Source organism: Shewanella vesiculosa (genome assembly GCF_009994065.1).
Classification (GTDB): Bacteria; Pseudomonadota; Gammaproteobacteria; order Enterobacterales; family Shewanellaceae; genus Shewanella; species Shewanella vesiculosa.
Genome location: NZ_JAACSD010000011.1, coordinates 173,015 through 230,685, shown reverse-complemented (window position 1 = coordinate 230,685; position 57,671 = coordinate 173,015). Strand labels below are relative to the sequence as shown.

General features: G+C 42.3%; 45 protein-coding genes (2 of these 45 running past the window's edge). 19 read left to right on the top strand and 26 right to left on the bottom strand.

What is annotated here, in order from left to right:
• The 5 genes from GW828_RS13315 to leuA form a co-directional block, all read right to left on the bottom strand.
• Positions 1-406 carry the 5' portion of an outer membrane protein transport protein gene (locus GW828_RS13315; protein ID WP_182698913.1) on the bottom strand. Its footprint begins 947 nt before the window's first position, so only the first 406 of its 1,353 coding nucleotides appear in the window; it begins with the start codon at positions 404-406; the stop codon falls past the left edge of the window.
• A 477-nt stretch (positions 407-883) separates the two neighbouring features.
• A complete protein-coding gene (leuD, locus tag GW828_RS13310) occupies positions 884-1,489 on the bottom strand; it encodes a 3-isopropylmalate dehydratase small subunit (protein ID WP_124018365.1) in 606 nt (201 codons plus the stop codon).
• Positions 1,490-1,510: 21 nt separating this feature from the next.
• A complete protein-coding gene (gene leuC, locus GW828_RS13305) occupies positions 1,511-2,923 on the bottom strand; it encodes a 3-isopropylmalate dehydratase large subunit (RefSeq protein ID WP_182741715.1) in 1,413 nt (470 codons plus the stop codon).
• Positions 2,923-4,017, bottom strand: coding sequence for a 3-isopropylmalate dehydrogenase (leuB, locus tag GW828_RS13300; RefSeq protein ID WP_124018363.1), 1,095 nt, complete (start codon positions 4,015-4,017; stop codon positions 2,923-2,925). Before leuB ends, leuC begins: the two co-directional genes overlap by 1 nt.
• On the bottom strand, positions 4,014-5,582 hold the full coding sequence (leuA, locus tag GW828_RS13295) for a 2-isopropylmalate synthase (protein WP_124018362.1): 1,569 nt from the start codon (positions 5,580-5,582) through the stop codon (positions 4,014-4,016). Before leuA ends, leuB begins: the two co-directional genes overlap by 4 nt.
• Positions 5,583-6,110: 528 nt before the next feature.
• Here leuA and GW828_RS13290 point away from each other — a divergent pair.
• Positions 6,111-7,949, top strand: coding sequence for a diguanylate cyclase domain-containing protein (locus tag GW828_RS13290; RefSeq protein ID WP_273058063.1), 1,839 nt, complete (start codon positions 6,111-6,113; stop codon positions 7,947-7,949).
• Positions 7,950-7,953: 4 nt separating this feature from the next.
• On the opposite strand, the gene recQ is transcribed toward GW828_RS13290, so the two are convergent.
• Positions 7,954-9,801 carry a DNA helicase RecQ gene (recQ, locus tag GW828_RS13285; protein WP_165870194.1) on the bottom strand — a complete coding sequence of 616 codons (1,848 nt, stop codon included), beginning with the start codon at positions 9,799-9,801 and terminating at the stop codon, positions 7,954-7,956.
• A 200-nt stretch (positions 9,802-10,001) separates the two neighbouring features.
• On the opposite strand from recQ, the gene GW828_RS13280 reads away from it, so the two are divergent.
• Together GW828_RS13280 and rarD are read left to right on the top strand one after the other, a co-directional pair.
• On the top strand, positions 10,002-10,466 hold the full coding sequence (locus tag GW828_RS13280; RefSeq protein ID WP_124018360.1) for a thioesterase family protein: 465 nt from the start codon (positions 10,002-10,004) through the stop codon (positions 10,464-10,466).
• A 117-nt stretch (positions 10,467-10,583) separates the two neighbouring features.
• Entirely contained in the window at positions 10,584-11,492 is a 909-nt protein-coding gene (rarD, locus tag GW828_RS13275; RefSeq protein WP_273058062.1) for an EamA family transporter RarD, read from the top strand.
• Positions 11,493-11,677: 185 nt separating this feature from the next.
• Here the strand turns inward: rarD and argA are convergent, their stop codons facing one another.
• The 4 genes from argA to radC all read right to left on the bottom strand — a co-directional run bounded on the left by argA (position 11,678) and on the right by radC (position 14,690).
• Positions 11,678-12,997 carry an amino-acid N-acetyltransferase gene (argA, locus tag GW828_RS13270; RefSeq protein WP_124018358.1) on the bottom strand — a complete coding sequence of 440 codons (1,320 nt, stop codon included), beginning with the start codon at positions 12,995-12,997 and terminating at the stop codon, positions 11,678-11,680.
• A 477-nt stretch (positions 12,998-13,474) separates the two neighbouring features.
• On the bottom strand, positions 13,475-13,648 hold the full coding sequence (rpmG, locus tag GW828_RS13265) for a 50S ribosomal protein L33 (protein ID WP_124018357.1): 174 nt from the start codon (positions 13,646-13,648) through the stop codon (positions 13,475-13,477).
• A gap of 6 nt (positions 13,649-13,654) precedes the next feature.
• Positions 13,655-13,891 carry a 50S ribosomal protein L28 gene (rpmB, locus tag GW828_RS13260; protein ID WP_011639236.1) on the bottom strand — a complete coding sequence of 79 codons (237 nt, stop codon included), beginning with the start codon at positions 13,889-13,891 and terminating at the stop codon, positions 13,655-13,657.
• A gap of 121 nt (positions 13,892-14,012) precedes the next feature.
• Positions 14,013-14,690, bottom strand: a complete 678-nt coding sequence (radC, locus tag GW828_RS13255; protein ID WP_124018356.1) for a RadC family protein — start codon at positions 14,688-14,690, stop codon at positions 14,013-14,015.
• A gap of 217 nt (positions 14,691-14,907) precedes the next feature.
• On the opposite strand from radC, the gene coaBC reads away from it, so the two are divergent.
• The 5 genes from coaBC to folE all read left to right on the top strand — a co-directional run bounded on the left by coaBC (position 14,908) and on the right by folE (position 20,140).
• Complete coding sequence (gene coaBC, locus GW828_RS13250) at positions 14,908-16,110, top strand: bifunctional phosphopantothenoylcysteine decarboxylase/phosphopantothenate--cysteine ligase CoaBC (protein WP_220494424.1); 1,203 nt, start codon at positions 14,908-14,910, stop codon at positions 16,108-16,110.
• The gene (dut, locus tag GW828_RS13245) at positions 16,107-16,565 is read left to right on the top strand and encodes a dUTP diphosphatase (protein ID WP_124018355.1); all 459 of its coding nucleotides are present in this window, start codon (positions 16,107-16,109) and stop codon (positions 16,563-16,565) included. The genes coaBC and dut overlap by 4 nt, the downstream gene beginning before the upstream one ends.
• Before the next feature lie 35 nt (positions 16,566-16,600).
• On the top strand, positions 16,601-17,194 hold the full coding sequence (gene slmA, locus GW828_RS13240) for a nucleoid occlusion factor SlmA (RefSeq protein ID WP_182698906.1): 594 nt from the start codon (positions 16,601-16,603) through the stop codon (positions 17,192-17,194).
• 167 nt (positions 17,195-17,361) lie between these two features.
• A complete protein-coding gene (locus GW828_RS13235) occupies positions 17,362-19,311 on the top strand; it encodes an alpha/beta hydrolase family protein (RefSeq protein ID WP_182741713.1) in 1,950 nt (649 codons plus the stop codon).
• A gap of 178 nt (positions 19,312-19,489) precedes the next feature.
• Positions 19,490-20,140, top strand: coding sequence for a GTP cyclohydrolase I FolE (gene folE, locus GW828_RS13230; RefSeq protein ID WP_124018352.1), 651 nt, complete (start codon positions 19,490-19,492; stop codon positions 20,138-20,140).
• An 85-nt stretch (positions 20,141-20,225) separates the two neighbouring features.
• On the opposite strand, the gene pyrE is transcribed toward folE, so the two are convergent.
• Positions 20,226-20,867: an orotate phosphoribosyltransferase gene (gene pyrE, locus GW828_RS13225; protein ID WP_124018351.1), complete on the bottom strand. Its 642-nt coding sequence runs from the start codon at positions 20,865-20,867 to the stop codon at positions 20,226-20,228.
• Positions 20,868-20,939: 72 nt separating this feature from the next.
• Positions 20,940-21,653 (bottom strand): ribonuclease PH, encoded by a 714-nt coding sequence (gene rph / locus GW828_RS13220; protein ID WP_011639245.1) that lies wholly within the window; start codon positions 21,651-21,653, stop codon positions 20,940-20,942.
• Between the two features lie 176 nt (positions 21,654-21,829).
• Between rph and GW828_RS13215 the strand changes: the two genes are divergently transcribed.
• Positions 21,830-22,693 carry a YicC/YloC family endoribonuclease gene (locus GW828_RS13215; RefSeq protein ID WP_124018350.1) on the top strand — a complete coding sequence of 288 codons (864 nt, stop codon included), beginning with the start codon at positions 21,830-21,832 and terminating at the stop codon, positions 22,691-22,693.
• A 345-nt stretch (positions 22,694-23,038) separates the two neighbouring features.
• Here GW828_RS13215 and GW828_RS13210 read toward each other — a convergent pair whose 3' ends face one another.
• Together GW828_RS13210 and GW828_RS13205 are read right to left on the bottom strand one after the other, a co-directional pair.
• Positions 23,039-23,653, bottom strand: coding sequence for a hypothetical protein (locus GW828_RS13210; RefSeq protein WP_273058061.1), 615 nt, complete (start codon positions 23,651-23,653; stop codon positions 23,039-23,041).
• On the bottom strand, positions 23,650-23,994 hold the full coding sequence (locus GW828_RS13205; protein ID WP_124018348.1) for a PadR family transcriptional regulator: 345 nt from the start codon (positions 23,992-23,994) through the stop codon (positions 23,650-23,652). The genes GW828_RS13210 and GW828_RS13205 overlap by 4 nt, the downstream gene beginning before the upstream one ends.
• 258 nt (positions 23,995-24,252) lie before the next feature.
• Between GW828_RS13205 and GW828_RS13200 the strand changes: the two genes are divergently transcribed.
• From GW828_RS13200 to GW828_RS13190, 3 genes are all read left to right on the top strand, one after another.
• The gene (locus GW828_RS13200) at positions 24,253-26,037 is read left to right on the top strand and encodes a serine hydrolase (RefSeq protein ID WP_273058060.1); all 1,785 of its coding nucleotides are present in this window, start codon (positions 24,253-24,255) and stop codon (positions 26,035-26,037) included.
• 362 nt (positions 26,038-26,399) lie between these two features.
• The gene (locus GW828_RS13195; protein ID WP_273058059.1) at positions 26,400-27,905 is read left to right on the top strand and encodes a cytochrome-c peroxidase; all 1,506 of its coding nucleotides are present in this window, start codon (positions 26,400-26,402) and stop codon (positions 27,903-27,905) included.
• 509 nt (positions 27,906-28,414) lie between these two features.
• Entirely contained in the window at positions 28,415-29,731 is a 1,317-nt protein-coding gene (locus GW828_RS13190) for an anaerobic C4-dicarboxylate transporter (RefSeq protein ID WP_124018416.1), read from the top strand.
• Positions 29,732-30,156: 425 nt separating this feature from the next.
• Here GW828_RS13190 and GW828_RS13185 read toward each other — a convergent pair whose 3' ends face one another.
• From GW828_RS13185 to GW828_RS13170, 4 genes are all read right to left on the bottom strand, one after another.
• Positions 30,157-30,633, bottom strand: coding sequence for a hypothetical protein (locus GW828_RS13185; protein ID WP_182756782.1), 477 nt, complete (start codon positions 30,631-30,633; stop codon positions 30,157-30,159).
• Positions 30,623-31,354: a glycoside hydrolase family 19 protein gene (locus GW828_RS13180; protein ID WP_182756784.1), complete on the bottom strand. Its 732-nt coding sequence runs from the start codon at positions 31,352-31,354 to the stop codon at positions 30,623-30,625. Before GW828_RS13180 ends, GW828_RS13185 begins: the two co-directional genes overlap by 11 nt.
• A 306-nt stretch (positions 31,355-31,660) precedes the next feature.
• Positions 31,661-34,816 (bottom strand): DUF3427 domain-containing protein, encoded by a 3,156-nt coding sequence (locus GW828_RS13175; RefSeq protein WP_273058067.1) that lies wholly within the window; start codon positions 34,814-34,816, stop codon positions 31,661-31,663.
• A 115-nt stretch (positions 34,817-34,931) separates the two neighbouring features.
• Positions 34,932-36,038 carry a Fic family protein gene (locus tag GW828_RS13170; RefSeq protein WP_273058058.1) on the bottom strand — a complete coding sequence of 369 codons (1,107 nt, stop codon included), beginning with the start codon at positions 36,036-36,038 and terminating at the stop codon, positions 34,932-34,934.
• A 233-nt stretch (positions 36,039-36,271) separates the two neighbouring features.
• On the opposite strand from GW828_RS13170, the gene GW828_RS13165 reads away from it, so the two are divergent.
• Positions 36,272-36,994, top strand: a complete 723-nt coding sequence (locus GW828_RS13165) for a sulfotransferase family protein (RefSeq protein ID WP_182741708.1) — start codon at positions 36,272-36,274, stop codon at positions 36,992-36,994.
• A gap of 85 nt (positions 36,995-37,079) precedes the next feature.
• Here the strand turns inward: GW828_RS13165 and GW828_RS13160 are convergent, their stop codons facing one another.
• The 3 genes from GW828_RS13160 to GW828_RS13150 form a co-directional block, all read right to left on the bottom strand.
• Positions 37,080-38,510, bottom strand: coding sequence for an MFS transporter (locus GW828_RS13160; RefSeq protein WP_182741707.1), 1,431 nt, complete (start codon positions 38,508-38,510; stop codon positions 37,080-37,082).
• Positions 38,511-38,770: 260 nt separating this feature from the next.
• A complete protein-coding gene (mdoH, locus tag GW828_RS13155) occupies positions 38,771-40,954 on the bottom strand; it encodes a glucans biosynthesis glucosyltransferase MdoH (RefSeq protein WP_420542437.1) in 2,184 nt (727 codons plus the stop codon).
• An 11-nt stretch (positions 40,955-40,965) separates the two neighbouring features.
• Positions 40,966-42,645, bottom strand: coding sequence for a glucan biosynthesis protein G (locus GW828_RS13150; protein ID WP_273058056.1), 1,680 nt, complete (start codon positions 42,643-42,645; stop codon positions 40,966-40,968).
• Positions 42,646-43,018: 373 nt separating this feature from the next.
• Between GW828_RS13150 and GW828_RS13145 the strand changes: the two genes are divergently transcribed.
• The 4 genes from GW828_RS13145 (at position 43,019) to GW828_RS13130 (ending at position 48,196) form a co-directional block, all read left to right on the top strand.
• On the top strand, positions 43,019-43,783 hold the full coding sequence (locus GW828_RS13145; RefSeq protein ID WP_182723205.1) for a substrate-binding periplasmic protein: 765 nt from the start codon (positions 43,019-43,021) through the stop codon (positions 43,781-43,783).
• 330 nt (positions 43,784-44,113) lie between these two features.
• Positions 44,114-45,748: an endonuclease gene (locus GW828_RS13140; RefSeq protein ID WP_273058055.1), complete on the top strand. Its 1,635-nt coding sequence runs from the start codon at positions 44,114-44,116 to the stop codon at positions 45,746-45,748.
• Between the two features lie 493 nt (positions 45,749-46,241).
• Positions 46,242-47,213, top strand: coding sequence for an esterase/lipase family protein (locus GW828_RS13135; RefSeq protein WP_182698284.1), 972 nt, complete (start codon positions 46,242-46,244; stop codon positions 47,211-47,213).
• 5 nt (positions 47,214-47,218) lie between these two features.
• Positions 47,219-48,196: a lipase chaperone family protein gene (locus tag GW828_RS13130; RefSeq protein ID WP_273058054.1), complete on the top strand. Its 978-nt coding sequence runs from the start codon at positions 47,219-47,221 to the stop codon at positions 48,194-48,196.
• A gap of 95 nt (positions 48,197-48,291) precedes the next feature.
• Here the strand turns inward: GW828_RS13130 and GW828_RS13125 are convergent, their stop codons facing one another.
• From GW828_RS13125 to GW828_RS13105, 5 genes are read right to left on the bottom strand one after another with little or no spacing between them, the layout of a single operon-like run.
• Positions 48,292-49,542 (bottom strand): type III PLP-dependent enzyme, encoded by a 1,251-nt coding sequence (locus GW828_RS13125; protein ID WP_273058053.1) that lies wholly within the window; start codon positions 49,540-49,542, stop codon positions 48,292-48,294.
• Positions 49,535-51,472: an IucA/IucC family protein gene (locus GW828_RS13120; RefSeq protein WP_273058052.1), complete on the bottom strand. Its 1,938-nt coding sequence runs from the start codon at positions 51,470-51,472 to the stop codon at positions 49,535-49,537. Before GW828_RS13120 ends, GW828_RS13125 begins: the two co-directional genes overlap by 8 nt.
• Positions 51,450-52,619, bottom strand: coding sequence for an MFS transporter (locus GW828_RS13115; protein WP_273058051.1), 1,170 nt, complete (start codon positions 52,617-52,619; stop codon positions 51,450-51,452). Before GW828_RS13115 ends, GW828_RS13120 begins: the two co-directional genes overlap by 23 nt.
• On the bottom strand, positions 52,616-54,451 hold the full coding sequence (locus tag GW828_RS13110) for an IucA/IucC family protein (RefSeq protein ID WP_220494467.1): 1,836 nt from the start codon (positions 54,449-54,451) through the stop codon (positions 52,616-52,618). Before GW828_RS13110 ends, GW828_RS13115 begins: the two co-directional genes overlap by 4 nt.
• Positions 54,451-55,638 (bottom strand): ATP-grasp domain-containing protein, encoded by a 1,188-nt coding sequence (locus GW828_RS13105; protein ID WP_273058050.1) that lies wholly within the window; start codon positions 55,636-55,638, stop codon positions 54,451-54,453. Before GW828_RS13105 ends, GW828_RS13110 begins: the two co-directional genes overlap by 1 nt.
• Positions 55,639-55,959: 321 nt before the next feature.
• Between GW828_RS13105 and GW828_RS13100 the strand changes: the two genes are divergently transcribed.
• Both GW828_RS13100 and GW828_RS13095 read left to right on the top strand, forming a co-directional pair.
• Entirely contained in the window at positions 55,960-56,730 is a 771-nt protein-coding gene (locus GW828_RS13100; protein WP_182742414.1) for an HpcH/HpaI aldolase family protein, read from the top strand.
• A 16-nt stretch (positions 56,731-56,746) separates the two neighbouring features.
• Positions 56,747-57,671, top strand: the start of a protein-coding gene (locus tag GW828_RS13095) for a TonB-dependent receptor family protein (protein ID WP_182742408.1). 1,208 nt of this gene lie beyond the right edge of the window; only the first 925 of its 2,133 coding nucleotides appear in the window; it begins with the start codon at positions 56,747-56,749; the stop codon falls past the right edge of the window.

Sequence of the window (57,671 nt, the reverse complement as noted above, 5' to 3'; positions counted from 1 at the left end):
CATAGTTAGAATTAATCGCTAGACCCCAAGTCCATTGATCATTCAACTGATTTGAATAATAAAAGTTCGGTACTAGGGCATTGTCGGCAACATCATATGCGTCAGCACCTATGACTAATGGCTCTGAACCTAATAATGGTGAAGAAATAGCCACATCACCAACAACATCAACATTCGGCATAACATAGATGCCACCCGCTGACACTTGGCGGCCTTCTAGATAAGCCAGCATGGCTGGATTACGCGCTTGAGTTGACGCATTGTCTGCAATAGCAGCTTCACCAGCAAATGCACGGCCTAAACCTGTTGCTGAATATTCTGCAAGTTGGAAACCTGCGGCGTTCACTTGAGTTGTTGCCCCAAATACAATGGCGCTTATCGCCAGTGTTAACACTGTTTTTTTCATTATGATTCTCTGTGTTTAGATTCAAACTGCATAAATCGACTGATATAGAGCAAAAGCTCGATTTAAATGAAGTCGTCAGTGTACTGATCCAAAAAAGCTTTGCAACAGCACAAAGAGACCGAACAAGAAGTGAGTGATTGAATTTCAAATTGTGATCGTGATCAAACTTTTGATTTAATGATTTTTCGGGGAAGGATAAAACGGTATGGCTGTACACTTAATTCATCAATGATGCGAATCGCTAACATTTTAAAATTAAAAATCAGTATCTTATAAAAAACATATCGTACACCGGTAAGCTAAAATAATTAACCGTATTGCTCTAAACTCTGACGCTAAAAAAATTGTGACACAAAATGGTTACATAAAACTTTTTACAATTAAAAAGTAAAAAACCTCTTCATGATGTCATAAAGAGGTTTTTAATCAGTGATTCATCAGATATAAATACACCCTTACACACTCTGTAATAACAGATTATGCGTACCAAGCCGGTATATGCGCTTCGTAGTCACTAATCTGTTGCTCAAATGACAGTGTTAATCCGATTGCGTCTAACCCATTAAGCAACTTATGCCGTGCAGACTCCACAATAGTAAAACTGAATACACAACCAGAAGGTGACGTCACCGTTAGCGCTTGTAAATCTACAGTAATTTTCGCACCTTGTGTGGCAGACACTTCATCAATCAATTGCTGTACTTCTGTGGATGTTAACTTAACCGGTAATAAGCCATTATTGATCGAATTACCGTAAAAAATGTCCGCAAATGTCGGCGCAATGATCACTCTAAGGCCAAAATCCGCTAACGCCCAAGGCGCATGCTCACGAGATGATCCACAACCAAAGTTTTCCTGGGCGATCAAAATAGAAGCACCTTGGTAACGAGGCTGGTTTAATACGAATTCAGGATTTGGCTTATCACCAGCATCGTCTAAATAACGCCAATCATGAAATAAATGAACCCCAAAACCGTCACGCGTAACTTTAGACAAAAATTGCTTGGGAATAATTTGGTCGGTATCAACATTAGCGCTATCAATGGCTACCGCTAAACCGGTATGTGCTGTAAAAGCTTGCATAAAATATCCTTGTTTAGCTCGTTAATAAGGTTGACGAATATCAACAAAGTGCCCAGCAACAGCTGCAGCAGCAGCCATAGCAGGACTCACTAAATGGGTGCGACTGCCACGGCCTTGTCGACCTTCAAAGTTACGGTTACTGGTTGATGCACAGCGATCACCCGCCTCTAAGCGGTCATCATTCATCGCTAAACACATAGAGCAGCCCGGTAAACGCCATTCAAAACCTGCTTCAATAAAGATCTTATCTAAGCCTTCCGCTTCTGCCTGTAACTTCACTTGGCCAGACCCTGGCACGACAATCGCGACTACGCCTTCTGCCACTTTACGATTTTTAGCATGCGCAGCAGCTGAGCGTAAATCTTCAATACGTGAGTTAGTACAAGAACCAATAAAGACTTTATTAATGCTGATATCCGTCATCTTGGTACCCGGCGTAAGACCGATATACTCTAATGCTTTCACCATACTGGTTCGATTAGTTACATTGCTTTCTTGCTCAGGGTTAGGTACTACGCCATCAATCGCCACCACTTGCCCAGGGTTAGTACCCCAAGTTAACTGCGGTGCAATATCGTTAGCGTAAAGCACCACTTCGGCATCAAATACCGCATCAGCATCTGTCTTCAATTGCGACCAGGCTGCAACGGCTTGCTCCCACATGGCGTCTTTAGGTGCAAACTCACGCCCTTTAAGGTAATCAAAAGTGGTTTCATCAGGTGCTACCATACCAGCTTTCGCGCCCATTTCGATGGCCATATTACACAAGGTCATCCGTCCTTCCATGGTTAATGCTTCAATAGCTTCACCACAAAACTCAACCACATAACCTGTACCACCATCCATACCTAAGGTGCCGATAATCGCTAATACGATGTCTTTCGCTGTTACACCATCGGTCACTTTACCGCGAACTTCAATCTTCATGGTTTTGGCTTTTAACTGACGTAAAGTCTGTGTTGCAAGCACGTGCTCAACTTCTGAGGTGCCAATACCAAATGCCAATGCACCAAATGCACCGTGAGTCGCAGTGTGTGAATCGCCACAAACAATCACAGTACCTGGCAGAGTAATCCCTAACTCGGGACCCATTACATGGACAATACCTTGATTTGGGTGATGAATATCATACAAGCGCACACCAAACTCTTTACAATTTTGCGCTAGAGTGTCAACTTGAGTGCGTGCCATAGGGCTAAGCGCATCAAGACTGGCACTGCGGGTCGAGGTGTTGTGATCCATTGTCGCAAAGGTTTTTTGTGGCGCACGTAGCTTACGTCCAGCCACTTTTAAACCACTAAAGGCTTGTGGAGATGTCACTTCATGGACTAAATGGCGATCAACATACACTATTGGCGCTTCACCTTCTGGGCTAGCAACAATATGAGCATCCCACACTTTTTCATATAAGGTTTTACCGGTCACTTGGGCCATTACACACCATCCTTAATTGCCTGAGTGATAAAGTCACCCATTTGAGCTGTCGACTTTGCTTCGCTGCGCTTATCGGCAGAAAGTAGTTCCCCAGTTAAATAACCACTTGCTAGTGCTTTTGTTACTGCACGTTCAATAGCGTTTGCGGCATCTTCTTGCTTTAAGCTATGACGCAACATCAATGCGGCAGATAAAATCTGCGCCACTGGATTCGCAATACCTTGACCAGCAATATCAGGCGCGCTGCCCCCCGCTGGTTCAAACAAACCAAAGCCGCTACTGTTCATGCTGGCTGATGACAGTAGCCCCATAGATCCGGTTAACATGGCAATTTCATCAGATAAAATATCACCAAATAAATTAGAACATAACATCACATCAAACTCATCTGGACGACGTAATAACTGCATAGTCGCGTTATCAATATAGATGTGCTCTAAGGTAACGTCAGGAAAATCTTTAGCCACTTCCTCTACTACTTGGCGCCATAATACTGAGCAAGCCAGCACATTGGCTTTATCAACAGAAGTGACCTTGTTTTTACGTCCACGGGCGGCTTCAAAAGCAATACGGGCAATTCGGCTAATTTCACGACGGCTATAACGCATAGTGTCGAAGGCTTCCTCATCTTCCCCCTCTCCTTGGCGTCCTTTGGGTTTACCAAAATAAATGCCACCGGTTAACTCACGCACACACAAAACATCAAAACCACGGGCGGAAATATCACTACGCAAAGGTGACATGTGCTCTAAGCCGTCATGTAATTTTGCTGGGCGTAAATTACAAAATAGCTCAAAGTGACCACGTAACGGTAATAATGCGCCGCGTTCAGGTTGATCATTTGGCGGCAAGTGCTCCCACTTAGGGCCACCCACACTGCCAAATAAAATCGCATCCGCGGCTTCGCAGCCTTTTAAAGTAGCGTCAGGTAAAGGACAACCATGGTTATCAATGGCAATGCCGCCAACATCATATTCGGTATAGTTAATGTCTAATCCAAAACGCGCTTCTACTGCACTAAGCACTTTACGCGCTTCAGCCATCACTTCAGGACCAATACCATCACCCGACAAAACTGCTATTTGATAACTCATACGCTACCTAACTCCCTTTCTTTATGGATCTGTTGTTTAAAATCAGCAACCTTATCTGCGCGGTATACTAAGTTCATCACATGGACTAACGCTTTAGCTGACGCTTCAACCACGTCGGTGGCTAAACCAACACCGTGGAACATCTGCTCGCTATATTTGGCAGTAATATCGACTTGCCCAAGCGCATTTTGACCTTCGCCTTTGGCACTTAATTTATAGTTAGTAATATTGATCTGACGACCAGTGGCACGTGCAATGGCATTATAAGCCGCATCGACTGGTCCGTTTCCTGTCGATGCTTCAGTAATATCTTGACCATCTACCGCAATACGCACTGTCGCGGTGGCAACCCCTTCAGTCGAATCTGAATGCACCATCATATGCTGTAGCTGATACTTATCATCGTCTTGTGCTTGCGACTCCATAAATACCAATGCTTCCAGATCGTAATCAAATACCTGACCTTTTTTATCCGCCAAGGTTAAAAACTGCTCGTACAGGCTATCCATATCATAATCACTTGGCTGATAACCCATTTCTTCCATACGATGTTTAATCACATGGCGGCCAGAGCGTGAGGTCATGTTCATATTGTTACGATTCAAGCCAATGCTTTCTGGAGTCATAATTTCGTAAGTATTTTTAGCTTTTAACATGCCATCTTGATGAATACCCGATGAGTGAGAAAATGCATTGGTTCCCACAATAGCTTTATTAGCTTGAATGGGCATATTACATAATTGACTGACGAGCGATGAGGTTCGGTGAATTTCTTTGGCGTTAATACCACACTCAACATTAAGCAAATCTTTACGGGTCGCTAAAATCATAGCTATTTCTTCTAACGAACAGTTCCCGGCGCGCTCACCAATACCATTGATAGTACATTCTACTTGGCGAGCCCCCATTTCAACTGCGGCAATAGAATTAGCAACCGATAAACCTAAATCATCATGACAATGAACCGAAATCACCGCTTGGTCGATATTCGGTACTCGATTAAATAAGGTTTGAATAATGCCACCAAACTCACTTGGCACGGTATAACCCACTGTATCGGGAATATTGATCGTACGAGCACCCGCTTTAATCGCTGCCTCTACCATTCGGCACAAATTATCGATTGGGGTTCGGCCGGCATCTTCACAGGAGAACTCAACGTCATCAGTAAAACGTCTAGCATACTTTACCGCATTAACGGCCATCTCAAGCACATCGTCAAACGAGCGCTTTAATTTGCTTTCAACATGAATGGTCGAAGTTGAAATAAAGGTATGAATTCGAAATTGATCGGCAACCGATAATGCCTGGGCGGCAGCATCAATATCCTTTTCAAGTGCACGAGACAATGCACACACTCGGCTATTTTTGATGGTCTTAGCAATGGTCTGCACCGAGTGGAAATCACCAGGAGAAGAAACCGGGAAACCCACTTCCATCACATCAACACCTAAACGTTCAAGCGCCAAGGCAATTTGCAGCTTTTCTTTAACGGTTAAACTTGCTGCTAGTGCTTGCTCACCATCACGTAGGGTAGTATCAAAAATTATGACTCTATTGGACATCGAATTTCTCCATCGACCATCATGTATATTTACCTAACTGTAAACATCACAACTAGTACATTTCAAAAGGGCTAGAAACAAAAAACCCCGCGGCTGTTAGCGCGGGGTTTGTGTATGCTTAATGAATTATTTTGCATGTAACACAAAGGACTCCGCGCAGGGTATGCGTGAGAGGAGAAGGAGTCCGAGTAAAGTTGATTGTGTGTTCATGCCGTTAATATTCACTTTTAATAACTAAATATGCTAATTGTGCGACATACAATTATGTCTATACCTAATATGTAACGCGACCAGCCTTCTGTGTCAACCCTAATTTAACTAACGTGAAAAAGATGATAGCGTACTAGTGCCTCATTACAGTTAAACAACGACGTGATCAGCCAATATTGATTTGCTTTCAATTAATGAACTTACCTCTCAAAGTACAAATAAACATCAAGCTAAGTGGCTGCATCAATTATATTTTTATGTTTCTCAAGATAAATAATCGTATACTGCACGTACCCTATATAAAATTGATATATGACGATGACGTTATCAAGAAAGAGTATCAAATATCATGGTAGTCGCATTTTTGCTTTAATCTTCGGCCTAACTCTGCATTTAGTCGCAACACCAGCCTTAGCACAACCATCGCAATCTTTATTACTCTCCGACGACATTATTAGCCAAACTCAACAGTTGAGTGTTCGTGAGCAGCTCAATGTAATCAGTAATATTAACTCTCAACGTTCTTATGAAGCAAAGGCACTCATTGAGTCACTTGAGCAACAACATAGCCAACAACCATTAGCTAATATCGACGCACTGCGCTTAACACTACTTCATTGCTTTAATTTGCTGGAATTTGGTGAGTTTAATCAGGCAATCACCTTGGCAAAACAAGGGGAGATGAAGGCCAGACAGTTTAAATACGATACCGCTCGCCCTTACTTTATGCAGTGCCAAGCCGATGCACACCAAAGCCTTGGCAATACGCTACAAGAACAACAACTCACCGAAGAAGCGCTTCGTTTAGCCCGGCGTTACTCTGAGAAGCAAGCGATTGTAAATAGCCTTTATGCCAGAAGTAGACAAAATACTAGCTTAGAAAATTACAATCAATCGATTGAGGATTTACGCTTAGCATTAGCCATTTTTGATGAAGCTCAAAACCAATTTCAGCATTGGTTCTTATTGCCAAAATCATATCTACAAGCCGAAATCTCTAATGTATTTTTCTCTATGGGGGATCTTCAAGAAGCATTACATTTTGCAAAACTAACTTACCAAGACCCATCAGCTTTCGGTAAACTCAATTTTGCATTCGCAATTAATTTAGCACGCATTAACATCGTACTAGATAATAGAGAACAAGTGCTTTATTACCTAAATATGGCTGAGTCTGAGAATGATAAAAACTCCGCACAAAGAGATTTGGCAATTGGAAACGCTATACTCGCTGGTATCCATCTGTACGTAGGTGATTTCGACATCGCAGAGAAACTTGCGTTATCAAGTATTACGAGCATGACTAAATACCAAGAGCCTCTTTACGTTATGCGCATCAAGCGCACCTTAGCCAAAGTGTATTTTGCACAACATAAAGATATTCAAGCATTGTCGCTACTCAATGAAATTATTGAACAAGCAACTGAACTTAAGCAATTTTCTGATTTAGAAGAATTTAACCAAATTATCAGTCAATACTACGCTGAACAAAAGCAGTTCGAATCCGCTTACCAGTTTCAAGTGCAGCGTTTTGATGCCGCTAAACAAGCTGCAGCTAAGTTAAACAATGCTCATTTTATGCAGTATAAAGCCAGAATCACCGCGCAAAGTGAAGCCAGCACAATACCAGAAAAACCGCTCAATAATATCAACCAAAATTTAACCATTGCAGTGCTAATTATTTTATTCTTATCCGTTGGGCTAGTGCTGTTTTTAGTCAGAAAACCAAAGCATCTTAATATTGAGGAGCAAGAAGAAAGCCAACAACAATGTATCGATAATATGTTAAATAGTGCCAAGCAAGGGCACTATCAACTGACGTTATTACTGCTCAATATCAATCATATAAATACCATGGACTTGGCATTTATCATCCCACGCCTCAAACATACTCTCAGAGAGCAAGATAAATTGTTTCGTCATAACACTGATGAAATCATCATCATACTGCCACACACATCCCCCATTGGGGCTGCAAGAGTGGCAACCCAAATTGAACAAGTCCTCAGCGAATGGAAAACGGCGCTCAAAGTCAATATCGGCATAGCGGGTTTACAACAACTCGATACTTTTGACGTACTAGTAAAAAAAGCGGTAATTAATCAACTGAATAAAATAAAATCCCAGGAAACGTCTTATTCTCATGACGAAAATTAACCGCTTAACCTTGGGTCAAATATTCAGTGATTTCATCTAAAAACTCGCCGCCAAAGCGATCAAGCTTTATTTGACCAATGCCGTTTACCGCCAACATTTCTCCTGGACTGGTTGGCAGCATGGCACACATTTCAGCCAGTGTGGCGTCGTTAAAGACTAGGTATGGAGGAATGTCATTTTTCTCAGCCAGTTCTCGGCGCAATAATTTTAACCGAGCAAATAATTTACGATCATATTGCTGTGGAGCGCGGGAATTAGGCTTACGCTTAACATCAAGTAATTGAATCCTTGGTTCCGCTAACATGAGCGATAGCTCAGCTTTTAACACTGGTCTGGCGGCAGGATTGAGCTTAATAGCAGAGCCGCGGGTAATATCCTGACTCATCAAACCCAAATGGATTAACTGACGAATAACACTGAGCCAAAACTCAGTTGATTTATCTTTACCAATACCCCACGTCGATAATTTATCATGGCCTCTATCGACAATATTAGCCGCTTTAGAACCACGTAATACTTCAATAACATGGTGAATGCCAAAGCGTTGCTGCAAACGGTAAATACAAGACAGCACTTTTTGCGCATCTTCAGTGCCATCGTATCGTTTCGGCGGTGCCAGACAAATGTCACAGTTACCACAAGGCTCAGAGGCGACTTCATCAAAGTAATTTAGTAACACTTGGCGGCGACACGTTTGCGCTTCAGCAAATGCAGCCATTGTATGTAATTTATGAAATTCGACCTGCTGCTGTGGGCCTGGTTCAGATTGCTCAATTAAATGCCTGACTCGGCCTATATCTGCTGGATCAAACAGCATATAAGCTTCAGCATCTAAACCATCACGGCCAGCTCGACCTGTCTCTTGATAATAGGCTTCAATGCTTTTAGGAATATCGTAGTGCACCACAAAGCGTACGTTAGATTTATTAATCCCCATACCAAAAGCAACCGTCGCGACCACAATATCAATTTGATCTTTGAGAAATTTATCTTGAACGTTACTGCGCTCTTCTTGACTTAATCCGGCGTGATAAGCTTGAGCATTAAACCCTTGCAAGCGTAAACGTTCAGCCACTTCATCTACTCGGCGACGACTACTGCAATACACAATACCATTGGTGCCATTTTGAATGGTTAAGAACTGACGCAGCTGATTGGTTGCATTGAGTTTTTCTGCCACGGTATAACGAATATTAGGCCGATCGAAACTCGATAATAAGGTATAAGGCGTCACCCTTAAGCGCTCGCAAATGCTCAAACGCGTGGCATGATCTGCGGTTGCAGTTAAGGCCATTAAAGGTAAATAAGGAAAATATTCTTTTAACTGACCTAATGCAGCGTATTCAGGCCTAAAATCATGACCCCATTGGCTAATACAATGCGCTTCATCTACAGCAAACATGGAAATGTTCACTGATTGAAGACGCTCAATAAAATCAGGACGCAACAAACGTTCAGGCGACACATACAGTAATTTAATCTCGCCAGAATGAAGCTTACGTAATACCTCAGCACTTTGTTCACGCGGTAAAGATGAATTGAGATAGGCGGCGGATACACCACTTTGCATTAAACTGTCGACTTGGTCTTTCATCAACGAAATTAACGGCGATACCACGATAGTCACACCAGGCAATACAATAGCAGGCAATTGATAACACATACTTTTGCCGCCACCGGTAGGCATAATCACAAGCGTATCTTGGCCTTGTAAACTTTGCTCAATGACTTCTCGCTGCCCTTCACGAAAGGCACGATAACCAAAAACTTGCTGTAAGCTTGCAGCAAGTACATCTTGCTCTGTCGTCAACACATCTGAGGACGCAATATTGGTCGAAATCGGAGTATCCATTCACACAACATCATCATTAAAGGGGCTCTCATTTTAAAGCACTCAGCCGCAGAAGTCTTGGGCCAAAACACCTTTGTCTGTTTTCAAACAAGATAGATGATTGAGTCAAGGTCACTTTAGGGTTAGATTAAATACTCTATGACAGTACGTTTTTCAAACCAACGTTCACTATAATAATAATAAATCGACAAGGATTGCTCATGACCACCTCTATTCAAACTCAGGCTTTACAGCAAGTTGCTGATATTTTTGATCAACATGTCCCATTCCATAATCTACTCGGGTTAGACATTAAACATTACGACATCAATGGGGTTGAAGTCGTAATAAAAATGAAGCCCGAGCTAATTGGTAATATTCATCAAAACATTCTTCATGGTGGGGTTACTGCAACATTGCTTGATGTTGTCGGCGGGCTAACAGTATTTGCTGCTCTAGTAGCGAGTAAAGAGGATTGGACTCTTGAAGAACTGCAACAACGTTTAACCACCTTAGGTACCATAGATATGCGAGTCGACTTTTTACGTCCAGGTCGCGGTGAAGTCTTCACTGGTACTGGAGCGGTTATCCGTTCAGGTAACCGAGTATCGGTATGTCGGATGGAATTACATAATGAGCAAGGAGTTCATATCGCCTTTGGCACTGGTACTTATATGGTGGGATAAGCGCAATATATAAACCAAACAACCAGCTTATAAAAGAATTAGCTTAATCACTTGTGTCATCCAAAATGGCGACCTACAATCGCCATCTATTATTTTCCTGCCCATTATTGACTCACTATGCCTGATTTAGAATACCGTAAAGGAGTGTTACTGGCAGTTTGCGCTTACACCATTTGGGGTGTCGCACCACTGTATTTTAAACTTTTACATCATGTCCCCGCGACAGAAATATTAATGCACCGTGTAATTTGGTCATTCATTTTTATGATTATCATGATGCATTTTATTGGTGGTTTTGGCCGTCTACGCCTGATCCTCAAACAACCTAAACAACTTTTAGTACTGTTTGTCACTTCAGTGCTAATTGCAGCTAATTGGCTTATTTTTATCTGGGCGGTCAACAATGACCATATGCTTGATGCCAGTTTGGGATATTTTATCAATCCGCTTTTTAACGTATTGCTTGGTATGGTATTTTTAGGTGAACGTCTGCGTAAATTACAATGGGTTGCAGTCAGTTTAGCCAGTATTGGCGTACTGGTTCAATTAATCTCTTTTGGATCAATTCCATTGCTATCATTGGCATTGGCTGCCAGCTTCGGCTTTTATGGTTTATTACGAAAAAAAGTAAATATCGATGCTAAATCAGGATTATTGGTCGAAACAGCCATCTTATTACCTATCGCCCTCGGTTATCTATTCATCACTTTAGACAGCTCGACAACAAGCATGCTGGCCAACACTCTCGACCTCAATTTACTTTTAGTCGCTGCCGGCATTATTACCACTATCCCATTACTATGTTTTGCTGGAGCGGCGGTCAGAATTCCCTTTTCAATTTTGGGTTTCTTTCAATATATTGGCCCCAGCATCATGTTTATCTTGGCGGTGAAATTATTTAATGAACCGTTTGATATTGAGAAAGGTATTACCTTTGGCTTTATTTGGGGTGCATTGATTATCTTTATCGGCGATATGCTACTGCAACGTCAACGACGCAATACTGTAGCAAAAGCCCAAGCATAATAGGCCATTGATAGCCATTTAATGGCAAGTCACAAAATTGAGCATGCTGAACACGGCTAATGCAAAACAGATTGATTGAATGGCTTAACGTAACGAGTTAATCACATTAGCAATGTACAAAATTGAATCAAAAAAATGCCGGATTTATCCGGCATTTTTTTGAGCTGTTTATCCTATCCTCGTCACTATAAATCTAAAGCAAGGATCTTCGAGCGACGCTGATAGTTATAAAGCTGCTTTTTCTTGTTCGGCAGTTCTTCAACATCGACAATACTAAAGCCATGCTCTAAAAACCAATGAATGCTGCGAGTGGTTAACGCAAATAAACGGGAATAACCGCGCACGCGTGCCTGACCAATAATATTATTGAGTAACAAGCTACCACGGTCTGCATCACGATAATCAGGGTGCACTACAAGACAGGCAAACTCACCGGCATTATCTTCTTCAAATGGATACAGTGCCGCGCAGCCGATGACTAAATTGTCACGCTCAACAAGCATAAATTGCTCTATTTCCATTTCAAGTTGCTCACGAGAGCGACGTACCAAGATACCTTGCTCTTCTAAAGGTCGAATCAGGTTTAAAATGCCACCGATATCGCTAATGGTTGCGCGGCGTAAACGCTCAGCACTTTGAGTAACAATTTGCGTACCTATGCCTTCGCGCGAGAATAACTCTTGTAACAAGGCGCCATCTTCTAAATAACTCACTAAATGACAACGTGGTACGCCTCGGCGGCACGCTTCAACACTGGCTTTTAAGAAAGCGATAGTCCCCACTGAAGTATGATCATCCTCAGACATTGTCTTGAGCATTTCTTCGATATCATCTGGCATAAGTTCGGCAATCACTTCGCCATTTGCGCCTAAAATACCGTGGCTATCACTAAAACCAATAATCTTATCGGCCTTTAACTTAATCGCGACTTGGGTCGCCACCTCTTCAGCGGTCAGGTTAAAGCTTTCACCAGTAACAGAAGCCGCAATCGGCCCCATTAATACAATACCGTTGTTATCTAATTGGCGGCGTAACCCTTGTGCATCAATACGACGTACTTTGCCACTTAAACAAAAGTCGACACCGTCATCAACACCCAGCGGTTGCGCAATAACAAAATTACCACTGACTAAGTTAATTTGTGCATTCTGCATTGGCGTATTACCTAAGCTCATCGACAGCCTAGCGGTAATATCAAATTGAGTCGCCCCCGCAACCTGCTTGATAATCTTTAAGGTTTCATCATCAGTAATACGAATACCATTATGGTATGCAGGCTCAATTCCAGCAGCCTTTAAGCCGGCATCTATCTGTGGTCTTGCACCATAGACTAATACCACTTCAATCCCAAGCGAGTGCAACAAAGCCACATCATTCAAAATACCGCGGAATTGTGGATGCGCTAATGCTTCGCCACCCAACATGACGACAAAAGTTTTACCTCTATGCGCATTAACATAAGGAGCAGAATGACGAAATCCATCAACTAATTCAGTGGTTCTCACGGGCAAATTCACCTCGGTATAAATTTGATGTGCATTAATGGTTATGACAAAAAATGTCACACAATGATTTGTAGTGCCAAAAGGGAATGGTATTGCATTTTAATTCACTTTTAAAGCATTTTATTTCACTCAAAGTAAAACAGAGTGTCTCAAATTTATATGAAAAAATCATTACAGCCAAAAAGTTAGCTTATTTTTACTGTGAATAATACTTTACGCATATATTTATAACATTACATTAAACTTTAATAACAATCCTCAAACATCATCACATAATAATAATGACCACAGAGCTTGATTCAATACCATAAGATTAATCATGCACCATACATAGTAAACAACTACGCAGTACAGAAAAATCAGCAGCTTAGTCACCATTTGAGTTCACCTGCTTATGCAACAGTTTAGTATAGACTATTTTCAAACGGCCATAAAAAAAGCCCCAATTAAGGGGCTTTTTTAAGAATCAAAAATCAATTACTTGATTTTAGCTTCTTTGTACATAACGTGCTGACGAATGACTGGATCAAATTTCTTGATTTCCATTTTTTCAGGCATGTTACGCTTGTTCTTTTCAGTAGTGTAGAAGTGACCAGTTTTAGCAGTAGATACTAATTTGATCTTCTCACGATTACCTTTAGATTTAGCCATTTTCTATTATACCTTCTCGCCACGGGCACGAAGTTCTTTAACAATCACTTCGATACCTTTCTTGTCGATAATACGGATACCTTTAGTAGATACACGTAATTGCACGAAACGCTTTTCTTCTTCTAACCAAAAACGGTGGTTTTGTAGGTTAGGTAAAAAACGACGACGAGTCGAATTTTTTGCGTGCGAACGGTTGTTACCAACCATTGGCTTCTTGCCAGTTACTTGGCATACTCTTGACATGTCAATCTTCTCCAAAACAAATTTTTAACGCTCGAGCATTAATGTGCCTCGTATGGCCGTCGCCCGAGGCACAAAGAGGGCGCATTTTATACACGATTGACCATATAAGATCAAGCAGTGTTTATACAATCCACCCTCGCTCGGCAAAGGAGACTATCTCCTGATCACCTACAACCATATGATCTAACAAAGAAACATCTATGGTTGCCAATGCATTTTTTATTCGCTCAGTTATTCGCCGATCTGCCTGACTTGGCTCAGCAATGCCAGACGGGTGATTGTGACACACAATTACCGCTGCCGCTTTTTTCTCCAAAACAAGGCTTACAACCTCGCGAGGATAAACAGAAGCAGAATCGATGGTGCCACGAAATAATTCTACAAATTGAATGACTCTATGTTGGGTATCCAACAATAGTAAGGCGAACACTTCATAGGATCGGTCTGCCAATTGTCTCATTAAATAGTCCCGAGTTAAATCAGGATTTGTCAAAATTTGTCCTCTTTGTAGATTTTCATGCGCAATTCGCTTAGAAATTTCCGCTGCAGCCTGTAATTGAGCATATTTTACCGGTCCAACACCGGCTAATTTACATACTTGGCTTTTAGGTGCACTCAATAAACTGCGCAAACCACCAAACTGATGAATCATGTTTCGGGCTAAATCCACCGCATTTTGACCTGCCAGACCATTACGTAATATTACCGCGAGCAATTCTGCATCCGAAAGATGTCCTGCACCCTTGAGCAATAATTTTTCTCGCGGCCCTTCTCCTTGTGGCCAATCTTTAATTCCCATGAATGTCCCTTATATTCAATGTGGCATTACACTTCGCGTACTCAATCGACTCTAGTCACAAAACAATCACCCATCACAGCATCAATAAGCGGTCACTGTCATTTTCAAAAAGAGTTCGAATCAATTACACAGTATGGTCGATATTTTTGAGATTGGATCTACGTAACTTGTCACAGGTTTGTGATATTGTTAGCCGAAATTAGATTTGAGTCGGATAATGTGCATCATGCTGACAAATAAAAAAGTATTACTCGGAATTGGTGGCGGTATTGCCGCTTACAAAAGTGCAGACCTTATTCGCCGCTTGAAAGAGCGTGGCGCAGACGTACGTGTCATTATGACCCAAAGCGCCATGGAGTTTATTACCCCATTGACCATACAAGCGCTCTCTGGCAACCCAGTAGCCTCTGATTTACTCGATCCCGCAGCAGAAGCGGCTATGGGTCATATCGAACTCGCTCGTTGGGCTGACGTTGTTCTATTAGCACCTGCTACAGCTAATTTAATTGCACGTATCAATGCAGGTATGGCGAATGATTTACTAACCACCACCTGTTTAGCCACCAGTGCGCCTGTTATTGTATGCCCAGCAATGAATCAACAGATGTACCAAAACATCACCACTCAAGAAAACCTAGCCAATTTAGCCCGTAAAGGCCTCATCATCTGGCAGCCAGCATCTGGTAATCAAGCCTGTGGTGAAGTCGGCCCAGGCAGAATGCAAGAACCCACTGCGATGGCAGAACAATTAGTGCAATTTTTTGGCCCTAAATCACTCTGCGGCCATAACGTGCTTATAACTGCGGGCCCCACACGTGAAGCCATAGATCCAGTGCGATATATCTCGAATCACAGCTCAGGGAAAATGGGTTATTCATTAGCGCAAGCAGCGGCTGAAATGGGCGCCAAGGTGACATTAGTCTCTGGTCCAGTCAATTTAGCCACGCCTCCAGGTGTCACGCGTATTGATGTTGATTCAGCGCAGCAGATGCTCGAAGCTGTAATAGGCCAAGTTGAACAACATGATATTTTTATCGGCTGTGCCGCAGTGGCTGATTATCGAATTGCAGCTGTCGCGGATCAAAAAATCAAAAAATCGGCTGAACAAATGCAACTTGCGCTGGTACGAAATCCTGATATCTTAGCCGCGGTAGCTCAGCACGCTATCCGACCTTTTACGGTCGGTTTTGCTGCAGAAACAAACGATGTCGAACAATACGCTCGCGGTAAACTACAGCGCAAAAAGCTTGATATGATTGCCGCCAACGATGTTTCTATTCAAGGCTTAGGCTTTAATGCCGATAGCAATGCACTACAGGTATTCTGGCAAGATGGCAGCCAACAACTGCCGGCAACAGATAAACTGACTCTAGCGCGCCAATTACTTACATTGATAAAACAACAACTAAAAAAATCATGAAAACACCCATTGAACTAAAAATTATCGACTCGCGTATTGGCAGTGAATTTCCATTACCCGCCTACGCAACTTCAGGTAGTGCAGGCATGGACTTACGCGCCATGACCGACGCGACTATGGTGATTGAACCTGGTCAAACGGTATTAATTCCAACCGGTATCGCTATTCATGTTGCTGACCCCAGCCTTGCGGCGGTAATTTTGCCGCGCTCAGGCATGGGCCACAAGCATGGTATCGTTTTAGGCAATTTAGTCGGGTTAATAGACTCCGATTATCAAGGGCAATTAATGGTGTCATGTTGGAACCGAAGTGATAAACCATTCACACTCGAAATAGGCGACCGTTTAGCCCAATTGATGTTTGTACCCGTTGTACAGGCAGCATTTACCCTAGTGGATGAGTTTAATAGCTCAGATCGTGGAGAAGGCGGATTTGGTCACTCAGGCACCAAATAACCTTTTCAAGTAGTCACTGAGCCAAGGAACAGATAATGGCTGAAAGCCCTAAAATAAATCGCCGTGAGCATATTTTACAATGCTTAGCACAAATGCTCGAAACCAGCCCTGGTCAACGTATAACTACAGCCAAACTGGCCGCAGAAGTGGGTGTATCTGAAGCCGCACTTTATCGACACTTTCCTAGCAAAGCACGGATGTTCGAAGGCTTAATTGAGTTTATTGAAGATGCTATATTATCGCGTTTAAACATCATCATGGACGAAGAAAAAGATACTATGGTTCGCTGCCAATTAGTGCTGCACTTATTATTGGTATTTTCTGAACGTAACCCAGGGATCTCGCGAGTATTAAATGGCGATGCGTTGTTGGGTGAAAACGAACGTTTACGCAGTCGTATCGATGTGCTTTTTGCAAAAATAGAAACCCAAATCAAACAAATTCTACGAGAAAAAACCTTACGTGAAGGCGTAGGCTTTAATATCGATGAAGCCATTCTGGCTAACTTGTTACTCGCCTTTGCCGAAGGCAGAATTTCACAATTTGTCCGCAGTGAATTTAAACAAAAGCCAACCCAACACTTTGATGAACAGTGGACCTTTATTCAGCAACAGTTGTTGAGAAGTTAACCGTCTTTAGGGCTGTATGCTGTTAACATGTAGCCCTAGATGTTAAATCATTTAAAACCTATATCCACCTAATTCTGCTGAATAATTAGTCGACAACTCTTGCCCCAAAAACTCAGATAAAATACAATGCCGTTACATTTTTAACATTAATTACACGGACTGTATTTATGCTGCGCATTTTATACCTCACATGTTGTTTGCTCGTTCTATTTACCACCCACACTTTTGCTGCTCCACAAATTAAAGACTTTAGTGCTGATTCAGAGTTTTCTGGCGTTAAAATTTCACCCGATGGTAAGCACCTTGGTGTGATCCTAATCGAAGATGAAAAACGCACTTTGCTCATCCTTAACCTTGAATCGATGAAGCCAACGTATGCGGTTAAATTCAGTGGCGATGAAGAAGTGGGCAGTTATTATTGGGTCAATGAAGAAAGGGTTGTGTTACAAAAACTCTATAAACATGCTCAACGTGAAGTGTCCGATTACTACGGTGAGCTATTGGCAGTCAATTTTGACGGCAGCAAATCAAAATACCTATTTGGTTACAACAGTGATACATCAGCAAGTACAAAAATAAAAAGTAATGGTGGTATTCAAGCGACTGCATTCGTATTAGATACTTTAAAGGATGATAAAGACGATATCCTTGTAATGGCTTACCCTTGGAATAAGCAGAATTATACATATACAGAAGTTTATCGCGTCGATGTTTACTCAGGTAAACGAAAACGCCTTACCACATCACCGGTCGCAAATGCAGGTTTCTTAGTTGATAACAATGAAAACGTGCGCTTTAGTTTTGCCAGAGACAAGAAAAACAATGATCAACTCTTCTACTATGAAAATGATGAATGGGTTGATGCTGAGAGAATTAAAGGCGGACTAACCGATTTCTACCCTCTTTCGTTCACCGAAGACAACAAATCGATTTATGCTATTGCTCATGGTGAAGGCGCGACTAGCGCTATCTATGAAGTCGAACTCGCTACAGCTAAACATAAAAAAATCATCCAACATGATGTTGTCGATCCATTTATGACATGGGTAAGTGACCAAACAAACACCCTTTACGCGGTAGAGTTTGAAAACGGATATCCTGAGTATCAATTTGTCGACACTGAGAGTGCCAAAGCCAAAGCATTGCAACAGCTAATGGCTGCAATTCCTGATCACCGTATTCGTATCGTAAGTGAAACTGTTGACGGTAATACCCTTATTGTTATGGCAATGAATGACAGAAACTCTGGTGACTATTATTTATTTGACCGTAAAAAACTCAAACTTAAATTCTTGTTCGCTGAAAATGCTGCCCTAGACCCTAGCGACATGTCTGAAGTACGTCCCATCAGCTTTACTAACCGTGATGGTGTGACGATTCATGGTTATTTAACCCTACCTCGTGGCATAAAAGAACATAAAAACATGCCTCTAGTGGTTAACCCTCATGGCGGCCCACATGGCCCGCGCGACTTGTGGGTATTCAACTCTGAAAACCAGCTATTAGCACAAAATGGCATTGCCGTATTACAGGTTAACTTCCGCGGTTCGGGTGGGTACGGTAAAGCATTTGAAGAATCAGGCTACTTGGCTTGGGGAAGCAAAATTCAATACGATATTATCGATGCGACCCAATATGTTATCGATCAGGGTTATGCCGACAAAGATAGAGTGTGTATTTCTGGCGGCAGTTTTGGTGGATACTCAGCGCTAATGAGCCCAATGCTAGCGCCAGATATGTTCAAATGCGCAGTAGGCGTTGCCGGTGTTTATGATTTAGAACAAATGTATAAAACCGGTGATGTTCCTGAATCTTATGGGGGAGAAGCATACTTGGAAGAAGTGTTAGGTACTGATATCCAACGCCTTCGTGAAATGTCGCCAACTCACAATGTTAATAAACTGAAAGCAAAAGTGTTATTAATTCATGGTGAAGAAGATGAGCGCGCGCCTATTGAGCAATTTGAAGCAATGGAAAAAGCGTTAAATCAAGCCAACTACCCATTCCAAAAAGAGATATGGAAAAAGGAAGGCCATGGTTTTTTTAACGCCGAAAACCGAGCAAAATATTACGAAATCACACTCAAATTCATCAAAGAAAACCTAAACGTAAAGTAGTTATCGCTTAAACGTTTAACCACAAAAGGCCGATACCTGACTAAAAGGGTCGGCTTTTTTGTTACCCGTAGTATTAATTTAGCGCAAATCGCGTTATTCTCCTCGTCCCTTAACGGGCACCCAAATGGGTATTAACATACACTCATATAAACAGTGATATTGAGTAGTTGGAGGATATATGGCACTCAGTGAAGCCGCAATAAAAGTACAAGCAGCACTAAAAGACCGTGGGCTAGAAACCCCGATGTTGCCAAAAACTTCCACGCCTGAACAACGTAAAGTCAAAATTGAACACCATATGCGTGAAATTTTGACCTTAATGTCACTCGACTTAACCGACGACAGCTTGGCTGATACTCCACGCCGCATTGCTAAAATGTATGTCGACGAAATTTTCTCAGGGCTTGATTACGAAAACTTCCCTAAGATCACGGTTATCGAAAACAAAATGGGTGTTGATGAAATGGTCCGCGTACAAGACATCAGTCTTACCAGCACCTGCGAACATCACCTAGTGACCATTGATGGCTTTGCCACTGTGGCCTATTTGCCCCGTAGCAAAATTATTGGCTTGTCTAAAATCAATCGTATCGTGCGATTTTTTGCCCAGCGCCCACAAGTGCAAGAGCGCCTAACCCAACAAGTGTTAGTGGCGCTGCAAACATTACTTGAAACCAAAGACGTAGCAGTAAAAATGGATGCGGTACATTACTGCGTAAAATCTCGCGGCGTAATGGACTCAACCAGCTCGACCACGACCACTGCATTGGGTGGTATTTTTAAATCAAACCCTGCAACCCGCGCCGAGTTTTTACACCAAGTAAAATAATGTATGTAAACAAAACGCCAATAAAAACGCAGCCACCTAATTTAATAATCTAGGGGCTGCGTTTTTGTATTCATGGTTAAAAAGACTAAATCCCGTATTGCTCACGATAAGCGCTAACTGAAGCAAGTTCTGCTTCCATACCCGGCTTTTCAGACAAGTAACTGATTAAATCAGCAAGCGTAATTATCGACACAATCTGGCAGCCAAAATCGCGTTCAACTTCTTGAATCGCCGACAACTCGCCTTTGCCTTTCTCTTGGCGATCAAGTGCAATCAACACGCCCGCAAGTTGGGCATTGTGGGCATTAATAATCTCCATCGATTCACGAATAGCCGTACCAGCAGTGATCACATCGTCCACCAACATCACTTTGCCTTTTAACTCGCTGCCCACCAAACTGCCACCTTCGCCGTGGGTTTTGGCTTCTTTACGGTTAAAGCAATAAGGAATATCCACATCGTGATGATCACACAAGGCAACCGCTGTGGTTGTCGCAATCGGAATACCTTTATACGCTGGGCCAAATAACAAATCGAATTCAATACCCGAGTCCATTAACGCCGCAGCATAAAAGCGGCCTAAACGCGCTAAGTCTTTACCCGTATTGAATAATCCAGCATTAAAAAAGTACGGGCTCGTACGGCCAGATTTAAGGGTAAACTCACCGAAACGTAATACTTGGCGAGCTAAAGCAAACTCAATAAATTCGCGTTGATAGGCTTTCACGGTTATTCCTCTTTTATCAAATTTTAGACTAAAAAAAAGGACCGTAATCGGTCCTCATTTTTCAACAGCATATTAACTTAACGCAGCTTTTTGCACATCGACAATTTCGCGAATACTGTTTTTAGCTAACACTAACAACTCAAGTAACTCTTCATGGCTAAATGGCTCGCCTTCTGCAGTACCTTGAATTTCAATAATTTTACCCGTTTCAGTCATCACAACGTTCATGTCAGTTTCTGCAGCGCTGTCTTCAATGTATTCTAAATCACTGATCGCTTCGCCTTTATAAATGCCCACACTAACAGCAGCAATTAAAAACTTAAGTGGGTTAGCTTTAATAATGCCTTTACCACGAGCCCAATTAAGTGCATCAACTAATGCGACACAAGCACCAGTAATAGCCGCAGTACGCGTACCACCATCAGCTTGAATAACGTCACAATCGATAACGATGGTGTTTTCACCTAACAACTTCATGTCTACAGCGGCACGTAATGCACGGCCAATTAAACGTTGAATTTCTTGGGTACGGCCAGACTGCTTACCACGAGCCGCTTCACGGTCCATACGGCTATGAGTTGAACGCGGTAACATACCATATTCAGCAGTTACCCAACCTTGGCCTTGGCCTTTAAGAAAACGCGGAACGCCTTCAGTGAAACTGGCAGTACATAATACTTTTGTGTCGCCAAACTCAACTAAAACAGAGCCTTCAGCATGTGCAGTAAAAGAACGCGTAATAGTGATCGGGCGAGTTTGAGCTGGTGTACGGTTACTTGGGCGCATGAAAAGTCCTGTAGTCGAATTCATATCAGATTTGAGCCCATATTATAGAGCTTCACGCCGTTAGATGCCATGCTAAGCAGCGATAAGCCACAAATCTATCGACTAATCCTTTAATCCGGTTGGCTAAAACGGCTATAATCACTCCACATTCGCGTAATAACATAACAGGACACTCCATGATCCAAAGCATGACAGCCTACGCTCGTATCGAGCACAAAGCACAATGGGGCACCGCCTCATGGGAAATCCGCTCAGTCAACCAGCGCTACCTAGAAACCTACCTGCGCCTACCTGAGCAGTTTCGCAGCTTTGAACCTGTCTTACGTGACCGCTTACGTAAACGCCTGAATCGTGGCAAAATCGAAGTTAATTTACGTTATGAACTTGCCGACAACAGCAGTAATGAATTACAGCTAAACCAAGCGCTAGCAAAGCAGTTGTTAAGTGCTGCAAATTGGTTAAAACAAGAAGCAGGACAAGGCGAACTCAGCTTAACTGATGTGCTGCGTTGGCCTGGCGTGCTGTCCGCTGCAGAACAAGATATGGATAGCATCGGTGCCGATTTAATGATCGCGTTTGACAGTGCTATCGATCAGTTTATCGAAGCGCGCGGCCGTGAAGGTGAAGCCATTAAAGACATGCTACTTACCCGTTTAGACGGTGTAATGGAGCAAGTAAAGGTTGTGCGTGACCACATGCCAACCGTCATGCAGTATCAACGCGACAAACTGACTAACCGCTTAGCCGATATCGCAGGCGAATTAGATCCTGCCCGTATCGAACAAGAAATGGTGTTATTGGCGCAAAAGCAAGATGTCGCCGAAGAAATGGACCGCCTTGAAGCTCATGTAGCAGAAGCTCGCCGCATTCTTAAAAAAGGTGGCAGCGAAGGTCGCCGTCTAGATTTTATGATGCAAGAGTTTAACCGCGAATCAAACACCCTGGCGTCTAAATCAATCAGTGCAGAAATCACTTCTGCCGCTGTAGAATTAAAAGTATTGATTGAGCAAATGCGCGAGCAGATCCAGAACGTAGAATAAATTTTTAGCCTGTTTTAACAGGCTAAAAATGACCAATAAAACCCAGCATTTGCTGGGTTTTATGTTTTTGCAGGAGTTTGATGGTTTACTATTGTTACGTCAAAATTGGTGACTAAATTAAACTAGGATCTGCACTACAAATAAATCTGGGAAGCATTTTCCCCTACTTGTCCTTCCGTTGGCGCTACAACCAAAAAGTTTGATCGCAACGCACTCTAGATGACACTTTACCTTCACCTCATTTTTCTACGTGTTGATGACCAACACTTAAGCTACAGCCGATTAAAATTAATCACTTAAAGGTTATTGTTTTTAGATAATAGCGTTGAAAAACGCGCAGCCTCATTAATAGGAGCTCTGTTTATTAAAATTAGGTTTAAAAAACAACAGATACAATAGCTTACTTAATCCCCAATAGGCAAAAACACTAGCTAAAATTGCGATAAATGAAAACTGCGCAGGCAGCCATTGAGTAGCATGATCTTGATGAGAAAAAGAGAGTGATAGCAACCCACCATTATTATCCAGCCAAATGCCAACTTCAGGGTTGAATATATGCATTATTCCCATAATAAAAAAGATAAACGAAATAAAATATCCAAAGCCAAAAATAGCAGTTAAAGACAAGTGTAATAGGCTTTTTTGAGTAATTTGTAATAAACTTTTTAATATCGCTTTGGGGTGCCCTTTAGCGACACTTTGCGCATGCAAAATATCTGAAATTAATGGTGTCAGGTATAAATCAGGCTCACCTAAACGGTCAATAGCATTAATAATTCTTTTTTCTTCACTTTCAGCGCCATCATTTAAAGCTGACTCATATAGATGGCTTAAAATTTCCATCTTAATATCATCTTTTTCACTTACCGATAAAGGCGCTAACTTGTGATTAAGTTCGCGCTCAAAGTTACTCCATAATTTTTTAGATGTTTCACTTTTAATAGGAAATTGATGTGTCATGATTGCATCACCATTTTTAGCACTGAGCTATGCGTATTAGTCCAAATTACTTTCATTTTATCTAAAGTCTCAATACCAGCGTCGGTAATTTGGTAATACTTACGTGGTGTACCAACCTCGGCTGTTTTCCATTCTGTTTGAACTAATCCATCACGCTTTAAACGGTTAAGTAACGGATAAAGCGTTCCTTCGGCGACTTCTATTGAAGTAAGATTTTTAATCTCCGACGCTATTTCGTAACCATAACTCATGTTTTGTTTTAACTTTAATAAGATAATAAATTCTAGTAAACCTTTACGAAATTGAGGCAACCATCGGTCAATGATCTGATCAGAAAGCATGGCACAGTTATCTTTAATAATGTAATCATGCCTACATAGTAAAACGATATACATACCATTGCAATTTCTGTTCGGTATTACTTTAAAAATGTTGTTATTAGTCGAAGATAACCTAGGTCACTTGATAAACATATCATCTAAACCCCATGATTACTATGCCAAATAAATTTAACTACGTACATTGTATTGCTATGTATATTTTATTGAACTAGAATACCTAGCAATGCAATGTACATAGTATGGATTTTAGGTGATCAAATGAATATTAAAAATATAGCCATTATAATTCTAACCTTGGGTTTAATAAGCCATGTCCAAGCTAATGAATATGACGTAACCGAAGTTTCAAAATTAATGGCTTCATATGAGCAACTTGGTCGTTTTAATGGTGCAATAACGATTAAAAAAGACGATAAAATTATTTATAGCCGGGGTTATGGATCCGCGAATGTAAAAACTGAAGTTAACAATGATAGTGATAAAGTATTTGCAATAGGTTCAATTTCAAAGCAATTTACCGCTAGCGCCATATTATTATTAGCCCAACAAGGTAAATTATCATTAGCAGACCCCATAGCGACATACCTACCCTATTATCAAAATGAAGTGGGTCAAAAAGCGACTATTTACCAACTGTTAACTCATACTGCCGGTATTCCAGATCCTATGGATACGGGTAAAGGTATTGACGGTGATAATGATCCACTCATGCACGAGAAAACCTTACCTGTAACAAAGAAATCATTAATTGATAGCTTTAAAGATCTGCCTAACTCATTTGAACCAGGCAGCCGTTATGAATACACCAATACCGGCTATATTTTATTAGCTGACATTATTGAGCGAACATCAGGAAAAACATACGCTGATTACCTAAAAACCTACCTTTTCCAACCTGCTGGCATGAAAAATACTAGTGCATTCAGACCTGACAATAGCCCGCTGTTAGTCGAGAGCTATAGCGGCATAGGTTCCGACAAAGTACACACCACTAAAATAGACAACAGTTGGTTAGTCGGTGCAGCAAGCCTTTATTCATCCACAGGAGATTTGTTCAAATGGGTAGATGCAATGAATGCCCATAAAATATTCAAAGACAAGAAGTTTGATTATTTACTCTCTAACCCTGTGGATTTGAGAAGAAATAATGAGTTTTATGGTTATGGCATGGAAATGACAACATTATGGGGTCAAAAAGCCTATCGCCATGATGGTGCAACTGCAGGCACAGTAGCAGATTTTATTTACCTTCCAGAGCAAAATATAACCATTATTATATATATGAATCATGTACATAATGTTAGTAATATTGACCTCTCAATTGATATGAGAAAAAAAATTATTCAACAAGTTTCAGGCATTTTGTTAGCACATAAAACGCCCGATATAGTGTCTTTAGTAAGCAATAACACCATAGATTTACAGCAATATGTAGGCCGTTATGCGTTTGATGATGACCATCAAATAGCGATAACACTCAAAGATAATACTTTGAAAATTAACACCATTGGTTTAAAAAATTGGACATTATATAACTTAGCGCAAGTGACTCATCTACCACCGGATCAACTCACTGACACAGCCACAAAATTATTTAACCTGCTTAATACCAATGAGTTAACTAAATTAGCTGAAATTTTTGATGAACAAATGGCCTCTGCACCGCTCGATGTTTTTCAAGGGTTTTGGCAGCAATTAGAAGCAGAACTTGGCGCTTTAGAAAATCACTATAGCTTTTCAAAAAGTAATGATAATGACGAGATCCAGCAGCGACTAATTTTTGAAAAAGGCATTGTAGATATGTCGGTCTTTTTCGATAAAGATGGAAAAATTAAAGGCATTCAAAACTCCTCACCAATCCCCAAAGAAGAGAATGGTTTTACATCTAAACTGCTCAGCATAGAGGGTGATAAGTTACTCATTGACGGATATGTTATAAAGCAGCATCAAGATTTAATTCTTAAATTTGCCCGTAATAATAAAAATCAAATCACTGGCTTTAGCTACAACCAAATGGTCGAACATCAAGCAATTAAACAATAGTAACTTCCCCCCGTGACTTCACTGTGATCACGGGGGGCTTCTCGACATATTTGACTTACCGCCTTTTACTGCACCTTCCAAAGCCTTATCAGATAATGATCTTTTGACATCAGAGGCTGGCTGCTGATGTCCCACTAGCAGTAATGCTCCAATACAGTGCGCCTCAATGGATTTTTAAAGTAATAATCATCCATGCTAACGCTGGCCACTCAAATGAATCGAAATGGTCTGGCTTTTACTCTACTAATTAATAATACCTACCCATAATGATAACAAATAGTTAAATAAATGATGCGTAAATGTTAAATAGGGCCATACTCACGTACGAATGCCAATGCACATTGCTAAGTTAAAGGAAAAGTATGTCTACTAAATTTACGCTCTCATTTGTTGCCCTTATTTGTGGATTGTTGCTTGTGGGCTGTAAAGATACAGCACAAGACCCTGTTGCCATTGAAAGTATAAAATTAACCACAGATTTACGAAGTATAATTGAGGTGCAATCCTTAACGGGTGAACCTGCAGTAGGACGCGATTTGCCACAAGTCGACTCTCCAATTGTGACACTTGGAATGCAATTATTTTTCAGCCAAGCATTGAGTGGTGAAATGGATGTCGCATGCGTGAGTTGCCATCACCCGGTATTAGGCGGCGGAGATGAACTGGCATTATCAATAGGTGTTGAATCTGTCGAACCATTGCTATTAGGATCTGGCCGTGAACACAGTTCTGCTGGAACCGCATTTGATGGTGGACCAACTGTGCCACGCAATGCACCAACAACTTTTAATATTGGTTTATATGACAAGGCAATATTTCACGATGGCCGTATCGAAAGTATTGAAGGTAATATTGGTACTAATGGCACTGGCACCCAAATTTTAACTCCAGATTCACCGAATAGTAGCACGCCAGACCTTAAAGCAATTAATTTAGCAGCTAGTCAAGCTAGCTTCCCTGTGACGTCCAATGAAGAGATGAAAGGACACAAAAAAGGTGCGCTAAATAACGAGGGGATCCGTGATTATTTAGTAACACGACTTCGCGGAGATAACGATGATCTGCCTACCAATGAATGGTTAACGGCATTTAGAGTTGGTTTACAAGATGAAAATGGCACCGCTGAAGAACTCATTACTCAAGCAAATATATTCAATGCTATTGGTGAATATGAGCGTTCTCAAGTATTTGTCGATAGCCCTTGGAATTCGTTTGTAAAAGGTGAAGATGACGCTATAAGCTTAGATGCTAAGAAAGGGGCGAAGTTATTTTTTGCCACTTCAGCAGATGGGGGTGCCAATTGTGCCAGTTGCCACAGCGGCGATTTCTTTACCGATGAGAATTACCACAACATAGCAATACCACAAATTGGTCGAGGCAAAGGCGATGGTGTCACTGGCACTAATGATTTAGGTCGTTTTAGGGTCACCAAACAAGAGGCTGATAAGTTTGCATTTAGAACTCCCGCATTATTAAATGTCGCAGTTACATCACCTTACGGCCACAGTGGAGCTTATCAATCGTTGGAAGCTGTGGTTCGTCATCACCTTAACGTAGAATCAGCAGTAACTAACTACGCCTTATCTGATAATGTGAGTCAAATGGGCATACAAAGTAATGATCTGATGCCAAATACCCTAGAGGCATTAGATAAATTAGCCAGCGACAGAAACGCAGGCATACCAGGCCAGATTGAAAATCTCGATTTAACCAACGAACAAGTCACACAGTTGGTAACGTTTTTAAATACCCTTACAGATAACTGTGTATCAGGCGCAATTGATGTGACTTGCTTAAGTCAATGGGTGCCAAATGACAACACACCTGATCCTGATGGATTGCGGCTAGTAGCTAAATTTCAAGATTAACCAATTAGATTATCGAGTTAAAAATGGTGTCTATACATCAGCCAAACATAACATTGTGATCTTAGTTATTCGCCTCAAAAAATGAGGCGAATAACTTTTTTGCATGCTTTCAAGAATAATCCCAAAACAACTTCATAGCTTAATTCATTAGTCATTTATCCATACAACAATGATATTTAACGCAATCGTTCAATTCTGACCAATGTTAACTCAACTATTATTCACTGGGCATTTTATGGCGCGACCGTTTTAATAGCCGTGTGAATATAAAAGCCGACCGTAAAAACCAGTGTTGGTGACTGCAAAACCTGCACGGCCAATTCCACTTTCCCTCCCCAACAGAAGTGCCACAACACAATATATGCGCTTGTATAGAATGTTGTTCACGTTTTAAACATTTATCTTCACATCCCATTCAATAGCTTGAGTTAAATCACGAACCTCAAAGAGAGAGTGAGATAACTTCAAAAGGCTAAAAATAATAACGACCTACATGGAGAGAGAACACGATGTTTTATGTACACATGCTGCTGTTATTAGCGGTGATATTTGTTGGTATTCGCCACGGCGGAATCGCCTTTGGTTTATTGGGCGGGTTAGGTGTTTCGGTACTCGCTTTTGTATTTGGCATTGCCCCAGGCTCACCGCCAGTCAGCGTCATGTTAATAATTCTGGCCGTAGTCGCAGCCTCTGCAACATTAGAGGCCACTGGCGGTTTAAAGCTGTTGGTCAAATTTGCTGAAAAGCTGTTACGCAAACACCCTGAACACATCGTTTTTTTAGGCCCACTGTGTACCTATTCGTTAACCGTACTGGTCGGCACTGGCCACTCAGTTTATCCCCTGCTTCCTGTTATTTATGATGTCTCATACAAGAAAGGTATCCGCCCTGAACGCCCATTAGCCATGGCAACTGTGGCATCACAAATGGGCATTACCGCCAGCCCTATTGCTGCCGCCGCTGCCGTAGTGCTTGCCACCGCCGTTGATAACAATCTTGATATTAACTTACTTGATGTACTCATGGTGACCATTCCCGCCACACTAACAGGCTTGCTAGTGGCGTGTACCTGGAGCTTAAAGCGCGGTAAAGATTTAGATAAAGATGAAGAGTTTCAGGCACGTTTAACAGATGATGAGTTTCGTGAATCATTAACCGATCCCAAAGCGGATGAAGTGCAAACGCCACAAGCAGAATCAACGGCAAAGAAAGGCTTAACAGTATTTTTACTCGGTATCTTTGCCGTTATCATGGTGGCAATGTTTAGTAAGCAAATACTGCCAGCTGGCGTAAAAATGTCGGTAGCAATTCAGTTTATGATGCTGTCTGTCGGTGGGATAATTTTACTCGCCACCAATATTTCACCGAAAAAAATTGTCACCAGTAATGTGTTCACCGCGGGTATGACTGCGGTCATTATCATTTTTGGTATCGCATGGATGAGTGACACCATTATTGAGCACCATAAAACCTATTTAGTGAGCGCGGTAAGCGACATTGTCAGCGTGTATCCATGGACATTTGCTATCGCGATGTTTGTGTCATCGATCTTCTTAAAAAGCCAGGCTGCGGTATTAACCATTATGCTGCCATTAGGTTTTTCACTTGGCATCCCTGCACCGGTATTAATCGGCGTGCTGCCCGCGTGTTATGCCTACTTCTTTTTCCCATTCTACCCAAGTGATTTAGCCGCAATTAGTTTTGATAGAACCGGCACCACCCATATTGGTAAATACGTACTCAACCACAGCTTTATTATTCCAGGCTTTATTGGCGTGGTAACCGCCACATTTGTTGGTTACTTTATATCGATGGCTATTAACTAATCTCAGCGAACATTTTGACTTTGAGCTTTGGGCCAACAACAACGCTATTAACCGCTGGTGACTCACTAGCGGCAATAAAAATGGCAGCCATTATGGCTGCCATTGTTGTGTTTAATCATTAAGAACCTAAAAGCGCTAAGACCTTAAATATTAAAACCAAATTTGCTTAGACCAAAACAAAGATGAGCAAGTCGATTATGGACAGGTTTATGGGTTAATCCGTCAACCAGATCATCCTCTGCAGCACGCAGTAAACCCATCCATGGGGGCTTGACAAAAACATCCGGTCTTGACCAATCGCAAAAGCGAATATATCTAGGCTAGTACAAGTCTGCTTTAAAGCAAAACTGAATTTAATGCCAAACATCCCCCACAAAAAAAGTGAGCATTTGAGCTATAATTTGAATCGAAAAATACAGAAAATGTCACTTATCGCTTTGAATATAAATAGGATTGTCATATTCGCTCTTGTTATTTATATATTTACAAAAACCGCTTGTCGTATTCTGTGTTTCAAACTCTAAAAAATGAGGTTTTACAGACTCATTTTTATCACTTGGGATAACATAGTATGAACTAATTGATTTTATTGGTGAATATATCTTATTTTCATATTTAAAGATGACATACTCCAAATATTCCGCACTACTAACTCCTGTTTCAAAATTACCCTTAATGACTGGCACTCTGAAATCTATTCCTCCGCATCTAACATGTAGAACAGCAATTAACTGCAAATCGTTTGACGCCTGGCGGTCTATGATTACTTCAGCAGCTCCTTCTGTGGGAGAATGTAATAAATACTCTTGGTCAGTCCACTCAGATAATCTGAACTCATTTGCATTTAGTGAGAAGGAAGTTAAAAAAACTATAAAAGAACAGAGAGCTTTATTAAAAAACATCTTTAAATACCTTCCTTTTTAATAAATCAGTTAAATTATCATGACGCTCGCTGTAACTTGTTGTCTTACTATTAATGACTTTAGTTATACTATCCGTAACCATTCGACTTGCCCCTATATCTGCTTTTTTATAAAGCTGATGTTCAAGCCAGAATATTAGAGCAGATCTTACTGCAAACTTGGGTTGTAGCAATAAATCGGGGTTAGCAACAAAATCGACACTTGCACTCCACAAGTTATTATGTTTTGTTTTCATTGAAATATAATTGGATTTTCCAGTTAATTGAAGCATACCTCTACCTCTATATTTCCAGCCGTCACCAGACTCTACACTGCCATTACCCATTCGGTTCGCATATGCATGATTTGCAATTGCTTCGATATCTGCTTTTTTATTAGTAGCCCTGTTATATGCGTGATTTTTTGCATCTGAAGGAGTTCGTCCATAGTGTGAGAATGTAGATATCAAAGCCATTTCACTATAATTAAGATTCTCCTCTAAGTTGAATTTACCTCCAACTTCATGCATCACTTGAGCGATAAAGTGACACATTCTTAATTCTGTATTAAGTTGACACATATTAACGTTAGAATTCAACTCTTCAGCCACTTCACTTAATAGTTTGTCGCTTACATTTTGTTCACTTCCCCAAATTTTTCTAAGGTGCGATAAACTCAGAGTTTGATTTTTAACTCTATTTGAAGACTTATATATAGACATCATCAATTCCTTTTGTACTGACTATTTACATATAATTTTTAAACCCACTTTAATTTAAATAAGATACGACAGGATTACATTTGAGTATATAATCCTCAATAATGATGAAGCATGACTGAATACACCCCAAATAATAACCCCAAACAGTTTCGCTCTAAGTTAATAAGACTTAAATACTGTTGAAGTTATTAAAACGAAATATCCCAAATATCAACATACTTCCTAAAACGATACACAGTAAACCCATCCATGTGACTTGGAGAAAACATCCTGTTTTCAACAGCTGCCGATACCGATATGATCGGCTTATCCTACTGCTAATTTTGCAGCTTCATGCCACATTGCATCAGGTATGGGCGTCATTAATTTCCAGGTGATATTCATGGGTTGTGCCCCAGTGTGAGCCATATAAACCACCTCACCAAAATTAACAAAGCCCATGGTGCGACCGTTCTCATCTTTCGCTTGCTCACGCACAAACAAGATTAACTTACGACCCATTTTTGCTTGCTCAATATAGCCTAAGCCCCTGCCATACTCTGGTCTTGCACTATTTTGAGATTGCCAATGAAATAGTGATTCATTAATCGCATAATCATGATACATAGTCGTTGGTGAAAATTGTTTGACTGACTTTTTCAAAGTAACAAAAAGTAATTCAACATTAAGATCGTTAAGAACTAAAACACCTTCCCTTGCGGTTGATTTTCTCTCAAAAGAACTTGCACCACTGGCGGCTAGGATCTGCTCTCTGGTATATCTTGAATGCACTTTTAAGGCTTCTAGTGCGGGGATATTCATTTCAAATTCGCGATGATGAATGCGATCGATAAGTAACGATATGACATCTAGCAGCTCTGCTTGTAATTGAGTATTCCTCAACGCAACTAAGCTTTGCCTAAGGTTTGTAAAGCCTAGCTCGGTGCCCGACTTATCCCAAAAATTGTAATGGCACATTAATGCAAATTGGCACTGGGCAGCATCATTTTCTTCAAAACTGAAGTTATCAATAATTAACTGCTTTAAAAACTGTAAATATGAGATAGAACTGCAGCCGAGCAAGTGATTGTTTATCGCACGATAGTACGCTTTAGCCAGACTAACATCTAAATTTGGCTCATTAATTTGATTTTTATTTGCACTATCAACTAGTTCTAGCCAGCTCATTTTTAGCTTATAGATATCCTCTAAATTAACATTCGGGTTAAAGCATAAAAAATTAGCCAAGGTTAAGGTTAATGTACTTTGGTGCTGAAAATTATTAATGAGCTGTCGCAACCTGCTAGCATTCATGGTTGCACGGCTAATATTTCGCAAAATCATTGCCTGAGTCTGCTCTTCTAACTCAATCCGACACCCTAATGGCAAATGTGGGAAGTCATTGTTGATCTCGTCTTTAATCGATTGATTCGTTTTACCAACCAGCGCCCTAAACTTTTGCGAAAAGTCATATTCATCACGTGAATTACCCACAAAATCTAATACGGTACAGCACTGTTTGTCATCAGTTAACCGCAACCCACGACCTAATTGCTGTAAAAAGATAGTTAAGCTTTCTGTTGGACGTAAAAACAAGAGCGTATCGACGTCTGGAATATCGACACCTTCATTAAAAATATCCACAACACATAAAATGTTCACATGACCGCTGATTAAACTTTGGCGTTTTTGTTGCCTCTCATGACTATTATCACTCGTAAGAATATCTGCACTAATACCGGCTAAGTTAAACTTCTTTGCCATGTATTCTGCATGTTCTTTACTGACACAAAACGCCAAAGCTTTTATCTGACCAATGTCAGTGACTGTGTCATTAAGGCTGCTAATAATGCGAGCGACTCGCTGTTCATTATGAGTATAAAGATGGCTTAGCTCTGCGATATCATATCGCCCTTGATGCCATTTAATGTTACGAAGGTCGGTATCATCATCAATTGCAAAATACTGAAAAGGGCATAAATAGCGCTGATTGATGGCTTCAGGCAAACGAATTTCTGCGGCTATAACCCCACAAAAATCATCGAGAATATTTTGCCCGTCATGGCGCTCTGGTGTGGCAGTTAACCCCAATAAAATCTTGGGTGAGAAATATTCTAACAAACCTCGATAACTATTAGCGGCAATATGATGTACTTCATCTATCACAATATAATCATAGAAATCAGCGGTGAGCGGTAAACTTGATAATTGTAAATTTAAGCTTTGTATCGAAGCAAACAAATGCTGGTAGCTATTAGGTTTGTGCTCAGCCACCCACAATTCACCAAACTGATTATTCTTCAATACTCCACGATAGGCAGATAAAGCTTGCTTAAGGATCTCTTGTCGATGAGCCACAAATAAGAAATTAGCTTCTGGATGCTGTTTATAAAAACGTGCAAAATCAAACGCTGAAATAAGCGTTTTACCGGTGCCGGTTGCCGCAACGACTAGATTTTTATACCGCTGATGAATACTACGCTCAACATTTAACTGCTCAAGAATTTCTCGCTGATGTGCAAAGGGTTTGATATCAAAATGAAAGGTGCTGCTTTCGGTATAACTACCTTTAGCCTCACGTAATGCTTCATGAAGCTTGTTTTTAGCTTTGATATCGCCATTAAACGATTCAAATTCACTTGATTGCCAATATGATTCAAAGGTGCTGAGGGATTTATCGATAATGTGGGGGATTTCTTGGGTGGTTATTTTTAAATTCCACTCAAGACCACTAGTCAGCGCAGAATGGGACAAGTTGGATGAACCGATATATCCAGTGTGAAATCCTGTATCACGCAGAAATAAATAAGATTTCGCATGCAAGCGCTCTCGCTTGGTGTTGTAACTCAACTTAACTTCGGTGTTAGGAAGGCTAGCTAAAAACTCGACTGCTTTAGCATCGGTCGCCCCCATATAAGATGTCGTAATGATCCGCAGCGTTTTGCCGCTTCGAGTGAACTCTTCAAGTTCATTTTTAAAAATGCGAATGCCAGCCCACTTAATAAAAGACACTAACCAATAAATTTTGTCTGCTGAGCGGATCTCGCGCTTTAATTCGGTATCTAAAGAAATTCCGGCATTGCTACCACAAAAAAGTTCGCTTTGGCTTAACCCTGTTAGCGGGTAGATAGCTTTAGTAAACGCTGGGAAGTCTGTAGCTATAGGATTTGTTTTATCAAATAGTGCCGTCAATATACGGCCTTTACTATCGAGCAAGTTTTCAGTGATCAATTGATCATCTTGAACATGATCTTTTAACCAAAGCACTAACTTATTTGCCAAGCTGATTTGCTCGGTAAGTTGGTTGTCTCCGCTGGGGATTGCACCAATGGCACACTCCATTATCTTAGTCAAAAACCTCGACAGCCAAACACTAGCCTCAGCGCTCTCTAATGGCCGTTCACCTAAATAGAACACATCACGATTAATGCTTTTATCTATCAGCTGAGTAATAAGCTTTTCATAAATACCAACTTGTTCCATGTCGGATAGGCCTTTTGAAAGTGAAAACACTAAGAATATACCATAGCAATAAGTGCATATTACGACTAAGAATAATATTATTTATCAATAAAATGCTTACAGAAAAACGATTAAATTAGCGCACCAACACATACCTTGTGCTTCTACCGCCCGCACCGGTTTTAACCAAACATTGTTGTTCGACTAATTGCGCTAAATGACGGGTTGCGGTTGCGCGGCTGACTTTAGCGACTTTTTGATATTGGCTACTGCTGATCCCATCACTAAAATCACCATCAAGCAGCCGGTTAAGTACCTTAACTTGTTCTGTGGTTAACGCTGGAGTGAGTAAGCGTTGGTCCACTCGACGCCAAAATTGGGTTTTAGCAGTAGTTTGCTCAATGCTATTGAGCGAGTGTTGAATAGCGTCATTTAAGGTGTCTAAAAACCACAGCAGCCAAGGTGTGATATCTAAGCCACCTTGCTGGGTAGACTCTAATATTGCGTAATAGGCTTTGCGTCGCTCAAGAATACTAACTGACATGGCGTAAAAATGAATCGAGCGATGCTCAGCTTGCGCGAGTGCTAAGTCGGTGAGTAAACGCGTTATACGTCCGTTACCATCATCAAGCGGGTGCAAGGTGACAAACCACAAATGGGTGATGGCTGCGCGCACGAGCGGGTCGACATTAGGTTGATTTCGCGATTGATTAAACCACTCAAAAAACTGCGTTAAGTTAAGATCTAGTGTATTGCGTGGAGGCGCTTCAAAATGCACTGTAGGTTTGTCTAAACGGCCAGATACTACTTGCATAGGTTCATTACCACGTAACTTAACGCCAACAAAAGGATTAAACCCCGTTTGGTTTTCTGGAAATAACATTGAATGCCAACCTAGAATCCGCGTTAAACTCAGCGGATGTTGCCAGTTTTGTAGCGCATCTAAGGTGATATCTGCTAAACCATCAGTTTGCGTCGTGGTGGGATAAGGTTTTTCTTCACTCACGCCAAGCTTATTCGCCAAAGAGGAACGTACAGAAAATGCGTCAAGCTTTTCTCCTTCAATAGCACTTGAATGAACGATATTGGCCAGCATGGTATCGAGTGTCCATTGACTCGCGGATTCAGAACCCATTTTACCCAGCAGCAAACCCTGGTTAAATTGAATTTGCCTCAATAGTGCACTTATACGAGCATTATCCCATACAAACTCTGGCCATTCTTGCTGTTGCCAAATCCACATATTAACTCCTGTTTAGCTGACTAAAATACTGTATTGATGCACATACCCAGCTATTCTACTTACAAAATGAGGCAAATAGCAATTCATTCGCCTCACAAAATGAGGCGAATAGAGTGGCTAATTGCCTCATGGCTCCCATTAGCAAGCTCGATAACACCTTGGCAGGCATTTCGGTATAATCGTTTACTGTCTCTATAACCTTTAATTTATATAACCCAATGCGACTGTAATTAATGACATCTAAGCTGACTGAAGTATCGACATCACCACAAGCCGCTTTACCTAAAGCTAAAGTGGCGAATGAGCTAGCTAGTAAAGTGTTTATTATTGGTTTGCCGCGTACCGGCACAACCAGTGTGAGTGTGGCCTTACTTGAGCAAGGGTTAACGGTTGCCCACCAAGCCTTTACTAAGCAGGCGTTTATGTTGGCCGATGCGGTGTCTGATGCGCCGTGTTTTAGTGACTATCAGCAGTTAGATAGGTTATTTCCCAACGCTAAGTTTGTTTATTTAGATAGGCCGTTAGATAAGTGGTTGCCGTCGATGCAAATGTTACTGGGCAGAATGCTAGTGCATTTAGACAAAGACAAGGGTCGTTTTCATCCGGTGATGAAACGCAGCTTTAACCATTGCTTTGATATATGGCAGGTTGAGGATGTGTTTGATGATAGCCATTTAACAGCCTGCTATCTGCGCCACCAGCAGCAAGTGCTGGACTATTTTGCAGGGCGAGATGACTTTATTGCCCTTGATATTAGTGTGACCGGTAGCTTTGCTGCGCTGTTGCAATTTATCGGTTTACCTAAGCCAAATACCACTGACTTTCCGCAGTTGAGCTTTCCACAGTTAAATATGGGCCGTAATGTGGCCAGTTGGGATGAGTATAAACACCCAAATAAAATTAGTGCTAACGCTTCGGGGCCTGATAAGCGCAAGTTTTTTGATTACCGACTGTAACGCTGTCGATTAAAAGTGAGCGCGTCAATACACTCTGATCCACTCGCGTATCAACCACGGTTTTATAACCGTTTGCGGCTGGTCATTACTTCTCTTTATCGCGCTTTTTCTTGGCAACGGTTAGCCAATCTAAGCTCACACCCGATATGGCATTAAAACCACGGATACGGAAAATCAGTGTCAGCAGTTGAGGTCTAGGGCGAATTTTGGGCTCGACCGAGCGCGGAATAAACCACAATGCCACCAGCGATCGCATGGTAGTTGATACGATAAACACCACAAATATTGGGCTGCTTAACCAAGTATCCAAACCAGACCAAACTAAAAACACTTCCGAATATGAGGCAATGGAGCCGCCGACCATGGCTCCCACAAACACAAATCCGGCGCTTAATGCAGCTTGTAAGGCGGCATAGATGGCAAAGTCACTGCGAAAGGGTCGAATATCGTAAAGGTAATTAGCAGTGCTTAAAGTAAAGCCACTCCAAGCAAAACCCGAAAAAGCTTGAATGGCGAGAATGTATAAATAATTTTCCGAGAATAACCACAGCAACGGCAAACTGGGAATTAAGCAGCTGGTGATGATCATCACCAGACGATTGCCATATAGGTCGCTAAAGCGCCCCCAAAAGCGCAAGGTGATGAACTGAGTCAAAATAGACGCTACGCTGCTTAACACAAATTCAAAGTAGGTAAAGTGCAAGCCTTCGAGCATATATACCGCAAAAAACGGTGCTGATATCGCGACCATGCACTGCATACCAGCAACAAATAAACTGTAATGCCTAAAGGTTTTATCTTTCCATGCTTGACCAAAGTTATACAAGGTTTGGGTAAATACCCCTGATGCTTTTGCCACCCTAGGTTCTGGGTCGTGCATTTGCAATAATAACCACGCCGATACAAACCGCCCCATAGCCGCAATCGAAAACAGTAAACTAAAACCAAGCCATGCCATCTGCACTGAGTCGGTTAAGGTTAAGATGCCGCCGCCAACAAAAAATATGCTTAGTGATGCCATCATGGTTAAGCGGGTGCGCGAAGCAAAAAAGGCGCCGCGACGACGCTGTGGCACTATCATGCCCATCCAAGCACGCCAATGTGGCTGAATCAGATTAATAAACCCTTGATAGAACACAGCTAAGCCAATGAATAACCACACCGCATTCTCAGGCCTAAACGCCGCGAGCGCGCCCATGCCTAACACCACTACCGCTTGCAATACTGCACACACAACAATGAATTGTCGGCGACTAAAATGACTCGCTAACCACACTGATAACAGTTGTGCTATCGCGCCAAACAGCTGAGGTAAACCGGTTACCCAACCCATTTGCCCTAGGCTTGCCCCTAAGAAAATCGCATACGCATTAAAAAAGTTGTCACTGGTGGCTGTCATGGTTGACGATGCCACCGCCTCTTGCTGGCTGCGGCGCAAGGTACACCTCAGCCACGACAATCTATCGCGACTGCGTGAGCATGGATTATGTGGACTTGATGAAGGATCAAAAGCCATAAGCTATATAAGTGCACACCATTGATAAGTGATTGATTATGATTACGGATTAACGTCACGGATGAAAGTCACGGGTTAACGTTAGTGACTAAAATTATGACTGATAAATAATCAGCTCACAATCTATAACGATCACATAATCATCTATTGTCATTGTAAGCTTAAGTGCGCACTGTGTTGATATAAGCCCCCAGAAACACAAAAGCCCTGTCATAAACCGGCAGGGCTTTTTTCACATCAACCGTAAATAACACACTCACCTAACAGAAAGACACGATTCCTTCGGTGACATACTGCTCTGGTAACTTTTGTAACTGTTTAAGTAATAAAGGATTGCCCAGTAAATACGCCAATTCTTGACGGGTAAACAGACTGGCAATGTTGTGCTGACATTGCGCTTCTTGCACCTTAACCCGGGTAATCGCTTCCAGCGACTCAACCGCAGAACCAGGTAAACGATGAGGCCTTTTATCGATAATGGCTAAATGAAGATCCATTAACTCTGGGTCTTGCAGCAGTTTTGATAAGGTCCACGGCTGCGCAATGGCGCTAACGTATTCGCTACGGCGTAGTTGTGAATCTAGACTTAGCTTGGGGGCACACACTTCTTCAGGTGTTGCCAGTATGGCTAAACGCTTTACCCATAAACCAAAACCTTCAGAGCCTGTCATGGCCGAAAGCGGAACCGCCAGCCACAAACCAATTAACGCAGGGCTCATCCAAGCTAACAAGGTCAGCGAATCAAGCACAGCGGCATAACCTAATAGCGCCCCAATTAACATGTGCCAACGGTGGCGGTAAATCAGTGTTAGCCAGGGTAAACTGCCATCATCACGTCGTTGTGGTGCCCAACCGCTGTCGCGTCCGGCTAAAATAGACATTACCGCACCGCAGTGGATCAGCATCATTATCGGCGCAATCAGTGCCGACAATATCACTTCAACCACGACGCTAATCATGGCTTTACCTCTGCCACCGAGCTGCTTACTCATGGAGCTATTTTTCAGTAACAATATGATCCCAAGAATTTTAGGACCAAACAATATGCCCATGGTGATATAAAACAACCGCAGTGCACGGTCTGAGTCCATCACCGGCCAAGTGGGAAATAAGGAGAATTGATCCGTAAAGTACTCGGGGCGAATAAAGTGCGCTTGTAATGCCAACATTAAGCCTGACAAAATCAACATTAACCAAAAAGGCGATGACAAATACGCCATGATCCCTGTGAGTAAATGTAAACGGCTCACCCAATGTAATCCTTTACTAAACAACACCCGCGAGTGCTGTAAATTACCTTGACACCAACGGCGATCGCGCACGGCCAAATCGACAATAGACGGTGGGCATTCTTCATAAGAGCCAGGAAGATCTGCGGCAATGACCACGCTCCAACCAGCCCGTCGAATCAAAGCCGCTTCAACAAAGTCGTGGCTCATGATATGACCACCAAATGGCGGTCTTCCTGCAAGATTGGGCAACCCTGCTGCGCTCATAAAAGCCTGAGTACGAATGATGGCATTGTGGCCCCAAAAGTTGCCTTCTTTATGGGTCCACCAAGATAAACCCGTACCAATAACCGGACCATAAATACGCGCAGCAAATTGCTGTAATCGCGCCATTAGGGTATTGCCATTGATTAAATACGGAATGGTTTGGATAAGCCCAGCATCAGGGTCTGCCTGCATGCGTCTCGCCAAACTGACGATAGTGTGGGTTTCCATTAAGCTGTCAGCATCTAACACCAAAAGATGGTCGTATCTGGCGCCCCAGCGTTTGCAAAAATCGGCCACATTACCGGCTTTACGGGCATCATTTTTACGCCGACGGCGGTAATACACCCGCGCATCTTTGCTGACTTGATGGCGCAAGATTAAAAATGCCTGTTCTTCTGCCAACGCAATATCAGGGTCAGTAGTGTCGCTTAATATAAACCAATCAAACGCATGGCTTTCGCCCGACGCAACCAAGGCCATGGCCATCACTTCAACCGCGGCAAAAACGCGATCGGGTGACTCGTTATAAGTCGGCATTAATATTGCGGTGCGGGTATGCAGTTTTATACTTTCTGCAGTTTCTGTAGACGGTTTTTTGAGTAGTATAATAAAGCCAGCTATGCCGCCGCTAAATGCCAAAGCAATCCAACAAAAGTTAACCGCAAACAAGACCAAAACAATGTATTCCAGCGGCGTTACTCCGCCGACATTAAATACCGACACCATCTCGTAAATAGCCATTATCGACATGATAAAGGCGCTGCCAACCACTAACAGGCGACGTAAAGTGACTGACTTTACGCCATTGGCAATAATACTTTTACGTGGCATACCTTCGGATAACGCACGTAAACTTTGCGCTTCCATTGGGCTTGGTCGCTCTAGCGGCATGGCTGCACCACCGACCAATATAGGGTCGACGGCGCTAATATCAGCCTCTGCTTGCATCATGTTCATGTTTAAAGAGTCCAACGATAAAGCCAGGTTTCGACATCACGTGGGCCAGTAAACTTCAGCTCAGCACGAAGCTCAATCAATTCAGCATCTTGTGGGTCCATTTCAAAGGCTAAACGGTAACCGTTGGTTTTAGGCTGACGAGATACCACCACATTGGTGACTACGCCTGCAGAACTCTGCACTTGTGCCACTGGGATTTCATCGTTATTACCTTCTTTTACTTGATAGTCGATAACGAACAAACGTCTCGGTGTAGCTTTAGCGATTTCAGCGCGGCCACTGGCGGTACGCGCCACAATCACTGTGCCGTCGTCAACTTCAGGCTCGTTACCCCAAATTAACCGATAGGTAAAATGAAACTCACTACCGGCTGCGATAGGTTGTTTAGGCTTCCAGTAGCTGACGATGTTGTCATGAATTTCAGAGTCGGTTGGAATTTCGGTTAACACCACCTCACCCGCGCCCCAATTACCGACCGGCTCAACCCATAAACTTGGGCGACGCTCATAATGGGCTTCGAGATCTTGGTAGGCATCAAAACTACGTTCACGCTGAATTAAACCAAACCCTTGCGGCGAGTTGTCCATAAAAGCACTCACCTGCAATTGCTTTGGATTGGCTAGCGGACGCCATAAACGCTCACCGCGACCATTTAAGATTAATAGCGCATCAGAATCATGCACTTCAGGTCTGAAATCATCGGTGTTTTGACGACCATTCATAGAATGTAAAAACATACTGGTACTAGGCGCTAAGCCGACTTTAACTAAATCCACTCGTGGAAATAGAGTCGCTTCCACATCGATATGGGTGTTATCGCCCGGTCTAACTGAAAAGCGATATGCCCCTGCCACGCTAGGACTGTCCAGCAAGGCATGTACCACGATTAAGTTACTGTCGGTGTTTGGGCGTTCAACCCAAAAAGCGCGAAATATCGGAAACTCTTCACCTTCAGGCTCAGCTGTATTTAACGCTAAACCTCTTGAAGACAAGCCGTAATCGCTGCCTTTACCCAATGCACGGAAATAACTCGCGCCTTGAAATACCATAAGCTCGTCGAAATACGCCGGGTTATTCAGCGGATAATGGATACGTAAACCTGAATAGCCAATATCTTGGGTGGGTAATTTTTGGCTAAGCACGTCGCCTGCACTAAAAAATTCTGAGTTATAGGCTAAATGAGTGGCTTGATTGCCTTCAACTAAGGCAATTTCAATCAAATCTTGGAAATAAAAGCCCCGATGAAATAATTGCATTTGATAGGGTAAGCCTTCGGCTTTCCAAATAGACGCTTCTGGCTTAAAACGAATATCTCGATATTCATCGTAAGAAATTTTAGCTAAACCAGCTGGCAGTGGATCGTTAAGATCCACATAGGCAGTTTGGGATAATCGGCGGGCGATTTTAACCACAGAATCGGCATCAAAATTAGCCGTTTTCGCAAAACGCACTTTAGTTTGTGTATCTAAGGTATTTTGTGGTTTAACGGTCACCGTTTCATCTGTGTAAGTCTGAAGCGGTATGGTCACGCTAGATGATGAAGGGACAGTAGTAGGCGAGTTTGATTCTTGTGCAGCAAGGGTAAAACAAAGCCCTGCGGCAATGGCTAACGACAAACGCGTCAGCCCTTTTATTACAGTGTGAGAAGAGACCGAAGTGCGACAACTCAGTAAGCTAACCATAGATAGGCAACCCAAAATAAAAAGCGTTAAAGTGCATTTTTCAAAGTGGTAATTGCTGCACAATATCTGCCATACAATCACCTACTTCTGTGGCGCGAAAGATATCAGAACGGCTTAATTTTGCACTTGCTTTAGTATAAAAAGTCACACCAGGTCAATAACATTTAAATCTAACCATATACCTAAAAGAAATATAGGCTAGCCAATAAAATGTAAATATGCATTATTGTGATAGTTAATTGCGCCATATTTCATACTCCAGTCACTATCCACGTCTATACTTTACTCTACTGCTTGTATTAACTGTTTTGCATACTCCAAAAAAAATACTCTAAAGTATTGATTAATAAAAATAAGAAATAAAAGGGAAAACATGATCTCTGTGTTAAAAGCTAGGCGAAACATATTATGCTTAAGTACATTACTCACGTTAGTCATGTCGTATAACGCTATATCAGACACCCTTGAACTCTCAACTCTTGAATGGCCGCCATTCACGGGATCTCGTTTAATCAATAAAGGCATTACGAGCCAGATAGTAGAACATGCATTAAACAATGAAGGTCATAAACTTAGGATCACGGTTTTACCTTGGAATCGGGCTATAAGAATGGTGAAGATGGGCTATGCCGCGGGATACTTTCCTGAATATGATACGGCCACAGATGAATTTTTGCTGTCTGACTCTTTAGGACATAGTTCGTTAGGATTACTTGAACGAAAAACAGATCCCATAGCTTGGCATAACGTGAGTGACTTAAATAATTACACCTTAGGTGTCATCACTGGTTATCTCAATACGGTTGAAATTGATGCGATGATATTAGATGGCAGTCAAAAAATTGAAACCGCAAGAAATGATAAACAAAACATCTTGAAACTCGCTGCGGGTCGTATTAACGCGATTATAATTGACGTTAATGTGTACGATTTCCTAAAGTCAGACCCTCAAATTGCAGAAATTGCGGATCTGCTGCAAATTAATGAAAAAATATTAGAATCTAAGAGCTTGCATGTTGCATTCGAGAATAATCAGCAAGGAAAAAAGTGGTTAGAGATTCTTAATAACGGTCTATCTAAGTTTAATCCTCAAGCTGTTTTGGACGCTTCGCTACAAGAAATGCGACAAAACAAGTGATATTACTGCAATAGATAACTGTAAACCTGCACTCAATGATCCATCCGAATACGCATGCATCCCTCCATAGTTATCAAGTACAGCGCCCGTGTAATCCACAATTGCACATTGCAGCCATTAAGCTCAAGTAAGACTGTTGTCCATACAATGGGATCCGTTCATTGACCCACCCTAATTGTTACAATATTGTATTTAAAAGAATTTAAACTGTAACAACAGTTTATTATCATACTTTATAAGTGTGATTTAATTCATCAAGGTGAATTAAGTCTTTGGGGGTCAGTTCATTTAAGCGCTGAATAAAACTATAAACATAAGAGCACATGAGTAATGACAATATCAAAACTATCTATCGCTGCACTTTTGACAGGATTAGCATTCAATGTAAATGCTAACTTGCTCATTAGTGAAGTTCTGTATGACACACCGAATAATGACAGCACTGAAGAGTATGTTGAGCTGTTTAATGCTGGATGTGATGTTATCGACCTGAGCCAATATCAAATTAGCGATAACGGTAGCAGCTATAACTTGCAAGGCAGTTTAGCCTCTGGAGAGTACTTCACCGTAGCAGCAAACTCTGCCGGTTTTAATAACTTATTTAATCTATTACCCGATTTGTCTGGGATGCCCTTAGCATTAGGTAACTCTGGCGATTTTGTACGCTTAAATAAAGGTGCCCAAGAAATAGATGTCGTGGCTTGGGAAGGCGGCATTTCTGGCTGGTCTTTAAATGTTCAAGATGTATCCTTATATCGCACCACGGTACTCAACACTAAATCAGCAGCCGATTGGAACGCAAGTAATACCCCAGGGACACCAAGCACAGGTTCACTGACCACTAATTGTGGTGGTACTGGCGGCGTTAGCGATAATCAACTCGGTAATGGTCAAGCTAAAACTAATTTAACTGCCAGTACAGGCCAAACACTAAAATACCTTGCCGACCTTCCTGCTAATGCCACTCAAGTGACGGTGACCATGAGCGGCGGCAGTGGAGATGCCGATCTTTATGTGCGCCAAGGTAGCGAACCGACATCAAGTGAATATGATTGCGCGCCTTATATGTCAGGTAATAATGAGCAGTGCCCTATTAGTAACCCTGTTGCAGGACGTTACTACATTAACCTTCAATCTTATGCTGCCTTCAGTGGTGTCAGCCTTGTACTTAATTATACCGTTAACACGGATACGGGTGGTGGCACAGGCACTGGTGAGGGAGACGGATCCGCTGGAGATAACGGCAGTTATGCGTTCAACACCTACTATGCTGCTGCCATTGGCCAATCTGGTGCAGCACTTAAAGCGAGTCTGAATCAGATAATTAAAGGCCATACGCGCTTTAGTTATAGTCAAATATGGGATGGATTGGGTTATGCCGACGAAGACCCTGCCAATAGTAACAATGTCATTTTATTGTATACCGGCCGTTCAGAACCCAAAACCAATCGTGCGGGTATGAGTAACTCACAAGATGCATGGAATCGTGAACACGTTTGGGCTAAAAGTCATGGATTTCCTGACAGCAGTCAGTATGCCTATACAGATTTACATCATCTTCGACCAGCCGATGTCTCTGTTAACAGCAGCCGTGGTAACAAAGATTTTGATGTGGGTGGCAGCGAAATATCAGAAGCACCAGGCAACCATACCGATGCTGATAGCTTTGAGCCAATGGATGAAGTGAAAGGCGATGTGGCGCGAATGATCTTTTATATGGATGTACGTTATGAAGGCAATGATAACAGCGGCACGCCAGATTTAAGCATCGCAAATGGCACAACCAATACTGGCGCTGCGTTATTGGGCGATCTGTGTACCTTGTTAAATTGGCACCTGCAAGATCCCGTCAGTGACTGGGAACGCCGCCGAAATAACCGTATCTTCGAATGGCAGAAAAATCGTAATCCTTTTATTGATAATAGCGGCTGGGCAAGTGAGCTATATGGCGCATCGTGCCAGTAGGTATTAGCCATCATAGGTAAATGATTAAGCGCAGCCATATAGGCTGCGTTTTTATTATGAGGCCCGATACAACAGAGCCGTAGCTTAGCCAATTCATTCATTTATCAGCGATAAAGTGCGAGGTGTCGCAAAAATAGCCCTTATTGCTTCACAACATAAGACTGGGTTTTGTTAATCCCATCGAATATTGCCGCCTCAAAAATGCCTGCATACTCATTAGATTTTTATTTCGAATTATCAAAAAAAGTAACCCCAGCATACTGTCGTATTAAAAACATCAATAATGAAGATGACACATAGGAACCAACCCATAGCCTTGTTTTAAACAGCAAAAAACCTGGGCTCCCTTGCCCGGCTGTACAAATGTTAACCCTTGTTTAGTTGTTAAACATACGTTAATACTAATTTACTCGATCAAGCATTACATAGAATCGGGATCCAACAAGACTTAAACATTTTATGCAATACATCATTGCACCTTTGGGGAGGATAAATGATGAAAACCAGTGTGTTAAAAATATTAATAAAGGTATCTCAGGTTAAATCCGCAACACTTAGCGCATTATTTTTAGCCGGTATTACGCTATTGTCACTTGCGCCACAGCAAGCCTATGCTCAAGGAACAAAATACCCTGTGGTGCTCGTTCACGGTTTATTTGGTTTTGATGATATTTGGGGGGTAGATTATTTTTACAGAATACCGCAAACCTTACGTCAGCAAGGCGCTCAAGTTTTTGTTGCTAGCGTGTCACCCGCCAACTCAAGCGAAGTCAGAGGGGAGCAGTTACGTACTTTTGTTCAAGCCGTACTAGCACAAACAGGGGCAAAAAAAGTTAACTTGATTGGCCATAGCCATGGCGGTCCAACAATTCGCTATGTCGCCAGTGTCAGTCCAGAAATGGTGGCTTCGGTAACGTCAATTGGGGGTGTTAACTGGGGTAGCCGTGTGGCCGACTTAGCACGTGGGATCATTCCCGCAAACTCCAATACAGAATATCTGGCGCAACAAGGTATTAATTTGTTAGCCGGTATTATTTCTGGCATATCAGGCAATAACGGCCTACCGACTGATAGCATCGCAGCGATGACATCACTCACCACCCGGGGCTCTATTGCATTTAACCAAGCTTATCCTGAAGGTATTCCGAGCCAATATTGTGGTCAGGGCCAACAACGAGCAAACAATGGTGTGTATTATTTTTCTTGGTCAGGTACCAGCCCATTAACGCATGTTGTTGATCCATCGGATTACCCACTGAGCTTAACCAGCTTAGTTTTTGGTGAACCTAACGACGGCCTTGTCTCTGGCTGTAGTTCTCATCTAGGTAAAGTGATTAAAGACAATTATAAAATGAACCACTTAGATGAAGTAAACCAAACCTTGGGGCTAGTTAGTTGGTTTGAAACTAATCCAGAAACCTTATATCGCCAGCATCTAAATCGTTTACAGCAATTAGGTTTATAAACAAGATGAAAAGTGGATTTTCACTCGCTCAAAATCCACGATTATGGGTGGGCATACTTTTGCTCGCCCTTTTTATCGTGCTATTGACCGCATCATTGATGCATAAACACCAAGCAGAGCTATTGGCCTCTGATAAATTACCTACCGTTGAGTCTAATTCAACATTATTCACACCAGAAACTACAGTGATAACTGCGCCTATTGGCAAAGACACATTAGGTCAGCCACTGCGGTTATCTCAAGCACTTCGCTGGGATTTTGACGACATAATTTTGCAGCATCAAGATAAAACAACCTCACTGGAAAACCTACTGTCTACATTAGCCAGTAAACTTGACCTTAGTGCCGCTGCGCACGCTAAACTTGCCGCATTGTTTCAGCGTTACCGTGACTATAAAATCGCGATAGCTTCTTTAAAGGACGCCAGTCCTGCAATAGACGGCGATATTGATTTAACCATGACATTTGATTTTATCGAGCAGGCCCATCTATTGCAGCAAAGCTATTTTTCGGCACTCGAAATAGATGCACTTTTTGCCCGGGACAACAAATATGATCAACAAGCATTTGAGCGGCTGAGAATTCGACAAGATAGCAGTTTGACCAGAGAACAAAAAGCGGAGTTACTCGCGCATCAAATCAGCCAACTGGATGAAGAAGAACGCCGAGCCATTACGCCAACACTGATGGCCAATGATATCAGCGCTTATTTAGAGGGCACATCACCACACAGCGACCTAATTACAGGGATAAACGCAGACATGAGCCAAGAAGTGCTTGAACGAGTACAAGCAACTCAAAAAACCAATCTAGATTGGCAAAATAAAGTGACCTTGTATCAGAATTATCAACAACAAATAGCCCATTTGCCAGACACTGAACAGCAACAGGCTTTAGCACAATATCAACAACAGCAATTTACCCCGAATGAACAAAAACGCTTAACCGTGTTTGTTAATCATCCTGAGTTAATCAAGCCTTAATCTACTATCCAATCGATTAACTAATCGCTGTGTCATTGACCCGTTTAGGCTAGTTACCGTAACCGAAAATAACATAGCCTGAACGGGTATCTTGTTTACATAAATAACCGTCTAGGTGCGGCATGCATCAAAAAGTGTTGATGTGAGATATTCCATGCATACGCACCAGCATGAGTAAATACTAGGTAATCACCCACGGCTAATGATTTAACATACTGCTGTTTTGCCAGCACATCTTTAGGAGTACACAGTTGCCCAACAAGCGTCACCAGCTGATTGCTCAGCACCGGCGTTATCGATGCAACCAAAGCCAATTCAGTGTCAACACGCTGTCTCTTATGCGCCGACAATCCATCTTGGTTCAGTACAAAAAAAGGATGGTTATGATCTTGGGCTGCTGGAGTTCTAAAGTGATGAGTACCACCATGACCAATGGCAAACCATTGACCATGATTGTGTTTAATGTCTAATACTTGCATGACATAGTATCCCATTGCGGCGCTGACAAATCGGCCACACTCAAACCTAATCTTCACCTCTTCCATGTTCAACTCGGCAATCAAATGAGCCAGTCCAACACAAAAAGACGACCAGTCGAATACTTGCTGAGGATCGGCATAATTAATGCCTATACCACCACCGACATTCAGTAACGGTAAACGCAAACCATATTGATGGCACCATCTTTTAAAGGTTGAAAAATACAATGCCATCAAAGCCAGATGACGCTCAACATCCAACTGATGTGACATTAAATGAAAATGAAAGCCCACCAGCTCGACTAAAGGTATGCCGGATAATTTGGGCTGGTCACGTAAAAGATCCATGGCGGCATCGAGTTCACTCACGTCGATACCAAATGGCGTGGGTTTACCGCCCATCGTGAGACGAGTTTCGGCAATGCCCTCTAATGCAATATTCATCCGTAATAAGATGCGACAGTGACATTGTTTTTGCAGACAAAGGGCAATAATACGTCGCAGCTCGGTCAGACTCTCAACATGAATAGCATCAACCTTTAGATCGATTGCCTGAGAGAGCTCTGATATTAATTTACCCGGGCCACCGAAAATCAACGGCATCTGCGGCTGACATTGATGCAACCAATTAAGCTCGCCACCTGAAGCAGCTTCAAAACCATGTACTATCGGTGCTAATGCAGCCAATACTTCGGCTTCAGGGTTAGCTTTAGCGGCATAGTAAAGCTCACAATTACTCGGTAACGCTTTTACCATCGCATTGGCATGGGACTTAAGTTGTTCGAGATCGTAAATATAAGCACACAAAGGAGCGTGCGGATCTTGTTGTGACGTTAAAGTCGAAATCGCATTAATGATTTTATCCACAATAAACTCCAGGCAGTAGTTGGGATGTGGCCATCTTTGATGCTGCAATGTCGACTGGCTCGGATGTCGTTGCCTCTGCGTTATCATCTCGACGATGAACCATTGGATTAGGCAAGCGGGTATAACCCGATAACCGATCGGCCTGCATAAATAGACGGGTACTCAAGTTATTTTTTGAGGGAATCGGATCACCTTGTAATAAACCTGCAAGCTCAGGTTGCTCACCTTCGATGTGCTGCCACTGACGTATCACATTGGCGACGACCTGCCACAATTTAGCTTCTAATTGCTGGCTGCCAGCAGCTAAATGAAATATTGCTTCGCTGACATTATTAATCAAGCTGCAATAAGCTATTCGATTCCAGCCCTGGTCTCGGCTGTAGTAAACAGAAGCCTTGGCTTCTTGTGATAATCCTTCAAGCGACTCGCTCGGCCAAAACTCAGGCACGAGTTTGGTTCCTTCAAGATCTCGCAGCCAAATATAGGCTGGTATTCCCTCTTCAAACCCTACGACTGTGTTTTGTAAATGAGGTTCAAATGCCACGCCTCGCTTAAAGAAAAAGTAAAATATCCCGGGGAGTAACACGTCAACATAGGCGCTAAACCATTGAATAACGGTTTGCTGATAAGTTTGATGTCTGTGCTTAGATAGTGCCATAAGGCGCATTTCGCACACACTCTTGCCTTGATGATCCCAAGCAAATAATGCACCAGCCATCAATGGCTTATATCGTTCAAGCAAGTGATTTTCTATACCCTCACGGTAGAGAATACCGAAACACTCCGACACCATAAGACTTTGGGCCCGATTGCTGTGCATATCCTCGTCTTCATCCAGCAATCCGCTTAAATCTAATGTGCTGGCACCCGGCTCTGCCATCAAAGTAAAATGCGGGCAATGCATACGGGCCTCTGCGGCCACTGTCATCAAGATTTTGCTTAAGATCACTGCACTTTCAAGTTCATACCAAGCATTTTTACGCACGCAATTGGTTAAGCGGACATGAATAGAAAACTTCATAAACTGATTAATGTCGGGTAAATAAGTGGTTCTTACCGATGAGGTTGGATACACCTCTGTGCCGATTTGTCCTAAGGGTTCAATTAAGCCTGCGGCGATGGCTTTGCGCACTAACGGCTGCTCAAAGATGGTGTTAACTTCCCAGGGGTGACAAGGGTATAAGCAAGCTTTCTGTGGCTTTATTTTGTTAATCCAGTCCATCGGTTTTACTTCGGTGCAGTACAACTGCTTAACCAAACTGGGATCAACTTTAAACCAATATAAGCAAAAATTAGCCTTAATCTCTGGCGAACAAGCCAACATGTCATCGAACGCCACACCATGACGACTTTTTGGGGTCGGATGCATAGCATGCCCCCAAAGCAAGCTTTGCTCAGAGGCAATAAGCCCCGCGCCAGCATAGCTTAACAGCTGATTTTCAGTGGGAGCCTGCTGCGATAACCGCTGCAAAAATGCTTGGGTTACCGCAATACTGTTGCCTATTTGGGCTAATAACTCATGATTAAACTCAGTACAGGTGATCTTGGCCAGGTGCGCTAGCAGCAGTTGTGTTATCTGTTCAGCACTACTGAGTTGCCAAACACAGCCTAACTTTTTTAAATAGAGCTGAGGGGTAAAACGAATTCGACCAAGCAAGCTCACTCTGTCGGCAACGAACAGCAATGTGGCGTTCGACTCAGGAAGCTTGAGACGAACTTTTTGCTGGTCGCGCGTTAAACACTGCGACAAGGAAAGTGGGCAATCTGGATGAGTATCATCAAAATCAACCTCTTGACGTACAATGGCAAACTCGCGTAAGTAGCAATTAAGCAAACAGCTTATTGCATTAAATTCGGCCTGTTCGCGGTAAATCTGCAGGCTATATTTAGCCTGCACTGGCTTAATATCACTCTTGGATTGCATAAACATGTTGCTCTACCTCCTTGTAAAAAAACTTAAGCCCTACTAGTGCACAACCACAGCTCAATGCTGCGAGTAAAAAAGGAAACTGCAACCCGGCTACTTGAGTCACGCTGCTCGCACCAATCCCCGCAATCACACCGGCCCATTTGCCCCAAGCATCGAAACGACCAAAGGAAAGTCCGGCACTACCTTGCTCAATACTGCGGCTGACAATGAGATGCAGACCATTGAAAATAAGCACCATACCTAATCCAAACAAAATCCGCAGAGCCCATAAGCCTGTGCTGTTATGCAATAAAAATTGCCCTAAACACGCTCCCGCAAACAAGACGAGTCCAAGTTGAGTTTGCGACTTAGCAGACAAGGTTATGGATTTAATATTAAAGGCCAATAACAAATAGATAAGGTGTGGCAGGCTATAGTAAAAACCACTTAATGCATCCCCCTCAATGCCCAGCTGTTCACTGTAGGGCAGAAAGTAAGGAAAGGTCACAACCATGGCAAAACAGAAGAAAAACTGTAACCAAAGAACCTTATAAAAGGTCTGACTCTGAGCGCTTGCCGGTGGGGCAATGATTGATCTAGCCACAACAGCCTGACTGACGACCACGTCATCTTTTGGTAAGCCGATGCAAATAAACAATGCCAGCAAAGGCAGTAATGCCAGCACACGATAAATCATTAATGGATCATCAATATGAGTAAATAGACCTAAGATGATTGGTGCACTCACTAAAGCTAATCGTGCAGAACTTTGAGTCAGATTAAGATTATTAGCTAAAGCCTTACCTTGATAAAAGCGACTCAAATAAGCATTCGATGCTGCAAGCGTACCGCCACTGATCCCTTGTACAACTAAGCCGATAGCAAACATAGATACGGAATCAGCAAAACCGGATAACAAGAACCCCAACACTAAACCGATTTGAGCCCGCAACAATGAAGTCTTCTTGCCATACTTATCGGCAAACTTGCCCCACCAAGGTGCCGATAATGCGGTGCAGATCGTCGGCACAATAAACATTAGCCCCACCAGATAACCTGATTCATCTCCCCCTAAACTCGCCAGCATCCGAGGGAGAAAAAGAGGCATGCCTAGAGCCGTAAATGCCGTGAGAAAGTGACACAACAGTACAACTGAAATCACTCTCATACCACGGCCTCACCCAATGCAAAAACGTCTTCATCGTGCTGTTCAAGCTGAGATTGCTCTCGCGAAGCACGTAAAAAGTTTGGTGCACTTTGGCCATAAAATTTATTGACATCGGTCGCGCCTGATTGCGCTTTACTCAGCAAGCTGCCAGAGCAAAGCAGGTATTTAACTGGCAGCATGGGCTGATTTAGCAAATAATTCCGAGCATAGTCAGTCTCTATTCCCTGCGCCTGGAGCGACGCTAATTGGTCGATTAAACAATCACGCAATTGACGATAAAGCTGCCATGCTGGTGCCATTCCCGCTTCGGCAATCGCTTCAATAATGGCGGCTATATCAAGCTGCAAGGTAATCGTGGTAAACATTTGTGCTAAGGCTTGATCATCATTAACTATGATCCTGCGATCGATAAGTTGTGCTGCATCATGTTCAAGCGCTTCGGCTTTTGACAAACTCGCTTGATAACGACTCACCAGCAATCTGGCTGAGTCATTGTCTTTCATCACTAAGGATAAGCGTGAATCTTGATGATAGGCCAAAATAGCATTTTGCTGGTTTGACTCTAATGCGATGCCATACTTTAACCACAAACGTAAATGCACCTTGAGCATAAGCTGTAAATATTGGCTAAACCAAACATCCCAATAGCCTTGGTAATATCGATCCGCTAAATGCGCTAAATATAGGCGTCCGTCAGGCATGACACTGGCAAGTGCAGCAACTGGAACTAACTGCTTATCTTGCATGGTTGGTGGATAACGACGCACAATATAAGCAAACAATTTATGGTCGCCTAAGTGACCACCATGTTGTTCATCCACATGCTCAATGCTCTCACCTAATACATCATCGCGTTGCGCCAATGCTGTCAACGTGCGTTCAAACCAATGTCCGTCATATAAAGTACTCGGTTTTATGGAGCGAATATTCTTAGCCCCTAAGGTCGCCATCAATAATGGCACCTTAATATGCACGCCTGGAGTATTGACCACAGCCAATGTTCGGACGGATAAACTGGCCTGCACCGTAAGCGCCGATTGAGGAGCAAGAAGCACTCCCTCTGGCAAGACATCCAAACTGAGAGCCGTTAACGGATGTAATGGAAATAAACAATGTGTGTCTGTGAGCGACTCATCGAGTCCAACCTCAGTCATACTTGGCCAACACTCTGGCACTAACGAGGTTAACGTTACTAATTCTTTAGAAATCGCTAACCAATAAAGCTCAAATTGGGCGGCAAACTCTGGTGCAAATAATGTCATCGCTTGAGAGTCAAAACCGACTTTGGCTCGTGCGGTTGGATAATAAGGATGGTCTAAATACGATGCGACCTGATCGCTGAACAGCATACTTTTATGCCAATCTTTGATGGTGCTCAATGGGACACTTAATGCCTCTTTCCGAGCATTAAATGCTTGTCGACAAAGCGCCCTATGGGATACCGCACAGTCCGCTTCTGCAATATAGTCGAGGAACAGGGCGTTAGATTCTGGCGGTAAATCTGCGGCCAATTCCGTAAGCCAAGCTCGATAACCTTGCTGGTACCATGGGGTATCATTTTTGTTAGTCAGCTTGTGGCTTAGCCAAGTATCAGAGACGGCTCGCCATGTCTGCATATATTGACTGGCGATCACTGGAACATAGATAACTCGCTGCGAAAAATGACTGACCTTAAGCCAAGCGGCAGGCATAGCGTCGGGCCAGTGTCGGTTTAATGCTGGCGGTATTGCCGCGACAATCTCGCCTTTAGACATCAGTTCACAGACATTTTCTCTGAGGCAGGCATCGATAATACGTTGGCCGATATACTGTTTATCCGTGGTCATTATCATTAGTTAAACTCCCAGGTTAAATCCTGCGATAACACATCAGCCGTGGCCTGAAGACTCAAAAAATCCCGCCCCCAAACCGTAAGCACGCCAAGGTAATCTTTATTGGAATGACTGAGTCGAATTTCATCGCCTATCGACTTAATAGGCAAATAGTGTGCATGATGGGTTAAATGATCCACCGCTAATGGCATAGGACACGCACTAAGACTGCCCTCTTCGTTAGCCGGGAAATAGCGGATTAAGGCATCACTGGTGTCGGTATCTAATTCAGCTAACTCCTTACCTGCGTGGACTAATAAAATCGTTTCAAACCAGTTAAAATTAAGCACATCATTAAGAAGAAACTCGCGGCCATCGCCGATACTACGGTAATTCATTTCAACTAAAACCGGTCCGCTGTCTGTCAATATAAATTCACTGTGGCACACCCCAAAATTAATCCCAAAAGCGCTAATCTGAGCCAATGCTTGTTGACGATATTGCGTGCAAATTGCCCCATTCCAATAGGCTTGAGTTTCAATAAAATAAGGCGGGGGCGATAAAGACACATCAAACCCACCTATGGCATGCAAGGTCTGGCCATCGCCTAGGGTTTCTAATGTAAATAGTGGCCCTTGCAAATAAGACTCAAGCAAAATCACACTCTCTGAACAACCGATGTTGGCCGCATATGCCATTAATTCTTCAGTATTTTGGCATAAAGCCACTCCCATACTCGCAACACCTTCACGAGGTTTCGCGACTAAAGGAAATGGCATATTACTAGGTAAGTCATATCCTACAGACCAACTAAAAGCCCATGTGCTGGGTAAACCAAGCGCCAATAACTTAGCACGCATCGCCGCTTTATTTTTAGCTTGGTAACACACATGCCAATTTTTCGCTGCGCAGGCAAAATAATCAGCCACCATCGCAGTTGATGTTTGCAAGTGATCACTATTAGAAAAAACGATATCGGGTGAAACACCTAAAGTATCTAAGCAATCGATAATGGCAAGAGGGTTGAATACATCACATTCGATAATATGATCTGGAGACTGTGTTTGGCCGACAAAATATTGTTTATGTGCTAAACCATGATCGGTCAGTAACCATATTTCGTAGCCTAAATTGAGTGCCGCTGGTACAAAACCTTCCACCACAGCTCGATTTTCCACATGTGTAATCAAAACTAATTTAGGTTGCATAACTTACATTCCTATACTCAAAAAATACTAACGCTATTTAACGGCAATATGGTCCTCAATCACGGTAACTAGGATGAGGATTCTCGCTGCACCGAAACAATGTAAATGATAATCATTACTATTTAAATAAAATTTACATTCGAAAATGACATTAATAAAAAATGACTACTTGGCTTAAACTAATTGGAAAATAAGGAAAAATATTACTAAAGCAGAAAATTTTGTAACGGCATCGTAAGCAAGTCGTCATAAACTACTTGACCCGGCAAACGCAAATGAGAATAATTATCGAAATCATTAACAAAAAATATTTTGACCATTATGCTGTTCTTCCACTCGCTCAAATCAAAACTAAGCAACCAAGAAACGGTTTTTGGGATCTTAAATTCAGTTCCCTCTCCAGTCATATGTGAAATGTTTGCTTATGCCGGATTTGATTTTGCCGTTCTAGATACTGAGCATGTACTTATCTCAGATGACACTTTGGCACACTGCATTCGTGCAGCAAATTGCTCAGGGCTGCCACTGCTAGTCAGAGTGCCAGACGACAACGCCGCAACCATAGGTAGAGTTTTAGATGCTGGAGCGGCTGGAATTGTAGTGTCGAGAGTATCTAGCCTGGCAATGGCAAACAATGCGATTGCAGCCGCTAAATATCCCCCCTTGGGTACTCGAGGTATTTCGGGAGGACGTAATACCGGTTTTGGCACCCTTGCCCTCCAAGACTATATAGATTTAGCGAATCGAGAAGTGGTGGTGTGTCTGATGATTGAATGCATCAATGGCATGGCGGCATTACCTGACATCGTCAAGCTAGCGCAAGTCGATATGATTATCGAAGGCGCATTAGATCTCAGCTTATCTCTAGGTTATGGCACACAAGTTACCCACGCCGATGTTCAAGCCCAAATCCATAAAATGGCCCACCTTTGCCAAGCCCAAAATGTCACCTTTTGCGCCATTCCTCGCACTCCAGAACAACAAGCGAGCTGGCATGAAAAAGGCACAAAAGCATTTTTAATCGGTGAAGACCGCGGCATGATTTTCAAAACGTTTAAGCACCAACTTGACACATTAAAACAGACTAAATGATACATAGGGAATATGCATGTTAACTGAAAAAACCAGATTTACTTTGACCACCATTGCTGTCGCAATCACTGCCAGTCTTGCAAGTTCTTCAGCGTTTGCTGACAAAAGTCAGCCTAAAACCAAGCCTGAAGTGATTGTGGTAACGGGCAGCCTGCTAGGCAATTCTGAAGTAGCAGATTTAAAAACCTATACCGGTAACCGCTCCATCATTACAGCGGATCAAATATCACGAACGGCGGCACGATCAATCGATACCGCATTACAACAAGTCCCGGGGATCAAAATTAAGGATGAAACCGGAACCGGTATTCTGCCTAATATCTCTGTACGTGGCTTAGACAGCAGCCGCAGCGGCTACGCCCAAGTATTACTGGATGGCATTCCAATGACACTAGCGCCATATGGCCACACTGGACAGTCATTATTCCCAGCAACCTTATTTATGATCGATAGAATCGATGTTGCTCGCGGTGGCGCATCAATCCAATATGGCCCGAACAACGTCGGTGGAGTCATTAATCTTATTTCAAAGTCGATCCCAACTGACTGGGAAACCAGCGTCAATGAACGGATGACCTTCTTTGGTGACAGCCGTAACCTATTTGATACCAACATTAGTACCGGTGGCGCCGTTAATGATGACTTTTCGATGCGTTTTGATGGCAACATAACCAAGGGTGAATCGTTTCGTGAACACTCAGAAACCGATATTAAAAACCTGATGTTAAAAACCGTATGGAATATCGATGAGCAAAATAGCTTAGATGCGACATTACAATACTACGATGCATTTTCTGAACTACCAGGTGCGCTGAACACACCAGCCTATGAAGCCGATCGAGAGCAATCTTTACGTCCTAATGATGAATTTAACGCAGACACTAAACGGGTCGCATTAAAATACAATCATGTTCTCGATGATTCGAGCATCATCGACTATG

What these genes read in the sequence shown, in the direction of transcription:
- leuD (WP_124018365.1), bottom strand. Translation starts at nt 1,489, where the DNA reads ATGCAAGCTTTTACAGCACATACCGGTTTAGCGGTAGCCATTGATAGC.
- leuC (WP_182741715.1), bottom strand. Translation starts at nt 2,923, where the DNA reads ATGGCCCAAGTGACCGGTAAAACCTTATATGAAAAAGTGTGGGATGCT.
- leuB (WP_124018363.1), bottom strand. Translation starts at nt 4,017, where the DNA reads ATGAGTTATCAAATAGCAGTTTTGTCGGGTGATGGTATTGGTCCTGAA.
- leuA (WP_124018362.1), bottom strand. Translation starts at nt 5,582, where the DNA reads ATGTCCAATAGAGTCATAATTTTTGATACTACCCTACGTGATGGTGAG.
- GW828_RS13290 (WP_273058063.1), top strand. Translation starts at nt 6,111, where the DNA reads ATGACGTTATCAAGAAAGAGTATCAAATATCATGGTAGTCGCATTTTT.
- recQ (WP_165870194.1), bottom strand. Translation starts at nt 9,801, where the DNA reads ATGGATACTCCGATTTCGACCAATATTGCGTCCTCAGATGTGTTGACG.
- GW828_RS13280 (WP_124018360.1), top strand. Translation starts at nt 10,002, where the DNA reads ATGACCACCTCTATTCAAACTCAGGCTTTACAGCAAGTTGCTGATATT.
- rarD (WP_273058062.1), top strand. Translation starts at nt 10,584, where the DNA reads ATGCCTGATTTAGAATACCGTAAAGGAGTGTTACTGGCAGTTTGCGCT.
- rpmG (WP_124018357.1), bottom strand. Translation starts at nt 13,648, where the DNA reads ATGGCTAAATCTAAAGGTAATCGTGAGAAGATCAAATTAGTATCTACT.
- rpmB (WP_011639236.1), bottom strand. Translation starts at nt 13,891, where the DNA reads ATGTCAAGAGTATGCCAAGTAACTGGCAAGAAGCCAATGGTTGGTAAC.
- radC (WP_124018356.1), bottom strand. Translation starts at nt 14,690, where the DNA reads ATGGGAATTAAAGATTGGCCACAAGGAGAAGGGCCGCGAGAAAAATTA.
- coaBC (WP_220494424.1), top strand. Translation starts at nt 14,908, where the DNA reads ATGTGCATCATGCTGACAAATAAAAAAGTATTACTCGGAATTGGTGGC.
- dut (WP_124018355.1), top strand. Translation starts at nt 16,107, where the DNA reads ATGAAAACACCCATTGAACTAAAAATTATCGACTCGCGTATTGGCAGT.
- slmA (WP_182698906.1), top strand. Translation starts at nt 16,601, where the DNA reads ATGGCTGAAAGCCCTAAAATAAATCGCCGTGAGCATATTTTACAATGC.
- GW828_RS13235 (WP_182741713.1), top strand. Translation starts at nt 17,362, where the DNA reads ATGCTGCGCATTTTATACCTCACATGTTGTTTGCTCGTTCTATTTACC.
- folE (WP_124018352.1), top strand. Translation starts at nt 19,490, where the DNA reads ATGGCACTCAGTGAAGCCGCAATAAAAGTACAAGCAGCACTAAAAGAC.
- rph (WP_011639245.1), bottom strand. Translation starts at nt 21,653, where the DNA reads ATGCGCCCAAGTAACCGTACACCAGCTCAAACTCGCCCGATCACTATT.
- GW828_RS13215 (WP_124018350.1), top strand. Translation starts at nt 21,830, where the DNA reads ATGATCCAAAGCATGACAGCCTACGCTCGTATCGAGCACAAAGCACAA.
- GW828_RS13210 (WP_273058061.1), bottom strand. Translation starts at nt 23,653, where the DNA reads ATGACACATCAATTTCCTATTAAAAGTGAAACATCTAAAAAATTATGG.
- GW828_RS13205 (WP_124018348.1), bottom strand. Translation starts at nt 23,994, where the DNA reads ATGCTTTCTGATCAGATCATTGACCGATGGTTGCCTCAATTTCGTAAA.
- GW828_RS13200 (WP_273058060.1), top strand. Translation starts at nt 24,253, where the DNA reads ATGAATATTAAAAATATAGCCATTATAATTCTAACCTTGGGTTTAATA.
- GW828_RS13195 (WP_273058059.1), top strand. Translation starts at nt 26,400, where the DNA reads ATGTCTACTAAATTTACGCTCTCATTTGTTGCCCTTATTTGTGGATTG.
- GW828_RS13190 (WP_124018416.1), top strand. Translation starts at nt 28,415, where the DNA reads ATGTTTTATGTACACATGCTGCTGTTATTAGCGGTGATATTTGTTGGT.
- GW828_RS13185 (WP_182756782.1), bottom strand. Translation starts at nt 30,633, where the DNA reads ATGTTTTTTAATAAAGCTCTCTGTTCTTTTATAGTTTTTTTAACTTCC.
- GW828_RS13180 (WP_182756784.1), bottom strand. Translation starts at nt 31,354, where the DNA reads ATGTCTATATATAAGTCTTCAAATAGAGTTAAAAATCAAACTCTGAGT.
- GW828_RS13175 (WP_273058067.1), bottom strand. Translation starts at nt 34,816, where the DNA reads ATGGAACAAGTTGGTATTTATGAAAAGCTTATTACTCAGCTGATAGAT.
- GW828_RS13170 (WP_273058058.1), bottom strand. Translation starts at nt 36,038, where the DNA reads ATGTGGATTTGGCAACAGCAAGAATGGCCAGAGTTTGTATGGGATAAT.
- GW828_RS13165 (WP_182741708.1), top strand. Translation starts at nt 36,272, where the DNA reads ATGACATCTAAGCTGACTGAAGTATCGACATCACCACAAGCCGCTTTA.
- GW828_RS13160 (WP_182741707.1), bottom strand. Translation starts at nt 38,510, where the DNA reads ATGGCTTTTGATCCTTCATCAAGTCCACATAATCCATGCTCACGCAGT.
- mdoH (WP_420542437.1), bottom strand. Translation starts at nt 40,954, where the DNA reads ATGCAAGCAGAGGCTGATATTAGCGCCGTCGACCCTATATTGGTCGGT.
- GW828_RS13150 (WP_273058056.1), bottom strand. Translation starts at nt 42,645, where the DNA reads ATGGTTAGCTTACTGAGTTGTCGCACTTCGGTCTCTTCTCACACTGTA.
- GW828_RS13145 (WP_182723205.1), top strand. Translation starts at nt 43,019, where the DNA reads ATGATCTCTGTGTTAAAAGCTAGGCGAAACATATTATGCTTAAGTACA.
- GW828_RS13140 (WP_273058055.1), top strand. Translation starts at nt 44,114, where the DNA reads ATGACAATATCAAAACTATCTATCGCTGCACTTTTGACAGGATTAGCA.
- GW828_RS13135 (WP_182698284.1), top strand. Translation starts at nt 46,242, where the DNA reads ATGATGAAAACCAGTGTGTTAAAAATATTAATAAAGGTATCTCAGGTT.
- GW828_RS13130 (WP_273058054.1), top strand. Translation starts at nt 47,219, where the DNA reads ATGAAAAGTGGATTTTCACTCGCTCAAAATCCACGATTATGGGTGGGC.
- GW828_RS13120 (WP_273058052.1), bottom strand. Translation starts at nt 51,472, where the DNA reads ATGTTTATGCAATCCAAGAGTGATATTAAGCCAGTGCAGGCTAAATAT.
- GW828_RS13115 (WP_273058051.1), bottom strand. Translation starts at nt 52,619, where the DNA reads ATGAGAGTGATTTCAGTTGTACTGTTGTGTCACTTTCTCACGGCATTT.
- GW828_RS13110 (WP_220494467.1), bottom strand. Translation starts at nt 54,451, where the DNA reads ATGATAATGACCACGGATAAACAGTATATCGGCCAACGTATTATCGAT.
- GW828_RS13105 (WP_273058050.1), bottom strand. Translation starts at nt 55,638, where the DNA reads ATGCAACCTAAATTAGTTTTGATTACACATGTGGAAAATCGAGCTGTG.
- GW828_RS13100 (WP_182742414.1), top strand. Translation starts at nt 55,960, where the DNA reads ATGCTGTTCTTCCACTCGCTCAAATCAAAACTAAGCAACCAAGAAACG.